Genomic DNA, 57,671 nt, shown 5'->3' with positions numbered 1-57,671 from the left:
CCGGATGCATTTAATAGCCACATATATACGACTCCATCACCAAAGAAGGACGACAAAAACGCAAGACATCCCACAGCCAATGTTGCAAGCAATGCATAGACTGGAATTCCTCGTTTAGACAGTTTCGCAAAGATTTTTGGCGCCTTGCCATCTACCGCCAGCTGCCAAAGCATACGAGATGATGCATAAAGTCCAGAGTTCCCTGCAGAAAGCATCGCCGTTAAAATAATGGCATTCATCACAGATGCAGCAACTGCAATTCCCAATTTATCAAATACTAAAGTAAACGGTGAAACCGCAATATCTTCAGATAATAATCTTGAATCTGTGTATGGAATTAATAAGCCAATTGCTAAAATAGCTAAAATGTAAAATAACAGAATACGCCAAAATACGGAGCGAACAGCTTTTGGGATGTTTTTCCCCGGGTCATCTGTTTCCCCTGCTGTAATCCCTAATAATTCTGTTCCTTGGAACGAAAAACCTGCTGCCAGGAAAATACCGAAAATCGCAAGGAATCCACCATTAAATGGAGCATCTCCTACAAAGAAGTTTTCAAATCCAATTGGATCATGCCCTCTTAAAATCCCGAAAATCATTAAGAAGGAAACAATGATAAAAATAACTACCGTTGCTACCTTAATCATCGCAAACCAATATTCACTTTCCCCATAGGCTTTTACAGATAATAGGTTAAATGTTAATACAACAACAATAAATAATACTGTCCAAATTGCGGAAGAGCTATCAGGGAACCAATATTTCATAATAAGCGATACTGCGGCAATTTCTGCGGCAATTGTGATTGCCCAGTTATACCAATAATTCCACCCCATTGCGAATCCAAAGGCAGGGTCTACGAATTTTGTTGCATATGTACTAAATGACCCTGATGTTGGCATGTGAGCTGCCATTTCCCCAAGACTTGTCATAAGGAAATAGACCATAATCCCAATTACTCCGTATGCAACAAGAGCACCACCTGGTCCAGCCTGTGCAATGGACGCACCACTAGCTAAAAATAAGCCTGTCCCGATTGTTCCGCCAAGAGAAATCATCGCAATATGACGACTTTTTAAGCCCCTTTTTAGCTCGGGTTGATTATTATTACTATTTTTGTCACTCATGCAAAAAAATCTCCTTTAAAATACACTCAGTTTTAGTATGTCCAATCTTTCCAACAGAAACATATACCCTGAAAAAATAAAAACCATCACAAATGCGATGGTATGTTAACTTAAATGTGTAAATGGACACTACTTTAGTGTTAGAAGTGCCTTGGAAGGTTACATGTTTTTATCTCCTAGATACTTATCAAAGAGCATAAAGTTAACACCTTATGGCATACGTTTTTCTATGAAAGTTTACCTGATTTTTTAAAATAAAAGCAGGCATACATACATCGAAGCCTATGTGATTTTATTGAAATCACCACTATCCCAAAGTTACATATAGATGTAAGATAGAAGTTGGTTTAAATAATAGTTTAACACGAAAAATTCTATTTTTTAATTTGTAGAATTTTCACATACATTAGATGGAGGAGAAAAATGACTACTACAAATGCCACTCATAAAAGTAAGAGGCTGCCCATTACATCCTCTACATTACTTTTCGTTATTGCGATTATTTTCTTAGCTAGCACACTTAGAACACCGTTAACAGGAGTAGGAGCTGTTATTTCTTCTATTCGCGATGGACTTGGAATTTCTAATGTCCTTGCAGGATTTTTGACTACCATACCTTTACTTGCATTTGCGGTCGTATCACCATTTGCACCGCGCATTTCTCGAAGAATTGGCATAGAAAAGACTTTATTTTATTCGGTTATTTTACTGACGATAGGAATTATTTTACGTTCACTTGGAACAACATCATTGTTAATTTTCGGAACGGCTTTAATTGGCGTTGCTATTTCTTTCGGCAATGTCTTAGTCCCAAGCTTTTTTAAACTAAAGTATCCATTACAAATTGGATTATTAACCGGTATTTACACAGTATCAATGAATATCTCGGCAGCAATAGCCGTTGGAATTAGTAATCCAATTGCCACAAATACTGCTTGGGGCTGGCAGGGTGCTCTTTGTGTATCGGTTATCTTAACCCTCATCACATTAGTCGTTTGGACGCCACTTCTACGTGGTGAGAAGGTGAATTTAGCTACACTTTCAAACAGTACAACTGATGTACCAGAGATAAAAATTTGGAAAAAGCCTTTAGCATGGGCTATCGCAATTTCAATGGGATTCCAGTCTCTATTATTTTATTGTTCCATCTCATGGGTGCCAGAAATTTTGGTTTCACAAGGCTATAGTGCAGACAAGGCTGGTTGGTTGACCTCCATGATGCAAATGGCTCAAATCCCAATGACGTTTCTTATTCCGATTATTGCCGAAAAGCTACGTTCTCAACGCCCAATCGTGTATATGTTTACAGCACTCTATATCATTGGTTTTAGTGGATTACTGTTAGGACTTACGGATTTTACTGCAGTTTGGATGATTTGCATTGGCTTAGCGGCGGGAGCCTCATTCGGGATAATTATGATGCTCTTTACACTTCGTACAAAGACTGCATACGAAGCAGCTCAAATTTCTGGATTTGCTCAATCAATCGGTTATTTGCTTGCTGCAGCTGGTCCTGTATTGTTCGGACTCTTACATGACACGACAGGAAGCTGGAACACACCGAATATTTTGTTTATCATATCCGCGATAATTTTATTCTTTACTGCCTTCGTAAGTGCTAAAGATCGGTATTTATAATTATTGAAGGTTTAAAAGCAAACATATGTACCCTTTTTGTGCTATAATATTATAAATTGTACGCAAAAGGGGTTTACCTTGTTGGGAAAGAACAAAGAAGAAAAAAAATCACGAATTCGATTAATTCCTATACTCGGACTGCTTTCTGTTGGTTATTTTGGCTGGCATTATACAGGGAACATGAATGGTGCCATTGTTGCAATGGTTGTTTTCCTTTTCCTGCTGCTCATTTTTAAAATTTGGCTAAGCACAAGAGGCTCTGCCCGTTTAAGAAGAGCGGGTATAAGAGAAATTGATGAAATGACAGGTGAAGAGTTTGAAGAATTCTTAGGTCACCTTTTTGATAAACGCGGCTATGACGTTTCCTATACGAAGGCTTCTGGAGATTATGGAGCTGATTTGATTTTAGAAGACCGTGACGATATTATCGCAGTTCAGGCAAAACGCTATTCTGGAAATGTTGGGGTAAAAGCCGTTCAGGAAATCATCGGTGCCCTCAAGATGTACGAGGCAACTCAGGGCTGGGTTGTGACAAACAGCTATTTCACTAGACAGGCCGAAAAACTGGCCGAGTCAAACGATGTCTATTTAATCGACCGCGATGAATTAATTGATATGATTTTGAAAAAACGCTAGTTCAAATCATGTGAATGCGGTATGCAAAAAGGAGCTTCTCGGTTTGGAGGAGCTCCTTTTGTTTATTTAAAAGGACTTTTTTGATAAAAGTAGTTCGGTTTTTTTATAAGGTTCTCAATCGGTTTGTGGAAAATATGTGTAGTCGCCGGGGAAACCGGTGGAATTAACCACGTCCAATTTCCTGTTACCTGACGCTCTGCATCTACCTCTTGTTGTTCAAATAGCTTGAACTGCTGTGCTGCCGTGTGATGATCGACAATACTAACCCCATCCTCTTTAAAGGAATGAAGGACAGCCAGATTTAACTCAACAAGAGCTCGGTCCTTCCAAAGTGTAATATTCGATTTTGTATCAAGCCCTATAATTTGCGCCACCGCTGGCAATAAATTATAACGATTTGTGTCCGCTAAATTCCGCGCTCCAATTTCAGTTCCCATATACCAGCCATTAAATGGTGCCGCATTATACTCTATCCCGCCGACGCTCAGCTTCATATTCGAAACCATTGGCACTCCATACCATTTTAGATTCAACTGTGACAGTTCCTCATAGTGTGGATGGCGGATTGCCACTTCTAGTATATGTTCTTTCGGTATTTCAAATAGTGTTGGCTCGTTCTGTCCCATTTGAATTACTAACGGCAATACATCAAAGGGTGTTCGCTCCCCTTTCCAACCAAGTTCCTCACATATTCGTGTAAGTTCTATAGAATCAGGGTCACCAATAATCCCTTTCTCAGTTTCATAGCCCGCATAGCGAATCAATTGATAATTCCAGATTCTAACTGAGTTCGGCTTAAAAACTGTGATGGTTGGGCGAATCTTACCGCCATTTGTTGCGAAAGCAATATGTCGTAAAAGTGCTTCATATATTTCATCGGCAGTTTCTAAATGACGCTCATCAAATACCTTTAGCGAATTCCAAAAAAGCCGCCCGATACATCGGTTACTATTTCGCCAAGCAACCCAAGCTCCAAAGGTTAATTCCTCAGTCGTTGGAGTGTACTCTCCCGTTTTTGCGACTTCATCTAATCGATCGCTCAGCCATTGATCAGGTAAAGCGTTTTCATTCTTATATAAAGTTAAAAACTCAATCGTTTCTTTTTGTTGTTTATCATTTTGCTCGTGTAATAATGTCATGGTTAGTTCCTCCATACCTCTATTCTATAGGAATGAAATTCGGGAACTCAACGAATTCGCTGTGGGATAAAAGATGTACTTTATATATATGACTAAGAATGGACAAAATTGAGGGATTAGTGTGAGGTGGTTGAGCTCAATTGGGATTGATTTTGGAATACTCAGAGTATGGTGGAGGTTTGATTTGCCTGGTTTAACTAAAATTATTACTAATATGGTTTTATTTTAAAATTGTATTAATGCTTGATTGTGGAATGCGTTTTGATTAGCTTTGTTCTTTTTGATGCGTTTCATCTCACTACTGAAACGCGACTCACTTCAATTTTACTCCTTTAATGAGTTTCATTTCGCTTATGAAACTCATTCCGATACAATTTTCCATCCCTTATGCGTTTCATTCCACCTATGAAACGCATCCCGATCCAATTTCCCATCCCTTACGCGTTTCATCCCATCTATGAAACGCATCCCACTACGATTCCCACTCCCTTACACATTTCATCTCACCCCATCCAAGCACTTCCCCAGCTAGAAATCCTGCAATAGGATACGTCGGAACGCTTCTTCAATTCCACAAAACTTCCACCCTATTTTCAAACAATCTAATTTCTTTCCAAATTTTATGTTTATCTTATATAATAATAGATAGAAAGAATGCCCGAGAAAAATAATTCCCCGCTATTTTCAATTAGAACATCCTATTTTCAATAAGAGTGATTTTTATCACATCACAATTAGCTACTATTGTATTAAAATGATTACAAATAACACTTGTAAATACGTACAGTCCAAATCACCATAATCATTCACAGTGTTGCGTCCGCTCGCTTTTCATACTCCATAGTTACCACCTAGCACTCTCAATTCTGCAAAATTTAAATATTACAAATTGTTCATTAAATATAAAGATTTCTTAAAAAGAATAATTATAATTTAGTAGAAATTATGATGTGGTTTTGATATACTCATTTTTGAAGAGTTTAATTTATTTTAGGAGGTACAAACATGACAAACAATAATCAACGTTTGACTACTACTACTGGTACTCCAGTTGTAAGCAATGACGATGCATTAACAGCTGGTCGTCGTGGCCCAATTTTATTACAAGACGTTTTCTTAATTGAGAAATTAGCAAACTTTAACCGTGAAGTTATCCCGGAACGTCGTATGCACGCTAAAGGTTCAGGTGCATTTGGTACTTTCACAGTAACTCATGACATTACTAAATATACAAAAGCAAAAATCTTCTCTGAAGTTGGTAAGAAAACAGAAATGTTCGCTCGTTTCTCTACAGTAGCTGGAGAACGTGGTGCAGCTGACGCAGAGCGCGATATCCGCGGATTTGCACTTAAATTTTACACTGAAGAAGGTAACTGGGATTTAGTTGGTAACAACACACCTGTATTCTTCTTCCGTGACCCATTACACTTCCCAGATTTAAACCACGTTGTTAAACGTGACCCAAAAACTAACATGCACAACGCTAATAGTAACTGGGATTTCTGGACTAGCCTACCTGAAGCATTACACCAAGTAACAATCGTAATGTCTGACCGTGGTATTCCAGACGGCTACCGTCATATGCACGGATTTGGTTCTCACACATACTCAATGATCAACGCTGAAAATGAGCGTGTATACGTGAAGTTCACTTTCCGTTCTGAACAAGGTATCAAAAACTTATCTGGTGAAGAAGCTGCACAAGTAATCGGTCAAGACCGTGAATCTTCTCAACGTGACCTATTCGATTCAATCGAAAAAGGCGATTTCCCTAAATGGAAAATGTACATCCAAGTGATGACTGAGGAACAAGCTCGCAATTCTAAAGATAACCCATTCGACTTAACTAAAGTTTGGTACAAATCTGAATACCCATTAATTCCAGTTGGTGAATTCGAGTTAAACAAAAATGCAGAAAACTACTTCGCTGATGTAGAGCAAGCAGCATTCGCTCCATCTAACGTAGTACCTGGTATTGGTTTCTCTCCTGACCGTATGTTACAAGCGCGTCTATTTGCTTACCAAGATGCAACTCGTTACCGTTTAGGTGTGAACCATTACCAAATTCCAGTTAACCAACCACGTTGCCCATTCATGGTTTACCACCGCGATGGTCAAGGCCGTGTTGACGGAAACAACGGTAGTGCTTTAACTTACTATCCAAATAGCTATAATGCATTACAAGCTCAACCACAATATAAAGAGCCTGCTTTAGCATTAGACGGTGGTGCTGACATCTACGACTTCCGCGAAGATGACAACAACTACTTCGAGCAACCAGGTAAATTATTCAACTTAATGTCTGCAGAGCAAAAAGAAGTTTTATTCCAAAACACTGCAGAAAACTTACAAGGTGTAGAAGAATTCATTCAACGCCGTCACATCTTACACTGCTACCTAGCTGACCCAGCTTACGGTGAAGGTGTTGCAAAAGCTCTTGGCTTAACTTTAGATGGTATGGACCTTTCAAACCCTTACTTAGCTACAGTAGGTCAATAATTGTAAATTAGATAAGCCTATTTGCTTGCTTGTCTACTTATCATTGATATCCAATCCAATAATAAAAGCTTCGTAATTTCAATGAATTACGAAGCTTTTTTATTTAACCAAATAGCACGTCTGAAAGATAAATTACAAAGGTTACTGTTAAGCAGCTGACAATGGTAGAAAATAATACTGTTTGTGCAGCAGTATTTGACTCTACATCATATTCAAGAGCCAAGCTTGAACTATTTCGAGAAGTTGGGAAAGCACTTGCTATTAAAAGGGACTGTGCAACTACCCCATCGATTTTTAGCAGATAAATAAAAAGCAAGGCAGCAAGCGGACCTACTATTAATCTTGTAAAACAGCTTATAAAAACGGTTCTATTCATCATGGTCTTTAATTCGATTTGAGAAAGCTGTGCACCTAGTGTTATTAAAGCGACTGCCACAAATCCACCCGCTATATGGTCAAGAGGGATTCTAAAGGTTTGTGGGATTTGAATATCGAAAACATTCAGTAGAACACCTAAAATCAGTGCATGGACAATTGGCATTTTCAAAAAGTCTTTGACAATCTCTGCACCGGATTTGGTAGCTGAAATTAAATTATACAAGCCATATGTATAAGTCGTTACATTTTGAAATATTACAAGTATCACTTGAATGGCTACACCTATTGGCTGAGTTGCAAATACCATTTGGGCAACAGGAATCCCATAGTTTCCTGAGTTTATAAGGACAACACTATTTTTGAAAACAGCTGACTCACTTGTCTCGAGTCCTAGTAGCTTGGCAATATAGTGACTTAAAATCATCTGGCTCCCTATAAATATTGTTATAAATAATGCTACCTGTCCAAGAACTGTCATTTCGATAGAAGTTTCATAGATATTAAGAAATACAGCTACCGGCATGAAGCAGTACGCAATCAACTGTGACATCGCTTTTAAATTAAATTGAAATTTCTTCTGTAATCCTGCACCAATTGCCAGTAATACTAAAATTGGTGCAACGATTTGGTAGAATATCATCGCTAGATAGGTCATCGTTCACTAAATCCTTTCTGTACATACGATCTAATATCCTTATTTTACCTCTTTACGGTTTAATATGAAATGTTTGAAAATATCCAAGCTGAATTTATTATAAGCGTGACAATTCAGCGAACAATGGACGAAACAATTGCCAGCACTTCTTTTGCTCTGTTACCATCAAGGTAAATACATTTAAACGAGGTTATCTATGAAATCACGCAATAAACGACATTTCTTTATATGCCTATTCATCTCTGTCCTATTTACGATTAGTTTAATAAGAACCTATTCAAATACTGGCGAATTACCGATTGGAAGCATCATATTTACAGCCGCTGTTTATATCGCAACGATTTTATCGGCCTTCACTTTAAAAGAGAAGCCGAAAAAGAAATAATAAAACGTCTAAAAAGGAGTCCCCTATCCCTCCTTATCTAGACGTTTTTTTCTTTAAAATGAGCATTTTAAAATTAACAAAATTAGGTAAATCGGATTTTTTCGTACAATAAAGCAAAATTATCTGATATATTTTGAGTATGATTTTTCTTTGGAAGGAAGATTGCTATGCTAAAAGTTGATGAACAACTACTGAATGCCACTAAAGGAATAATTGGAGAGCCCCTTGAAGATGCTATTTTGAATCTTACTCACAGTGAGGCATTTCATCATGAGATTTTTGGCGCATTACTTCCACTTGATTCAATATTAGTTACAAAAACTAGAGCCCAAAATCTCATTATTACATTAGCTCAAAAATACTGGGGAAATGTGGATTTATTTCTACATGCAACTCTACAGGAAACAAAGATTGATCTTGAAAATGCAAATGATCGCTTAGAAGCATATTTTTCATCAAATTCAGGAAAAAAAGCTATTCATGACTATATCACTATACATAATCGATTAGAATTCGAAAGCTTGATTGGGCTTGTTTTTGGGAAAGAGGTTAAGATCGCGAAATCAAAATCAGTTGGTGGCTTAAGACAAATTTACGTCTACCAGGTAGGCAATAAATACTTTGTACATACTATTCTTAATGATAATCATGAATTTTGGGATGTTTTATTTATCAAAAAAATTTACTCTCTTTTTATGCAAACGTCCTTAGCTACAATTCATAATGCCAATGAATTAATTAAGCATTTCAAATCATTATTAGAAAGCCATTTCACCTTAAATCAATCCGTTATTATTACCAATCATCTGATTTCGTTTCTAGATCAAGAAAATATTCGTTCCTATCATTTGAAGGAGCTTCACCTTTATAATTTAATCTCTCATTTTAATGGTGGAAAACGGCATTTTAGAAAGGTCGATTCCCTTATAGAAGAAATTATTTCTTCATGGGGAAATGGAAAATGGGCTTTGTCTGAGAAGGAGTATACGCTATTATCATATATTCAAGCGATTACTGCTGCTGAGCATAATGATACTGCAAGAGTAATTGAGTTTGGAAAATACCTTATTGAAAATGATCGTTTAGTCAATCATGCCATTGAGTTATTTTTAGAGTATAGTGATGTTTTGCCGAATTTTAAGCCAGAGCCGAATACTCTTGTAAAACGCTATGACAATAACTATCTAGAGCAAATCTTTTATATTCTTATCGATGCATTGGTGCAAAACCACAAATACTATGAGGTTGTGGAGCTTCTTAAACAGCATGAAATCGCCTCATGCATTAGTTTATATGAATACTTTAATCGTGAGCAATTTGACGAGGATGCCATTTTTAAAATAGAGGCAACTGTACAACGAGATATTGCTTATATTGTCCATGACTCGCCTCAGCATGTTGTACAGTCGATTGAAATTTGGTTGCAAAATTACCCAGAAGAAAAAAGCCCTTTTTTCGAAATAGCCTATATGACATCAAAGCATATATGCAACGTTCTAAAAGCGCTTTTTGTAACAGAACACTATGAACTTTTCGAGAAACTCATGGAAGTCTATAAGAAGTATTTAAAAATAGATACTCATTTTGCTGATTTAAGAGACTTTGTTTCTGCCCATGTAAAGAGCTGAAATTGCAAAAGCGTGTATTGTGGAAAGAGATCTTCTTTTCTTCTGTATTTCTCGTGCTTCACCGATATAATCCTCTATCGTTCCCTTATAAATAAAAGATAAGTAAGGTAGATGGACGAAATCATTCGGCTGCATAAAATACGGACTTTTTCCATACAGGGGCAAGCCGGCCTCTTCAAATAGAGTAGAAATGAATTGAGAGCAGAAAAAGGCTCTCTCTCTTTTTATTTTCACACGACATGCAACACCAAACAAGCCTATGAAATTATACTTGTACTCATTTTCATTTTTCTTATAATAAGTAATTCTATTTTTCAGTAGCGTATACTGCTGATTGGTAACTGGACAAGCAAGAATTACACAGTTAGATTCTCTTAGCAAGGTGGAGGATGGATTTTCATGCACAAAACCACCAATCCAAGGGTTATTGATATTTTTTCTCCCAAAGCTATACATCTCTTTTAATTTAGGATCAAAGGAGATCGAGACATGATTAAAATCATGCTGTGTATAGATTTGGATTGCCTTTGATAATACAGTTTTTGTTTTTGTCAGCACAATATAAATCATCTTGCTCATCTCATCACCTCGCAAACTAAATTTCTCTCTCTATAATAACAAGAAATCGTGAAGATTAAATTATTAAATATATGAAGATTTCCTTAATTTTGGTTCTTCTCTATGAAAATATACGTTTATTAGTGGAAAAAGTTTCAAAAATAGTAAAACGTACACGTAATTCTAATTATTCTTTGACAATTATAGGCGTTTTATGAAATCCACAGCTACCAATTTTACATCCACTTAAAGAAGGGTGTCCAGATATTAATACTTCTGAAACCCTTCATCGTTGTACATAAGTGAATTATTCTAAAACGCCACTTTCATTGAAGTGAATAATTTGTTCCTCTGAATAACCCATTTTTGTTAAGATTTCTTTTGTATGCTGACCTAACTTCGCCCCAACAAAGTTATATGTCGGCTCGATTTGGTCAAACTTAATAGCTGTACCAATTTGTTTTTGCATTTTCCCTTCAGCATCAGGTACTTCAACTACCATCTGTCTAGCTCGAAGCTGTGGATGATTAGAGGCTTCTTCAAAGGTTAAGACCGGCTCAACACAGCCATCGAAATCTTGAATAGTTTCAAGCCACTCGTCAAAATTTTTAGTTAGGAAGGCATCCTTAATGGCTTCTTTGAAACGCTTTTGTGTGTAAGAAGAATCATTAAAAGTACTTTGAATGAGCTCTGGTATATCAAGTGCCTCACATAGTAGCTTTCTAAATTGCGGCTCTAGACTGCCAACAGAGAAATAGCGACCGTCCTTTGTTTGATAGTAATCATAAAAAGTCCCACCATTCAAAATCTCCTCTTCTGGCTTTGCTAATTGTCCACTTGCTAAAAATGAAGTTCCATATAAAGCATTTAAAGTAAAAGCAGCATCTGTCATAGAGACATCAATATACTTGCCTTCACCCGTTTGTTCACGATGTAAAGCTGCAGCAAGCACCCCTACTGCTGCATGCAATGTCCCACCTGCAATATCGGCAATTTGAATGCCCATTGCAACCGGCTTTTTACCCTTAAAGCGAGAATGATCGAGAACCCCTGCAATGGAAAGGTAGTTATTATCATGGCCTGGCCGATGCTGATAAGGACCAGTTTGTCCATATCCTGTGATCGAACAATAGATAAGCTTTGGATTTACTGCTTTTAGAGACTCATAATCGATACCTAAACGCTCCATCACCCCTGGTCGAAACCCTTCAATGACAATGTCGTATTCCTGTATCAATGACTTTACGATTTCAATTGCTTCAGGTGTTTTTAAATTGAGTGTAAGTGATTTCTTAGAACGGTTTAAATGCTGATGAATATAGGACTCCTTCTCCTCATTATATGGAGGCATAATCCGCATCATATCAACCCTTCGTGAAGATTCCACATGGATAACATCTGCTCCATAGTCCGCAAACATCATCGTCGTAAATGCACCAGGCAATAATGAAGAAAAATCGAGAATTTTTAACCCCTTTAAAATTGTCATTTCCCATCCCCCTAAGTACAAAATGAATTGTACAATGTACACATCTATTTACCTTATCCATTTTGTTATAATACAGATTAAAATAAACATAACAGTATTATAACAGGTATTTCCATTAATTTGTATATCATAAAAACATTATAGTGTAAATTATCTGAAAATTATATGGGGTAAAAGGGATAAATATGTACAAGTTTACGGTAGAACGTACATTTTCATTATAATTATACTTTAAGAATGAAAATTTTAAATTTCCTATTAACATTTTTTTACATAATAACACCGATTAAAGAAAAGAGGCATCCAACAAAACTAGTAAATAAAAAGAACCCCACCCTTTATTGGATGAGGTTCTTACAATTGTTTTTTAAGCTTACCAATCTGGTCCATCATTTTCATCGCCCACTTTAATAGTGAAGGCATTCGGATCTAAATTATTTTTATCAACTAATTCAAAGAAGATGGACTTCACCTTCTCTTGCTCGGCCTCTGTTGCTTCTTTATCGACTAAGATGAATTTAAGCTGAATATTCTCTTTCGAATAAAAGGCTAGTGCTGTTCGAGTCTTATACCCATTTTTCAACAAAACATCAGAGACTTGCTCCATAATGCCATTATCATTGAATAGGTAATCCTCCATCTCCTCTAGCATCTTTCTGTTTTCTTCCTGTATCTCAGGGCTATCTGAATAAGGAACATCCGCTATTTTGCCCTCAGCCATTGAAATGTTGAGAAATAATGCAGAGACTAAAGCTACAAATACTGAAGTAAGTCTTTTGTAAGTCATGTTGTTCAATCCTTTTTACTTATTCATTCGCATAGACTCATTTTGTTTGAACTACAATGAGTTAGGAATAAAGATATTATTAAGCTTTAACTTTGATATTATGCACGAAAAATTTTATTTAATTCAAAAGGCGATCATTAACCTAATTTTTTAGTCAGTTTTTTTATTTAGTCATTTTTTTATTTAAGAGATAGGTTCCTAATAAAAGAATCATCAAACCTATGCTCTTATAGAATAGCGTTCTATCAGGATTACTTGAAGTAATATTTAAGAATAACAAGCCAAAAAAATTACTATAAATCCTTATATCCCATTTACTATTTTCAAATAATTCCCCACTTCACAAGAAACTCTAACTTACTCCCTTTTTTTAAGTTTTACAAAATGGATTTCGTGGTGCAGTTTAGTATTTCTTGATAGAAATCATTCCATTTTGAGTAGTATGTAGACACATCATTTGGATTTATAAAAATACGTTGTGTAGATTCGTATTTGCCATCGAATGCATGCAGTTTCGTTATTTCCATTTTATAAAACACTTGGAATCCGATTTTCGGGTAAGGGCTACTTTCTGTCCATGCAGGATTTTCACTATGGTCAACGGTAATGTAGCCTAACAATTCACAATCGCCCTCCACATACCCTTCTTCCATAGTCTCCCGTTTAAAGCACGCTTCTGGTGTCTCACCAAATTCGATATGACCACCTGGAAAATCCCAGCCTCTATGATTTAAATCCACTAGCAATAATTGATTATCCTGAAAACAAAAGCCATGTACACTTGTGATTAACTGTTTTTTAGGAAGCTCATTGCTCTTTTCCCAAGTTAGTTTAATTATTGATTCTCCCCAATTTACATAAGTAGAAGTCAATAGAATCCCCTCCATACGATTACTAGTTGGTCAAATTTACCCTAATAAATTGCATTAGCCAAGTCCCACTTTATTTCGTTTCTAATCGAAAGCCATCAAATAACCGTCCTCCAAAAGGCGATAAGATATTATCTACTACATTTACGATTCCCATACCAAAAAGTTACAATTTAGATAGAATTATATGTTAAAATTTTATAATAATCTAATATTTTACATACAGTTGAAAGGAATTTTAAATTATGAAGTTTAGAATCATACTGCTTCTAATGCTTGTGGTTTCTATTTTATCTGCTTGTGTTGAGGATAAAAATGAGGTGGAGGATAGTCCTCTGTATGATGGTAAGTCCTTAACGATTGCTGTTGTGGGAAAAGCGCCAGAGGTTCGAGAGGAAAATATCCAATTCAAAGAGATTGATCTAGAAGAGATTAACCTAAAAAATCTTTCTTCGGCCTATGATTCAGTATTTATTATGAAGGAGCATTTATCTGAAGCCGCAACCGCTCCTTATGCAAAAGTCTATAAAACTGCAAATATTCCTTTTTTCTTTATTGAATCGGAAAAGTCGTACTATCCATTTATACATGAAGATATAGATTACGAGGAAGCTTACGATTTGGATTCAGGAGCTTATGCACTAGGATATTATCAATTAAGCGAAAAAGGGCAATATTGGGGATTCGGGCTGTATAACGATACGGTCAATGACACCAACGTTTTAGATGTATACTCTCGAATTTTTGAGACAATTGAGTCAGTTGATAATGAAAGTTAAGAAACCAAGGATTAAAATAAGCTCCTTCACATGACAATTTTCTTTCTTAAGGAGGATAAAAATTGCCTATATGCAATCGAGATCTTTCACTTATTCTAAGTGCACAAAGAGCACTTTTTAATAGGGTCACTAAAAATGTAAAAGCAATCTATTCAACAATCGTTGGTGATAAACTAACGTGGATTGTTTATTACGATACCGAACCTACAGAAGATGAAATTGAGTTACAAAGAATAGCAACTACTGAAATTGTTTGTGATTTTCCTGAGATAATGTCTATGGACTAGCAATTTTTATATCATCCGGAACCTATTCCTATGGAAAATACAAAATACTATAACTGGATTTTTTCAAGGTACGAGGGGGATTTTAGTGAGTTTTCTAATAAAATATACTAGAAAATTTAGCTGCAATGACAAATGCTCTGATTGTAGGAAAAGGTGTCATGTTAAATCCACCCGACGAAGGAAAATTGGGGATTACCTTTGCCTATCCAGAAGCAATTAGTGTTGAGCAAGAGGAAGAAATAAAGGATGTATTTTTAAAGAAACTAAATGTCTTTTTCCAAATGAGTAATTTAGAATTGATTGCTGAGATAAAATAATTAGTATGTGAATCTTTGATTCTATAGGAATTAAGGCTTTTTTATTTATCGCTTGAAGAATAACAGGAGCTGTTAGACCTGGCTTATGTGCGTTCAGCCTTTTTTGCGTGCGCATAGACCATTTCATGTACGTTAAGTTTTATGTTCATACAAAAAACGATTACGTTACATCGTTCTTCTCACGTCATTTCTTTTGCTGCTTTTCAAACGGAATATCGTAAAGGTGTGCGCGTTTGGTAATCTCGCTTGAAACACCCGATGTAAATTGACCTGTTTCTATTATAGTTACTACGTTTTCTCCAGAGTAGAAGCTGTAGGTACCTGGGAAGCCAACCTCATATTCATAATAAATTTTCTCAATGTCTGGCCATGCAAATTGTTGTTTGTTAAACGCAGATTGTACCCTGACGTATTCATCATGAATGACAAAATGACCGATTGTAGATGCGTAGTACAGCGCGACAAACATAAGGAGGCTAAGTGTGAATAGAGTATAGGTAACAAATTTTCGCCGCCATGCTAAAATGGCTAAACCTATTATTAATACGACAAATGATAAGGTTAAATAGATGTAGTTCTCGGTTACCGGGGAAATCACAATATTATTACTATCAAAATAAAAAATAGAAAGTACAAATAATGGACTGAAAAAAATAGTAAATCCACCAAGCAAAATGATTACTATAATCGCTATGAAAATACCCATCCTAAACGAAACTCCATCGTACATAACTTTATCCCCTTTCGCTAATTACCCCTTCCTTTTTTATACGTTCATTTAGTATTTTCGTTTCATTTTTTTCCATTTTAAACAATAAGTGCATTACACGCTAATTTCAATTGAAAACCTTTCTTTTGGAATTATTAATTTTATTAATTATTATTAAGACTTTGTAAAAACACCCTATTTTTTACAGAATTAAAGTATGATTAATATCGAGCTAGAAGCTATCCTTCATAGCATTAGCTCCCTTTATACGTGAGATAGCCTGGTGCCCATTTTGGTAGCTAGGCTATTTGTATGTAATAAGGAAATTAGTAATCTTTTAACTTAATAATTTCGATGCTATCATTCCACTCTATTTCAATTACTATTTCTTCGCCTGAACTTATAAAAACAACTTGTCTATTTTTCAAAAATCCATTTCCCCTCTCCTTTTTCGTACATCTAACATATCCCAAATAAAGGAAAAAAGCACCCCGATAAAATCAGGATGCTTTCTAACTTATTATTCTACTCGATATTTTCTTTTGTTAGCTCTTCCTTGCAGAAGTTTAGAATCATCGCTTCTTCATCTTCTTCAAGCTCGAAATCTAAATAGGAATTATCGGCTTTGTCGATTATGAAATAATTTAGGATGAAAATTTCATTATCTGCTTTTTGACCAACTAGCGTACGAATTTCAATACCAGCTTCTGTATATAGCTCGTCTTCTTCATCGACTTCAATATCTAAAAGGAATTCAAAACGTTTTCCTTCGATAATGTTTGTTGGATCTTTAATTTCTTCTATTGAAAATTGTGTTATCTCCATACATCAAACTCCCTTACGCTTCACTTACAAGTACTATAAACGTTTTTGTATATAGTTTTATAATACACATACCTTTATTAAATTGTAAATTTAGATAAACGCATTTGTAATTCTTCTGCAAGATTTGCTAGTGATACTGCTGCACCCGAGATTTCTTCCATAGAGGCTAACTGCTCCTCAGAAGTAGCCGCTACTGATGTTGAGTTATCAGAAGTCAGTTTTGAAACCTCTGCCATTTCTTTGGCATGAGTCGATACTTTTGAAACCTCTACTTCAATTTGAGTTGAAATCGTCGTGATATTGACTACCTGTGTTTGAACTTGTCCCACTGCCTCTTGGATTTCACCAAAGGTAGTTTGTGTATCTGAAGCAATTTCCAATCCTTTTTGAACGCGTTCCTTTACGTCATTGATAGAAGTTACTGTTTTTTCTGTATCCACATCAATTTGTTTTGCGATTCCAGTAATATTTGCTACAAGCTGTCTTGTTTGATCAGCTAATTTTTTCACTTCATCGGCAACAACTGCAAACCCTTTTCCTGCTTCTCCAGCTCGTGCTGCTTCAATCGATGCGTTTAATGAAAGTAAGTTTGTTTGGTCTGCAACCTCAGTGATTTGAGATAAGACTTTAACGATTTCTTTTGTTTGGTTGTTTAGGACTGATAATGCGTGATCTGTTTCTTCAACGGATTCATTAATTCTTTCCATTTGAGAAACCGTAACTTTCACATAATTTGACCCTTGTTCTGTTTTCTTACCTGTTGAGATTGATAATTCCTGTGCTAAGTTAGCATTCTTCGAAATTTCATCCACATAAGATTTACTCTTATCTGCCGACTGAACAGATTCCACTGACATATAAGATTGCTTTTCTGCTCCACTTGAAACCTGTTGAATCGAGTCTGAAATTAGCTCAGCACCCTTCATTGTTTCATCAGCACTTGCCATTAACTCCTCAGATGAAGCTGCAACCTGACTTGAACTATCTTGTACATGGGACAAGAATTCTCTTAAATTCAGAGACATCTTCTTAAATGCTAATTGTAGAGAACCTACTTCATCCTTTGATGTTACATCCTCTAATTCGATTGCTAGGTTCCCGTTTGCGATTTCTTCCGCATTACGTGTCACCTGTTCAATACGACCAACAATTCGATTTGTTAATATTAGTACTGTTACAATACTTCCGATTAATAGTATCGCAATTAATGCAATCGATATATTAATAATATTTGTGATATTGCTTTGTAGATCCTCTTGCATTTGTTGATATTCAGCTGATATATTTCGCTTCAACTCAATTACATCATTGATTAACCCTTTTGTTCTGAATGATTGTCTTTTAATTTCAGCTTGGTTATTCGCTTCAACCGCTGGAGTAGACTCATTCAAAATTTGCTCATACTTACGTGTAATATTTTGAGCAAAGTTTTTTTGTTCATCACTTGTTAGAAATGGCTTCAATTGATCGAAATTTGTTTTAACTGATTCTAAATCCTGATTGATATTATTTTTATTGCTTTCAGAAATATTAAAAGCATAGCTATCTAAAGACTTTTGTAAGCTTTTAGCAGAGCTATTTAATTCTTCAACATCTATTAATGAGTCTACGATTTCTTCTGTTGAAGATTGTAATGTAAATAACTGACTAATATTAAATCCAATAATACCTGTAGAAAGTAGTAGAGGAATAATTGATAGTAGTAATAATCTTTGTTTTAACTTCATATTCATCATCCTCTATTCTAGTATTGTATTGTTCCATTAGAGATGTCTTCGATATACTGATCGAGCTTATCCTGCTCTGCTTGAGTAAGGTTAATTACTCGAATAGGTGCAATAGCAACGCCATTTTCTTTTAAACCTAATTGCTTATTTTTTTCACTTAGAGAACCATTTTCAACTAATTCTTTAACCGTATCATAGATTGCTACATCTACCTGTTTAACCATTGAAGATACAACAGAGCCTTCAGCAAGGTAGAACTGGTCACTATCTACACCAAAAGAATAAGTACCCGCTCTTTGAGATTCAAGAATAACCCCAACGCCAGTAAATCCAGCTGCAGGATAAATATAGTCTGCTCCACCTGAAATCATTTCTTTTGCAATACTTTCACCCAATTTATCGTCACCGAAAGTTCCAGCATAATTTGTTAAAACCTTGGCCTCTGGATTTGCTGCCTTAACTCCAGCTGTAAATCCATCTTCAAATTTGTGAATCAGTTCTACATCTTCTCCACCAACAAACCCAACAACATTACTTTGAGTTTTCATACCTGCCAATAGCCCAACTAAAAATGAGCCTTCATCTTCTTTAAAAGTAATATTATAAACATTCGGTAATTCCGATTGTGAATCGATTAATAAGAAAGAAACATCTGGATTTTTTTGTGCAACTGTTTCTAGTGCTTCTTGGATTGAGAAACCTAGACCGATAACTAAATCATTTCCTTGCTCAACCAATTCTTCTAAGCCTTGCTCGTAAGTCTCTGTATCTTGTAGCTCACGATAATCAAAGGAAATTCCTAATTCATCCCGTGCTTGTTCAAGGCCTGCAAATCCCATATCTGAGAAGGATTGATCTCCTAATCCTGCGTCTGAAAGCATAATTCCAACCTTAACATTCTCTGATTCTTTATTTTCTTCACCATTGTTCGAGCAGGCAGATAGAATTACTGCACAAATGCTCAGAAGTAATAAAATGGTATATTTTCTCATAGTACCAACTCCTACTTATGTATATTTTATTCGTTTGTATTATTGAAATTTTGTGAAAATTGCACGATTTTTAATAACTATGTGCTATCTCAGTGTACACGATGGTATTTACTATGGAAATAGTAAAATCTCAAATTGAAGATAATTTTTTTATGCAAGTGACACTTTTTAGGTAGTATGCAACAATAAGGAAAAATAGTTGCTTAGGAGAGGAAAAATTTGTTTATGAGAGAGTTATTTTATTATCAAAATTCTATGACGAGCCAATTTACAGCACAGGTTGTACGAACAGGTACTGAAGAAGCACGACCTTATATTGTTCTTTCAAATACAGCGTTTTACCCAACTGGTGGAGGTCAACCTCATGACACAGGAATGATTGATGAGTTTAAGGTAGTTGATGTAGAAAAAGTAGACGATGAAATTCGTCATTATATTGAAGGAAATATTGATAATCTAACTGGTGAACATGAAGTCACAGGGTACGTCGATTGGAACCGTCGTTTTGACCATATGCAACAGCATACTGGTCAGCACATTTTAACAGCTGCATTTGTGGAGTTATTCGATTTTCCAACAGTTAGCTTCCATCTAGGAACAGAGCTTGTCACAATTGATATTGCGACTGCTCAAGTTACAGAGGAACAACTTGCCCAGGTAGAAAAACGTGCCAATGAGATTGTTTTAGAAAATCGACCAATTGAAACGAAGTGGGTTTCAAAAGAGGAGCTGTCTAATTATCCTTTACGAAAAGATGTTTCAGTTGATGAAGATATTCGTCTAGTAATCATCCCTGATTTTGATTACAACGGATGTGGCGGAACTCACCCGACTTCAACAGGTCAAGTAAGCTCCATTAAAATTCTGAGTACCGAGAAAATGAAAAAAAACACGCGAATTTCCTTTGTTTGTGGAAACCGCGTGTTAAGTCAGCTAGCAATGCGAAAGCATGTATTATCAAATGTTGCCCGTCAATTAAGCGTACCTGAAGAAAACGCAGCCGATGCTCTGCGCAAACTTTTTAATGATATAAAAGCAACAGAAAAATCTCTAGATGATGCACAAAATCAGCTGCTCGAATATGAGGCGAGGGAACTTGTTGAAGCTGGTCGTGCTACAGAAGTGGTGGCGGCTTCCTTTGAAAACCGCACCGTACAAGCTTTACAAAAGCTTGGTCGCGCAGTCGTTTCCCAAATGGAGGAAGGCATTTGCCTTCTTGTAGCAGATAACGGAGATAAACTACAATTTATCGCAGCTCGCGGTAGTCAGGTGGATAAAAGCATGAAGGACATTTCGGGTGCTGTTTTACCCTTAATCAATGGAAAAGGCGGCGGCAACGACGCATTTGTTCAAGGTGGCGGCGAGAAAAGTATTTCTGCTAATGAGTTATTGATGGAGATGCAGAAGTTGGTTTAATAGGGATGGGCTTGTGATACGAGGTGGTCAGCTGATGGATTTTTTTTCGAAGTGGCTTTCATCTGGTTGATGAAGGTCACTTTCCTTTGGCTTCGTTCCTGATGTGGCTTTCATCTGGTCTATGAAGGTCACTTTGCCTTGATAACTTGCTCACACTGTCCTTCATCTACTTTATGACGGACACTTTTCTCATCCCTCATATTCATACTGTCCTTCATCTGCTTTATGACAGACACTTTTCTCACTCCTCACATCCATACTGTCCTTCATCTACTTTATGACAGACACTTTTCTCATCCCTCATATTCATACTGTCCTTCATCTGCTTTATGACAGACACTTTTCTCACTCCTCACATCCATACTGTCCTTCATCCACTTTATGATAGACACTTTTCTCATCCCTCGTATTCATACTGTCCTTCATCTGCTTTATGACAGACACTTTTCTCACTCCTCACATCCATACTGTCCTTCATCTACTTTATGATAGACACTTTTCTCATCCCTCATATTCATACTGTCCTTCATTCCCCTTATGACAGCACTTCTCTCAAAATTTTACTGATCATAAGCATCAATTATTTCCCAAGAAAAAAAGCGAGCTCATCGCTAGCTCGCTTTTTATTTCCACTCTTCTTTTAGCATTCCGTAAACTACATGATCGACATATTGACTATATAGCCATTCAGCACTTCGAATCGTTCCTTCTTCTTTGAAGCCTAGTCTTACAGGGATGCTGCGGCTTTTTGTATTGCCTTCTGCTGCGTGGATTTCAACTTTATTTAGCCCGTATTCCTCAAAGGCTATATTAACCATAGCTTTTGTTGCTCTTGTCATGATGCCCTTTCCTTGGAAGGCTTCATCTAGCATGTAGCCGATATAGGCAGTTTTGTTTGCTTTGTTGATTTTATTGAATCCGATTTTCCCTACGATTTTTCCATTAAAAACAATGGCCGTATCCAGTCCTTCTTGAGCTACAAACTTCAACAGGTTCCCCTTGATGTTATCGACCGTATCCTGAACCTTTGTTGAATAGTCTAACCAGCCCAACCATTCACGAAAATATGTACGGGAGGAATCAATCATTTGAAAGACTTCTTCTGCATCTCTTTCTGTAACAAGCTTTAAGCTAATTTCTTCATCTACTGGATAAATAAACATACTTCCATTCCCCCGTTTTCATCAATATTTATATTATGTTGATTTTAACTCGACGACGATTAGCTGTGGAAGATTAAAAATTCGGTATGGCACTGTGCTATTCCCTAAGCCACGACTAACATTCATCGTTGTTTCCCCATCCTCAAAGGTGCCTGCAGTATATTTCGGTAAGAAGCCTTGTCCTGGAGCAATAAGCCCCCCCACAAATGGGATTCGAATCTGTCCCCCATGTGCATGGCCGGAAAATACCAAATTTATATTGTTAGCAACATACGTATTAAACTTTTCAGGTCGGTGCGCTAGAAGAACAGTCAACTCCTCTTGATTCACTCCAGCTAAAGCCGTACTTAACATATTTTGTGTTTCGTGACCATTAAGTGGATCTTCAATACCTAAAATCGATATACTTTCCCCTGCTCGCTCCAGCTTAACCGAGGTATTTGGCATGACGTGAACACCTATTGCCGTCAATGCTTCATAGATTTCTTGAACTTGGTTGGTAGCCACCTCATGATTTCCAATGACATAGTAAACATCTGCTATATTTACAAATTGTCGTACTGCTTGTAAGCTCTGTTCAAGGTCATAGCGATTACTATCAATGACATCCCCCGTTATAAAAATCACATCTGGATTTGTAGCTGCTACTTTTTTTACGAGTTTATCCTGACGATCTCCAAACACTGCATCGTGTAAATCTGAAACTTGGGTAATTCGAAAGCCGTCAAAGCTAACAGGAACCTTGTCAGATTTATATTCATGCTGGGTTGTAATAATCCAATGGTTGTTTATATATAAAAATAAATAGATTGCTATTATAAAAAGGAAAAATTTTAAAAGTTTTTTCAACGCACTCGCTCAATTCATTCAAAGATTATGGGTAAAATCGAAGCTTACCCTCATCAATAATAGTAACATGATTTGGAACATTCAAGTAAAGATAAGTTGAACCTGTTACAGAGTTTTCAACTACATAATCTTTTGAATGGAGCCTAGGCACACTCCACTCCAGCATTTCTATTTTTGGATTAATGCTGTTAAATATCAATTGCTTTTCAGGCGGTTTCTTCACAATAAGCGTATCGTCCGCAAACTCGAATTGATTATTTGTTACCTCTTTTGTTAAATCAATCCCTCTATTTACATGTGGAATTTGATATGTTTTTACATAGATTTCATTTGAACCTGCATCATCCCGCCAATCAATTAAGACATAAATCCTTCCATAAGTATCCTCTGATTCTCGTAGTAAGGTTACCTCATCTGATGAAAGCTTCATAGACCATTCATCAACTAAGTATCTTTCGTCAAACTGGTCTCCCTGCTTTTGAGACAAGGAACTACTAAATTGATTTTCATCTATCATAATTCGTTCAATTTCCTCAGATGAAAGAGTCTTATATTCATTATTACCAGTTAAAGAAAGAGCTAAGTACATATATGCAATTAAGCCTAACCCGATATATCCTGTGATTATTATACTTATTCTTTTAACTGTCCAAAAATTCTTTTTTAATTTCTTTCCAATTGACACTGCGAAATAGGGAGAGAACAAAAGAAAACTCATAAGTATTAAGACCATAAACAATAATGGAGTCATCCTCGAACCACCTCTTTTCTATTAAGAAAAACAACTGGGAGTGTAAAAAATAGGGAGGCAGTTATTAATGCTTTTACAATAAATAATAAATAGCCTGCTTCAAAATAAAATCTCATGATTGTTAATAGCTGTTCATCAAAAACACGGAAAAGGAACAAACCAAAGAAAATTACAAACAGCCCTCCAAGTATTTTTGAGAGGTTAAATAGTGAAGACAAAAAATACCCACTGGAGGCAGCAAGTAATATTAAGCAAAATGAAACAAGGAAATGCAAGAAGTTAAACAAGCTTACATCTGGAAACATAGTTATCCCTTTTACTAGCTGTATAAAAGCTACTAAAATATATAGAGACATATGAACAATAATTGTAGCGATAAAGCTATAAAAAACGAGAACCAAAGCATTTGCAATATTTCCCGTTACTCGGTTGCTTACTATCGAAAGATTCGTCTTCCGATAGTCCTTTGTTTGGATTAAATAAGCCGTAACAAACGACCAAAGACATGTTGAAATAACAAATCCATCTAAACTGTAAAAATGAGTCTGAAGTGACAGTAATCCATTTCCTCTGGTAGACATACCGCTCCCACTGTAATTAAAGTAGTACATTACAATCTGCAAAATCAAAAGAGTTATCAAAGCCTGACTATACGCCATTACCTTCCATTTCACCTGTGTCAAAACAACTTGGGGAAAGGTTTTATGAGTTAAAGACATCATCAATACCACCCTTCGATTTATTCGTTAGCAGTTTACATACTTCAGTCGCAGATACAGATTGAATCAGAGTTTTTGACTGCTTGTCATAGGTTTCATCGAGCTTATTTCTTTCAATAATCACCTCGTAGCTCACATCCTGCTTTTCATAAAGTACATCCTGATACCCTGTCATTTCTTTGACTTCATTTACTTCCCCTTTAATGCGGACTAACATTTGACTTACTGCTTCTAGAGGTAAATGCAACACTACTTCCCCATGGTCAATTAGCATAATTTCCTCCAGCAAATGTTCAATTTCTGCTAGGTGATGGCTTGAAATAATAATTATACGTGGGTTCGCAATGTACTCCTTTAAAATCGCTCGGTACATATCCGTTCGAATTCCCTCATCCATTCCATTCATCGGTTCATCTAGTAAAGTAATTGCACATCTTGTAGCAAGACCATAGATTAGGTTAAATGTAGATGCTTGACCCTTAGATAGTTTATGATGATAGTTATTCAATGGAATATCAGCATATTTCAGGAGCCCTTCAGCAAGCTCACCTTGCCAATTCTGATAAAAATCGCCTGCCATTTTTAATAGCTCCCTAATGTTCAGAAATGGTGGAAAGGTCATTGTATCCTCTATTAAAATCAGGTTAGACGCAACCTTTAAACTGTTGAAGGGATTTTCACCAAAGATTCGAATTTCACCATCTGTCGGTTTTAAATGACCCGCCAACAGTTTTAGCCATGTAGACTTCCCCGCACCATTGCGTCCGATTAAACCAATAATTTTTTCCCCTTCGATTGAACAAGATAGCTTGTTCAAAGCTTTCTTATTGCGATAATTTTTATCAAGCAGATTGCAAACGATGTCCCCCATGCCTTCACTCCTCCCTTTGAGCCTTTTTTATAAGCTCGATTAATTCCTCATCCTGTACAAATAAACGTTTTGCTTCTTGTACAATTTCTTTTGCAAGCTTTGACAGCTTTTCATCCCGTCTTTTGGCTAATATCAATTCCTTTGCCCCTACCTGTACGAACATTCCAAGTCCCCGTTTTTTATAGACAATGTCATTTTCAAGCAAGATTGTTAAACCCTTGCCTGCTGTTGCTGGGTTAATATTAAAAAGCTCCGCTAATTGGTATTGGGAATACACCTTCCCGGCTTCTTGTAAACGCTCTGCCAATATTTCGTTCTCGATCCATTCTGCGATTTGAATATAGATGGGAGCTGTGGAGTCATTGCTTATATTCAAAAAAGCTCCTCCTTTCTTATAGACTATTCCGAATCATCTTTAGTGCATTACTGTTGTAATGTACTATATTCTACCCGCCCGAAATTGTCAATATTATACATTGTTATAAATTTCCACTATCATCTTCAGTAATCTTCACTTCATAAAAACCTTATCCACAATTCTCTTATATCTATCAACTTGACTCGACTTACTCCACAGCTTTATCCCAAGAAGACTCACTTGTCCACATTGAAAATTAAAATTTCACCCTAAAAAACACAAAAAGTTATCCACATAAAAAAAAACATCCACTTCATTAAAAAAGTGAATGTTTTCTATGTGGATAACTATTGGTTTTCTTCTGACTTTTCTTTTTCGATAGTTTGTACTGTGGTCGCTGCAATATCTCCATCAAATAAAATGGATTTTAACTCATCCTGCCCCGAGTTTCTAGCTAAAGGGACACGAGATCTGTAGGCAGCTCGACATATTAGATGCCCAGCAACAGGAGCAGTTATAAAGACGAAGATTATCCCCAATATTAAACGAATACTAACATAGCCATCATGGCTCCAAAAATAGATAAACGCTCCTAATAAACAAGCCATTACTGCTAATGTTGAGCTTTTCGTTGCCGCATGGGATCTAGTATATACGTCAGGCAATTTAATAAGTCCAAACGCACTAATTACACTAATAATCGAGCCTATTAAAACCAAAATCACGGCTACCCACTCAAGAATCTCCATTGCGATCAACGATAACCCCCCTCTCGATATATTTTGAAAAGGCGATTGTTCCGATAAAGGCTAAAATTCCTAAAATTAGAATTGCCTCTAAAAATGCTTTGGTTGATAAAACAATGGAAACTATCGCAATGGCGGATATTAAATTCACGCCGATTGTATCTAATGCGATGGCACGGTCTGGCATGGAAGGACCTACAATTACACGATATAGTAACAAAGCAATGGCAACCATGAAGAATACAAGCGCCAATAACAAAATCGTTTCTTTCATCTATCGTGTCACCTCCAAAATAGCTTTTTCAAACTTCCCCATCGATCGGATAATCGATTCCTTTGACTCCTCTATATCCATTGCATGAATATAAAAGACATCACCGCTTTCAGATACTTCCATTACTACAGAACCTGGTGTAAGCGTTAATAGTAAAGCTAAGGCTGTTATCTCCCATTCTCCCTGTAGACTAGTTTTATAAGTAAAGATACCCGGTGTAATTTGTAGATTTGGCGTCAGCACTTGTTTGATAACTAAGTAGCTTGATGACAGCAGTTCTTTTATAAACAGCAGCATTAAATATAATATTTTCATTACTCTTCGAAGGTAAAATTGTGTTCCAAAGAATCGATGCATCACATATAAAATCCCAATCCCAACTACAAATCCAGTAAAGAATGTCGTTAGCTGCGGAACCGGTTCATCTACTAATAACAGCCACAAAAGTGCAAGAAATAAATTCAATAAAAATTGTGCGAACATCTACTCACCCCTTCAAAATGGCATCAATGTAGATTGATGGATTCATTAGTGTTTTGGCTGCATCCTTTACATATATGGCTAGAGACTCCGCTCCAACTCCGACACATACAATCGATAGTGCTAGTAAAACGAAGGCTACATATGCCCCTCTAGGAATTGGCTTCCGATCTTCATAGCTAATCGTCGTTTCTCCATAAAAGGAGGCAAGGAAGATTCTAAGTAAGGAATAGAGCACGATAATACTTGATGCAAAGCCTATTGCAAGTAATACATAGGAGCCGTTCTCGATGGCGCCTTGTCCGATTAACACCTTCCCCATAAACCCACTAAGAGGTGGGATTCCTGCAAGTGCAAGCATAACTAGGAAATAAATCCAGCCAAATAACGGATAGTTTTGAATAAGTCCGCTCATTTTCTTTACAACAGACTCACCACTAACATAAAACATCATACCGACTAACAAGAATAATAGCGCTTTTGCTAGCATGTCATGAATTAAATAATAGATTGCCCCTGTTAGAGCTGACTCTGTCCCAACAGCTAACCCTATTAAAATAAATCCAACTCCAATAATGACGTTATATGTAGCAATCGTGTATATATCTCGACCTGATAGAGCACCCATACAGCCTGCTATGAGGGTAATACCCGCCATAACGCCGATAATCGTATGAGTAACATCTTGGTTGAGTGGAAACATCAGTGTAAAGGTACGGATGAGAGCATAGATGCCGACCTTTGTTAAAAGTGCGGCAAATAGGGCCTGCACAACAGTCGGCGGAACACTATAAGAGCCTGGCAACCAGAAGAATAATAGCAGCCCTGCTTTTAAACTAAATACGATTAAAAAGAGAATCGCTACTGTTGTCAGTACGGGATCTTGGCCAACCTCTGCAACACGCTGTGCAATATGAGCCATATTTAATGTTTTTACTGTCCCGTATAAAAAGGCTAGAGCGATTAAGAACATCCAAGAGGCAACGACATTGATGATGACATATTTAAGTGATTCCCTTAGCTGTCTCTTTTTTCCGCCAAGAGCTACCAATACATAGGAAGCTAAAAGCATTACCTCAAAACAAACAAATAGATTAAAAACATCCCCTGTTAAAAAGGATCCGTTAACACCAGCTATTAAAAATAGAACAAATGGGTAGAAGAACATTTTTTCATGTCGTTCCCCTATTGTAGAAAATGCGTATAGTAAACAGATTGTTGTTAATACATTAGCCGTTAAGACTAATAGCAATGAAAATGAATCGGCTACAAAAAGAATGCCAAATGGAGGGATCCATCCTCCGAAATCTAAACGAATAATTCCATCTGTTTGTACAAAATTTAATAACAAAAACGAAATGATGCTTATAAAAATCATCGTGATGAAGCTAATAATACGCTGCAGCATAATTTGTTCGCGTAAAAAAACAAGAAGAACTGCAGTAATAATGGGAATAATTAGTGGGACAACGAGTAAGTTATTCATCAGACATTCCTCTCAATTCCTGTAAATCATCAGAACCGTTCGTCTTGTATGTCCGATATGCCAAAACGAGTAGAAATGCCGTTGTTGCAAAGCTAATTACAATTGCTGTTAAAATCAACGCCTGTGGCAAAGCATCAGTAAAAGGTCCTTCAGATTGACTTAGTAGTGGGACGGCCCCCTTTTTCAGACCGCCCATTGTTAAAATCAGCAAATGAACAGCATGGGATAATACGGCCGTTCCCAAAATAACGCGTATTAAATTTCGAGAGAGGACTAAATAGGTGCCAACAGTCACGAGAACACCGATCAATATCATCATTAAAGATTCCATGCTATTCATCCTCACTTATACTTAAAATAATCGTAACAAGCGTCCCAATTACGGTTAGGGCGACACCTGCTTCAAAAATTGTAACGGTAGTTAAATGTTTTTCACCTAAAATTGGAAAGGTGTAGTAAATATCTGTTTGCGATAAAAATGGCGCATCAAAAAAGATAGCCCCTATTGCTGAGCCTGTAGCTAATAGAACACCCAGGGCTGCTACCTTTTTAAAATCAAAAGGCATTTTTCTATGAACGGTTTCAAGGTCGTAGGTAATATAAAGAAGAACAATCCCCGAGCCTAGAACAAGACCACCTATAAACCCGCCTCCTGGGGCATTATGTCCGGAAAAGAAGAGGTAAACACCAAGGGTTAAAATGATGAAGACAACCCCTTTAACGACTGTTCTTAAAATTACATCATTAATTTTCAAGTGTCTGCATCCCCCTTCTTCGCTGCTTTTAGCTTAATGAGGGTATATATTCCTAAGCCAGCTATTAAGAGAACGACCACCTCAAGCATCGTATCAAAGGCACGGAAGTCCCCAAGAATAGTATTTACTATATTTTTACCCCCGGCTAGTTTATATGAATCTTCAAAGTAAACCGAGATTGATTCGAATTTTTCATAGTTGATAACGGCTAAACCAATTAGAGTCACTGTAGATCCAACGAGAATTGAGATTATTCCATTAGAGAGTTTAACTCGTTTAGAAGTCTTCTCTGGCTTTAGCTCTGCTAAATATTTAAAGCAGATTAAATATAATGCCGTTGTTACCGATTCAACAACTAGCTGCGTAAGAGCCAAATCTGGTGCTCTGAAAATAACGAAGAAGAACGCAATCGCATACCCCAATACGCCGTTTAATAAAACAGCTGTAATACGCGACTTCGCAAAAATCAGTGCACAGCTTGCAAAAATCATGATAAATACTAGGAGTAATTCATAATTTTCGACTGGAGCATCTAAGCTTGGAGTCCAGGAAAATGCCTCAAGTGTCAAAAAGGTGCCCGCAACAATTACCACAAAGCTTACATATATATAAATAAAGTAATGCATTAAATTACCATTCATATAACGATTCGTTATACTTTCCGAGATATTCTCGCTCGAGGTAATGACTCTTTCATAGATTGCATTAAGAGTCCATTTTTGAGGGAATAGACGGTAAATTTTAATCCAATGCTTCATGTATCGATATAAGAGAAGTCCAACAAGAATAACACCTATCGTCATAAACAGCTCTGGCTTAAATCCATGCCAAGCGTAAATATGCGGTGTCATTTCAGCTGTAGCTGGGAATGTTGGATATACACTGGACATCGCTGGCTTTAAAATATAAGCGCCTAAAGTATTTGGGAAGAAGAAAATAGCAATCACAAGCCCGATTAAAATAAATGGAGAAATTAACATCCCTACCGGTGCTTCATGTGGATTTTTTTCTAAAATATCCGGCTTAATCTTCCCTAAGAACGTTTTGCTTACAATAATTGCACAATAGATAAATGTAAAAACACTCGCAATCCAAGCTATAACAGGCACTAATATCCCGATGCTGGCGATTGAGAAAATATCCAAATTTGTAATACTTACTGTCGCTGCAAAAAACATTTCCTTACTCAGGAAACCATTAAAAGGCGGTAAACCAGCCATAGAGAAGCAGCCAATTAAAGCAATTGTAAATGTAAATGGCAGGATGGACATTAAACCACCAAGTCTTCTAATATCCCGGGTTCCGATTTCATGATCGACAATTCCGACCATCATAAATAATGCACCTTTAAAGGTTGAGTGGTTAATTAAATGGAAAAGTGCAGCAAAGGTTGCTTGCGTATAAATCACCGAGCTTGTTGAATAGCCTAAATGAACCGCAACAGATCCCAGTCCTAATAAACTCATAATTAAACCGAGCTGGCTAACTGTTGAGAAAGCTAATATCGCTTTTAAATCAGATTGACGCACCGCATTAAATGCGCCCCAAAACAGAGTAAGCAATCCGACTCCTGTCACGGCCCAGAACCATACTACCTCTCCTCCAAAAACTGGTGTGAAGCGTGCGACTAAATAGATTCCAGCCTTAACCATTGTTGCCGAATGTAGATAGGCACTAACAGGCGTTGGAGCCTCCATGGCATCTGGAAGCCAAATATGGAAGGGAAACTGTGCCGATTTTGTAAATGCACCTAGTAAAACTAAGACAAGTGCAGGAATAAACAATGTCTGTTCACTGATTTCGTCCACATTTCCGATAATCTCTCTAATACTAAGTGTTCCAGACATAGCATAAAGCATTAAGAAGCCTACCAGCATGGCCACACCACCTGATACTGTTATCGTCATGGACTTTCTGGCACCTGCTCTAGATGCTTTCCGGTGATGCCAAAATGCGATTAAAAGGAAGGATGAAACACTCGTTAGTTCCCAAAATGCATAGAGCACCATTAAATTATCTGAGAAGACAACACCTAGCATTGCTCCCATAAACAATAGTAAATAACAATAGAAATGATGTAGAGATTCTTTTATCGATAAGTAAAAGATAGAATACAAGATTACTAAACTTCCGACACCAGTTATCAACAAACTAAATATCAAGCTTAAGCCATCTAGATACGTCGTGAAATTAATATTGAACGAGGGGATCCACCAATAGGTATGGGAGAAAGTTTCACCCTTTGCTATACGAGGGATATATGTAGTCAGTATAAGGAATAAACTAACAGGGATTACGAGAACGACCCAACCTATAAAACTTTTTTGTAGTCGCCTATTAAATAAGGGAATCAGTGCTGCCATTATAAATGGAATTAGTATGATGGCAATTTCGATTGTCACAAGCTAATACCTCCTAATTTTGTAACATAGCAGTATAAAAATTATAGAAATCACTCTACCCACTTGACTTACAAAATGACTCACTTCATAATAATGTGTCATAAAGTTAAATTCCAAAATCTCAACTATTTACAAAAATGTTAATTTTGAAGTTTTAATTGAAAATAAAGATTAAATATTACAATAATAAGTATACAATAGGGATGGACTAGATGCACTCAATTCGCATTTACTTTTGCTTATTTATACAGTTTTTTGCTTAAAAAATTGTTATATTTTAATAACAAACTACTATTAAGAGGAGCAAACTATCTATGAAGCATTTGAAAAGAATGGATGAAAGTATATTAGTTTGTGTATATTACGGACTTAATGGTGAGCGTCTTATACGTAGAGGACATAAACTAGCGACGTTATTAGATTGTCCACTTTATATATTAACGGTTGACGCTAAAGCAGTTGATGCCTTCGATGCTGAGAAATCCGGCTATATTGAAAGCTGGACAGATCTTTGTAAAGAGCTGGAAGTTGAAGAGTTTATCGTTCGAGATGATGAAAAGCAACCCATTCAAAAAGTAATCGGTGAGATTGCCCGTGAAAAGAATATTACGCAAATCATTGTTGGCCAAAGTGCTCAAAGTAGATGGGAAGAAATAACAAAAGGATCCTTTTTAAATGTTTTACTAAAAGAAGTGCCATTTGTTGATTTTCACATTGTTGCTGTAAAGCGCCCGATTGAAGAAGAGGCTCACGGAACATATGAAAAGGGTGTCCGTGCATACGTTATGCAAGATTTAGAGAACTATAAAATTGTCTTCACCTGCCCGAAATCAGTTTCCATCGAGGGAATTTTCTTTAAGGAAATTGGAACAGATTTTGATAATGGTATTTTTAAATTTTCCTACCAAAATAAAATGCATGAGGTTAGGATTAAAGAAGGCTTTGTAACTAATCCACATCTCATTCATTCAATTTATGGCATTTCAAACGTCTAAAGCTTTTAAAAAAACTGTACCCCAAAGGCTAGAATTTCTCTAACCCTTGAGGTACAGTTTTTTTATTTCCTCTTTTTGCTCAATTTGCATACAGTTCCTTCCTTTTGACCATGCTAAAAGTAATGTCGAAAGGGGAAATTCGTGATGGACGGTTTTAGTAATATTCATTTGGGAGAAACGATTTTAAGATCCATACTATCCTTCTTTACTATTCTAGTACTAGCACGGTTCATTGGAAAAAAACAACTTAGCCAATTAACCTTTTTCCACTACATAACCGGAATCACAATCGGGTCCATTGCCGCAGAGGTTTCAACACAGCATGACACTGACTTCTTTGATGGATCGATTGCATTAATTTGTTGGACTCTCCTCACTCTTTTAGTTAGTTTTCTCACTTTAAATTTTTCGAAAATCCGTATTTTGATTGATGATCGACCTACTATCTTAATTCAAAATGGAACCATCCTAAAAAAGAGCATGAAAAAGGCTCGGCTTCATCCTGATGAACTTGCGATGCTATTAAGGGAACAAGGAATTTTTTCATTCAATGAAGTGCATTATGCTGTTTTCGAAACAAATGGAGAGCTTAGTGTGTTAAAGAAACCCACCTTCGCTAATGCAACAAAAGAAGATGTAAACACAAGTCTCACTCTCCCAGCTCATTTGCCTACGGAGATAATTAGAAGTGGAAAAATCATTCGGAAAAATTTAAAGGAGTTAGATGTAACCGAAGATTGGGTCCTGGGAAAACTGAAAGAACAAAATATTGAGATCGATAAAGTATATTTTGCTCAAGTGCTTCCTGATGACTCGTTTTATATTAGTTTAGATGAATCGGATGAAGATTAAATGACAGGGCTTTGGAGATTCCCAGTTCTGCAGTCTACACTAGCTACTTATTCTTTTATCCATACAAAAAACCGACAGCATGTTAGCTTGCTGTCGGTTTTATTATTAAACCCACTCTTTTATTTCATCATAATGTGGCAGGGCTGTTAAGGCACCTGGTTTCGTTGCTGCGAATGCGCCTAAGCGGTTTCCGAAGCTTACACATTTGACTAACTCATCGTGAGTTGTTGGTAATCCATTGAAGTGGACAAAGCGTAATACACCTGCCATGAATGCGTCACCTGCACCTGTAGTATCAACTGCCTCTACTTTTTCGGTCGGAACATGAATGACTTCACCATTTAATACGGCATATGCGCCGTTTGCTCCTACAGTAATAAGAACTATTGGTACCAGGTATTGATTCATAATTTCAATTCCCTCTTCGATACTAGTTGTTTCTGTTAGGAAAAATAGCTCTTCATCTGTTAACTTTAATATGTGAGCATCTTCGAAAAATGATGTGATGGTTTCACGACAGAATTCTTCACTGCTCCAACGTAGCGGGCGGATATTGGCATCAATTGCAATGATAACACCTTTTTCCTTTGCCATATCTACTGCTGTTCTAGTTGTAGCAAGAGCTGTTGGATGGAACATAGTTCCAGAACATACATTAAATACCGAAGCTTTTTTAAATGCTTCTTCATTTAGTTGCTCATCTGTTACTTGTAAATCTGGTGCCTCATCAACGTAATCCTTGAAAATACGCTCACTTTCTTCTGTTAAGTGAACATACACTCCACTGACACGTTTTTCTGGCGTGATAATGGCATAATCCATGTTCACACCTTCTTTATTTAGTTCGTCGCGAACAAATTGAGAGGTCTCATCGTCACCAGTAATTGTAATTAAAGATGAGGGAGCACCGATTCGACTAATTCCGGCTGCAACATTAACTGTTGCCCCGCCTAAAAATGTCGTAAATGATGTATTGGTTCTATCATTGGCTATATAATCAACAAAAGCGTCTCCGTATACTAATACGAAATCTTTATTAGACTCACTCATGAGTTGTTAGACCTCCGAATATTTACTTAACTCAGCGTAACATAAAATTAACGAAATCTTAAAATTTAAAACTATTCAGACAGGGGAAAAGGACATATCTTCCTTCATGAATTTGTTAAAATTTTTGCGAAAGGAAAGATTACTCATGACATTTTACATAAGACAAGCTATATTAGAGGATGCCCCTAAAACTGCTCCACTTATTTTTGAAGCAATTGGGGACATTGCCATACGTTTGACAGGTGAAACTGAACTACCTCAAATTCTCACGTGTCTCGAGGTACTTTTTAGAAGAACTGACAATCGTATCTCTTACTTCCATACTTATGTTGCAGAAGATGAAGTAACGAAAGCGATTTTAGGCATACTAATTGTATATGATGGAGAAGAAGGTGCAAAATTAGATGCTAACCTACAACGTTGGCTAGAACAAAAAAATGCTCCTATTACTTCCATTGATGTGGAAGCTAATCATGACGAATTTTATGTCGATACACTTTGTGTTCACAAAAATGCTCGTGGTCAAGGTGTCGGAACTGCACTTTTACACTTTGCAGAAGAAGTTGCTCTTTCAAATAACTTCACTAAAATTGCATTAAATGTTGAAACACAAAAGGTAAAAGCAAGAAAATTATATGAGCGACTAGGCTATGCTGTGACAGAACCCTGGACGATTATCGATGAACCATTTTTTCATATGGTTAAAACAATTATTTAGAAATGCAGGTTATACAACATGAAATTACAACTATTTTATCCATTGCTGATCATCATTGCATCGAGTAGCTATGGGCTTTTATCAACAATTATTAAAGTGGCGATGGGTCATGGATTTACAACTAGTGAAGCTGTTACAAGTCAATATTTAGTAGGATTTGTACTGGCGCTTATTTTATTCCTTTTTACCCAAAGATCTATACCCAAAATTAATAAATCCGGCATCATCACAATTTTAGCAGCTGGAGCACTAACTGCTAATACTGGAATGGTTTATGGACTTGCCCTAAATTATGTAACCGCTTCACTTGGTGTTGTGCTATTTTTCCAATTTACGTGGATTGGCCTGTTTATTGACTGTGCCCTGCATAAGAGATGGCCAAACCGTTTTGAAGCATTTTCATTACTGTTTTTATTCGGCGGAACAATACTTGCTGCTGGCGTATTAGATACCGACCTTTCAACAATCCCATGGCAAGGCTGGGTATACGGCTTATTAGCAGCAACAAGCTTTGCGGTATTCATTCAAGTGAACTCAAGACAAATAGAAGGAATGTCTACAATTACACGTACCTTCTTAATGTCTCTAATTGCAGTAATCGTGATTTCAATCTTTTTAGCACCAGAAATTATCTGGAACGGTACATTATTTAATACGAATTTATGGATTTTCGGGATTATCCTTGGTGTCTTGGGGATTATTTTACCGATCCTGTTATTTTCAATTGCTGTTCCAAAGGTTGGAGGCGCCCTTTCATCTATTTTAAGTGCAATGGAATTACCTGTTGCAATAATCGCTTCAGTTATAATATTACACGAAACCCTTACTATGCTTCAGTTGTTTGGAATTGTACTAGTTCTTGTTGGTATGGTATTACCAACTGTCCTAGCCCAAAGGAAAAATGCTGCCTAACATTTAATAGTAATACGTAGTTACAAAGGTCGATTAAGCTGTCACAGTTGAATCGACCTTTTGTTACTTTTAAATAGAGTAAAGCAAAAAATCTATGGAATTTTTGCGAAAGGCGTGTTTTTATGTTTCAGAATTATAAAGACCGAATAATTGACCAAGAGGGAAACCATTTCCCTTCTAATACCTACCGTGAGCTTGTGCTACAACCTGCCTATGATGAAGCAAAAGTGAATTTTTTAACATCCATGCTTCATATCCATATCGCTCATTTAAAAATGCTGGAAGAGCAAAAGATCGTAACTGAAAAAGAAGCAAAGCAAATTGGTCAAGCGATTGCAAAGTTAGATTTAAACTATTTTAAGCAACAGGATTATACTCCACAATTTGAAGATTTATTTTTCCGTATTGAAGACAAACTCATCGAACTAGCAGGCGATGTTGCAGGTAATTTACACATTGGTCGCAGTCGAAATGATATGGGTATTGCCATCTACCGCATGACTATACGAAAAAAATTACTTTCCCTAATGGGAGAGTTACTACAATTGCGTTCCTCACTCATTGCCTTTGCCAAAGAACATAGCGATACGATTATAATCGGCTATACCCACACACAGCAGGCACAACCAACAACCTTTGCCCATTATTTAAAAGCAGTCATTGATCAACTGACTAGAGATTTTAAGAGAATGCAAGCCGCCTTTGAAACGATTAACCAAAGTAGTATGGGCGCCGCAGCATTAACAACGACAGGCTTTAAGATTAATCGTGCACGTATGCAGGAGCTACTTGCATTTGATGGCGTGATTGAGAATGCCTGGGATGCCGTTGCAGGTGCTGACTATATCGCAGAAGCTGCCAGCGTTATACAGCTCGCTGCATTAAATCTAGGTCGTACATCACAGGATTTTCTGCAATGGGCAACACAGGAATTTGATGCTTTCCGTTTAGCCAGCCCTTATGTCCAGATCAGTTCAATCATGCCACAAAAACGTAATCCAGTTTCAATTGAGCATACACGTTCTATCTTATCTTCAGTTATAGGGGATGCTTCAACAGTTTTACAGATGATTCATAATACACCTTTTGGAGATATTGTTGATACCGAGGACGATATGCAGCCTTATATATGGCGAGCAATGGAGAAATTAAGTGGTATTTATAGACTCTTCGGAAGTCTCGTTGTCACGATGGAGGTAAACAAAGAGAAGCTTTTAACACGGGCAAAGAACAGCTTTGCAAATGTCACAGAGCTCGCAGATACCCTAGTTCGTTCAGAAAGCATTTCATTTAGACAATCGCATCAAATCGTTAGCAGCTGCATCAAATCGCTCCTAGAAGCTAAAAAGGAATCACTCGAGAGCCTAACGTGGGAGCTAGCAAATGAGAAGTCACTTGAGGTAACTGGAAAACCATTAAAAATTACAAGTGAGCATTTTTATAACGCCTTAAAGCCCGAGTATTTTGTTAAGGTACGTTCTCTTAAAGGTGGACCTTCACCCGAAACAATGCTTAAATCTCTCGAACAATCTGAACAAGTTACACCATTATTAGTACAATGGTTAAAAGGGAAAAATGAAATAATCGATAGCAGTGAGGAGCAGCTTCAAAAATTTCTTGAAGGATGGACGAAAAAATGAAAGAATCAATCATTCTAGCAGTAGATGGCGGAGCAACAAAAACAACTTTAGGAATACAAACTTCAGGTGGAGAGCGCCTTTTTGAAGCAACGGCAGCTGGCTCTAATTATCAAACAATTGGTGCTAATGCTGTGATTGAAGTGCTAAGTGATTTACTCCAAAAGGCAAATTTTGCGACCAAGCTTGAAACGATAGATGTAGCGATTTTCGCTATGGCTGGTATCGATACTCAATCTGATTTTGAAGCTTTAACTCATATTGTACAACAAGCCTTGAATAGTACCCATTTTAATATAAACAAAGCAATACTTGAGAATGATGTTCAAGCAGCCCTTCTTGGTTTAGTAGGGCATCAGCCAGGAGTATTATTAATCTCCGGGACAGGATCAATTGCATTGGCGACAGACGGGAATGGAAATGTGGTTCGTACAGGAGGCTGGGGACACCGCGCAGGCGATGAAGGCAGCGGCTATTGGATTGGACGCCAAATCTTAAAAGCTATTTTTAGAGCAGAGGATAAGCTAGAAGCACCAACCATACTGAAAAAGCTTGTATTTGAAAAGCTTCAGATTGATTCTATTGACCAGCTTATGACCTGGCTATATCAAGCGGATTATACGAATGCTCAAACAGCTAGTTTGAGTACTGTTTTACAGGAGGCCGTTTCCCTTAATGATGAAAAGGCCATCTCAATTGCTGAGTTAGCTGCCAAAGAGCTCTTTTTGTTAGTTAAAGCTTCACTTAATAAGCTTCGCTATAAGGGGGAGCCCTTCAAGGTTTTCTTAAATGGCGGGATTTTAAAGTATCATCCATTGATTTTAAATAGTTTACAGCAGTTAATTCGCGAAGATTTCCATCACATTTCCCTCTCATTATGTGATGAAAATCCTATTGAAAGCATTGTGAAAAGGGCACAGTACGCACTCTTACAATAATAATGAAAAGGAAGCCGCCTCAAATCATAAGAGACGGCTTCTTTTTAGTTTATAATTCCATTTTCTTTAATCCATCATCAGTAGAGAAATATAGATAGCCATCCTCTACAAATAAGTTGTTCACTTCATCATGGTATAAGATGGACTCGTCAGTTCCGTCTGTCCGGATTTTCGATAGATATGCACCATTGGAGTAATTACTAAAGTATAACCAATCCCCAAATCCAACGATAAATTGCGCACGGCTATCTGTTAGACGTGTTGAATCACCCGTACTTACATCCATTCGATATAAAATATTATTGTCATCTACATTACTATAGTAAATCAAGCCATCCTGTTCATAGGCATGGTCAATTTGTGCCATAAAATCAAAATTCGAATTAGATGCTTCCGGATAATCCGCTTGAATCCAAGTATGATCAAGTCCTATTTTTGCATCATCAATTAAAAAATATTCATAACGAACAACATTTTGACGGTCTGGTGTTGGATCATTCCAAGTAGTATCGAGATGATACCACTTCCCATCCACCTTTACTAAATTCCATGCATGTCCACCCGTATAAACTTCCCCAACAACATACTGAGTTTCAACACCCAAGCCCTGAAGCATCTTTAATGCTAACAAAGCATAGCCCTGACAAACTCCTTTATGCTCTTGTAGTACAGCATAGGCGCTATGGGCACTTGCTGTTGTTTCTGTACTATAGGCAGTCGATTTTACAATATAATCGTTGACGAACTTCACCTTCTGAAAATCGGTCATTTCATCTGGCGAGACAGTAGCAAGAATACCTGCCACTTTTTCATTCACAATTTGCTCTTGTGCCAAATTCGTTAAATAGGTTTGATTGACCCTGATTTTCGCATCAAAACTGTTATACTCATATTCAATCTTACGATCTGCTAGATGACCAAGTATATAATGATCCCTGCTTGCAGCTTGACTGACTGCCGTTTGAATAAGGTTTTCAATATCAGATGTACTACCTACATAATGGATTTCAAAATTCGTTTCCCATCTACTTAGATAATAGTAAAAGGAATCCTCTAGTTCCTCTAAGGTTTGAACACTATCTGGTAAATCGACATCCATCGTAACCAATGTATCTGCTGCAGTACTTACAATGTTATCCTTTGCGGAGTTGACTGTCGATAATACATCCGATGTTGCATCTTGGATAGTTACTTCATTGTTCTTGAGGAACTGTTGTGCCGCCCCTAGCCATTGTGAGCCGAAATCATATATCGGCTTCGCAAGTACAATAGCTATGACGAGAAAAGTTATTCGTTTTAACAACGTACATCACCTCTACATGATTTCTGGACTTCAATGTTATAAATAGATTTAAATTTCGTATTCAATAGAAGGGTGATATTTGTCTCCAAATATTTTCTTTAACACTTCATGTGCTTCTTCCTTCATTTCATCCGTAATAGATGAATAAATGACTGAAATCGCCTTTGTGATAATCACGATATCATCAGCCAAGCCTACAGCTGGCAGCATATCTGCAATCAAATCGATTGGCAAAATAAAGTAACCTAATACCCCAACAATCATTAGTTTATGTTCCTTTGGTAAATCCGGGCTTTTTAAAGCACAGTATAAAATGGCCACACTGTATAATGCTTTAAATCCCATATTTATGCCGTATTTTTTCACCTTATTTAGGAATTTATCAGGAGAATAATGCTTTTCTTTCCCTCTGATTGTTGTTTCTAAGTGTAAGTTCTCATTCATATGACTTCCTCCTCTAATCCCATAAACAAATATATGCTCCATACTATCATTACCAATTAATCAAAAAAGTACTACATATAAAGGTTATTCTATAAAAGAAATCCTTTTCCTTTTTACAATACGAAATTTAAAAAGTAAAAGTTTCAGCTTACTTATGAATCTTGCGCCTTTTCGTATAGATAGTAATCATTTGTTCGATTAGTTTTTGTGTATTGGTTATTTCATCATAATGGATAAGGGAGTTCTTTTTTAAGCCCATATGTCCTATTGGAATTTCATAGATGGGGATATTTCTTTTAATAGCATCGATAAGCATATTGGAATCATAACTATAAGATTCTCCTGGTACCTTCATTAGCCAATGGAGCTCTTTTCTCGGAATACACCGTAAGCCCGTTTGCGTGTCAAGTAATCGTTTATGAAATAAAAGTGCAAATAGTAAGGAAGTAGCATGATTTCCAAGCCTAGTTTTTAAGGATACCTTATTTGAATGAAAGTTTCGTACGCCTAATATAATTCCATTAGAAAATAGATGTGCATTATGTATGAGCTGTTCTACATCTCGAAGCTGATGCTGTCCATGTGCCCCAACCGTAATCACAGATTGAACCTTAGGCAGCTTCCTTAAAATATAGCGAAACCCTGTCTTTAATGCCCGTCCTTTTCCCAAATTCTTGTCATGCTCTATAACAATACATTTCTCTAACTTCTCTAGTTCTAGGAAAATCGCTTGATACTTTCCATCACTTCCGTCATTAACAATAATAATCGATTCAATTTCTAAGGAAATCAGCTCTTTTATAAAGCCGATCAGTGATGGTAGTGGATTTAAAGCAGGTATAATGACTGTTATACGAACCACATTTTTTCTCCTCAACCTATCTTTCATTAGATTTTATGTGTTTTCATTTCTTAGTTCAATGGTAAAATACATGAAGCTGTCCTATAAGCTTTGCTGCCTATAGAACAGAGAAGTTTATCCCAGGACTTTATTTTCAGTTACTTCTACGGGAATGTGCTCGAAAGTTTTCACATTAAATAAGCCCGTATCCGTTAATTTTAGCTCTGGTATTACAGGTAAGCTTAAAAACGAAAGCGTTAGGAAGAAATGGAAGTAAAGATCAGGGTGAATTTCATGAAGTGCAGTATGTGTTTCTTCAATTTTTTTGACGGCTGTTGCTGCGTCAAGGGTTGTCATAAGTCCTGCGATTGGTAAAGCAAGTTCTCCAATTACAGCACCATCCTTCACTACAACAAGTCCCCCTTGCATTTCTTGAAGAGCATTTAAAGCACAGAGCATATCCTCATCATTTGTTCCAACAACTATGGCATTGTGTGAGTCATGTGCAACAGTTGTTGCTACCGCTCCTTGTTTTAATCCAAAGCCATGAACAATTCCTAAACCGATTGTTCCAAGTGAATGGTGACGTTCAACCACTGCTATTTTTAACAAATCCTTTTCAACAGAGGGCACAAAGAAGCCCGCTTCAATATCCACTTCTTTTTCGAGATGCTGGGTCGTAATTTGGTTTGGCATAATGCCTACTACATTTGCCAGATTTCCTGCCTTAAATCGAATAGCTAAGTCAGCTTTAGTTAAATTTGGGATATGAACAGAATTTAAAATTGCTTCATCGATGGTCGCTATACCCTTTGCCTCATGTAGCACCTCGCCATCTTGCGCAACCTTTTGTCCATCTTTCCAAACAGATGCAATTGTCATCTTCTGTAGATCCTCTAGCATGACAAAATCTGCCGTATAGCCCTCTGCAATCGCCCCTTTGTCATATAGACGATAGCATTCAGCTGCATTTAAAGTCGCCAGTTGAATCGCCTGTAATGGATTCATTCCATTTTTTATAGCAAGGGAGATAGCAAAGTTAATAGTGCCTTCCTTCATAATTTCATCTAGATGTTTATCATCGGTACAGAAGGTAAACCGACGAGCATTAGCTGGAGTTACAGCGGGTAACAAATCAACTAAGTTCTTTGCAGCTGAACCTTCTCTTATAAACACATACATACCTTGTTTAACACGTTCACGGGCCTCTTCTGCCGTTATACATTCATGATCTGTTCTAATTCCAGCCGCTCGATAGCCACGAAGCTGATCCTTATTAAGTCCTGCACCATGGCCATCAATCAGCTTATTCGCTTGTTGAACAAGTGTTAGCTTATCTAGCATGTCAGAATCTGAGCCTAATACTGCTGGAAAGTCCATTACTTCAGCAAGCCCTAAAACTTCTTCATATTGAAGAAATGGTGCTAGGTCCTTTGCCTTCATCACTGCCCCTGAATGCTCAAACGAAGTACAAGGCACACTTGATGGCAGCATAAAGTAAATATCCATTTCTACATTTTTAGCATCGTCTAGCATATATTGCATGCCTTTTCGACCTGAAACATTCACAATCTCATGTGGGTCTGTAATAACTGAAGTAATACCATGGGGTAAAAGGATTTGACTAAACTGGGATGGAGGTACCATAGAAGATTCAATGTGAATATGTGCATCGATTAACCCTGGTATCACATATCGTCCATTTGCATCCTCTTCGATTTTTGCTGTAAATTCACCCTTCTCATCGAGAGCTATTATTTTCCCATCAGCAACAACGATGTTCGCTTTCCTCCAGCATAAAGAAAAAACATCAGCCACATAGGCATTTTTTAAAATAAAGTCTGCTTCCATTCTCTTTTGAGAGATATTAATAGATTTTGTCATTGCTTCTTTCTTCAAGTTTCACAGCCCCTTCCCTATCAATCTATTTTTATTTTCACCTATCATATACTATATTTTCTAAAATTTCTTATTATAACTACTGATATAAAAAAAACTCTTTGAACTTTATGAGTTCAAAGAGTTCGGTAAATTTTAAAGTTCACTTACTGACACAGCTACCCAGTGGTTTGGTGACACTTCTTTTAGAACTGAGCTTTCAACATCGTATTTAGCTGCAATCAATTCCTTGTCTCGCATTTGAGTCTTCATTCTTTCGATAGCTGGGTCCGGAATTGGAATAGATTTTAAAAGAGCTTTGGTGTAAGGATGCTGAGGGTTTGAGTATAATTCCTCACTTTCCGCAAGCTCTACAATCTTTCCACCGTACATCACTGCTACTCTATCACTTATATGCTTTACCATAGACAAATCATGAGCAATGAATAAATAAGTCAATCCAAGTCGATGCTGTAAATCCTTTAGTAAATCCACAATTTGTTTTTGAATGGATACATCTAAGGCAGATAATGGCTCATCGCAAACGATAAATTCCGGGTCAACTGCTAATGCTCTCGCAATGCCAATACGTTGACGTTGCCCACCTGAAAACTCATGTGGATAGCGACTTGCATGCTCTTTATTTAGACCTACTAATTCTAGTAATTCCTCTACTCGTGATCTACGTTCCTCTTTATTCTTGGCAAGACCATGCAAATCTAATGCTTCGCCAACAATATCTAAAACTTTTTTACGAGGATTCAAAGAGGAATAAGGATCCTGGAAAATGATTTGCATATGTCTTCTCATTGTTTTTAACTGTTTTTTAGAAAGACGTGTGATAGGAATCCCCTTATAAAGGACATCCCCATCAGTGGGCTCATGTAACTGTAAAATCGTACGTCCTGTAGTAGATTTACCAGATCCCGACTCACCTACTAAGCCAAGCGTTTCTCCAGGGTAAATTTCGAATGATAAATCATCTACTGCCTTTAAAATATCCCCATGTCCAATATCAAAATGCTTCTTTAACGACTTAATTTCAAGAAGTGGCTTAGATAAATCTAGGTTTGCACTTAATAACGGCGCTTTTTTGGGCGTCTTTTTTTCATGTAGCTTTGGTAAGGCATTTAAAAGCCTTTTTGTATAGTCATGCTTGGGATTGTTGAAAATCTCATCTGTGGTTCCTTCTTCAACAATTTCCCCTTCCTTCATGACTATGACACGATCACACATACCTGCTACTACACCCAAATCATGGGTGATTAAAATAATAGAAGTTCCCAATTTCTCTTGCATGCTTTTCATTAAGGATAAGATTTGTGCTTGAATTGTTACATCTAAGGCTGTTGTTGGTTCGTCCGCTATAAGGAGGGATGGATTACACGCCAGTGCCATGGCAATCATTGCTCTCTGACGCATTCCACCAGAAAATTCATGCGGGTATTGTGAATATCGTTTCTCGCTATTTTTAATTCCTACTTGCTCTAACAATTCAATAGTTTTCCTGTAAGCTTCACCCTTTGATACTTGTTGATGCTTTTTCAAGCTTTCAGCAATTTGTTCACCTATTCGAATTGTAGGATTTAAAGAAGTCATTGGATCTTGAAAAATCATACTAATATGCTGACCGCGTACTGATTCCATTTCCTTTTCTGATTGCTCAACTAAGTTCTTCCCTTGGAAATTAATTTCCCCCGATTTCAAAAAACTAGGTGGGGATGGCAGCAAGCGCATAATCGATCTAGCGGTTACGCTTTTACCACTACCTGACTCTCCAACAATCCCTAATGTCTCGCCTTTTTCAACATGAAAGCTTATCCCCTTCACTGCCTCAAACTCTTTTTCATCCCCTATAAAAGAGACTTGAAGGTCCTTCACCTCTAATAATCTATTATTCATGCGTACCTTCCTTTATAAAAAAAGTAATTTACTGGTTATATTGACATATACATCTCCATACTTTACTATACCACTAGGAATAGTTTAATATAGAGAGGAACTTATTACAAGATGAAGATATTTATGTAAGAAAGGAGGCAATCGATGACTCAAAGCATAAATATTTATAAACCTAAAATATCCTCAATTTTTAGTAGCTCTTATCTGAAGGTAACAAACCGAGGTAAATTTTATAAAATTCTTTTATTTATTCTTGGTCTACCAGTTCATATTGTGACCGTCCTAACATTTTATTTTGGTAAAGGGCAAAATCAATATGGCAATGCATATAAGAGCTGCGAAGAACAACTTGTTTCAAAAGGTCTACTTGGCTCATGGAGAAAACAGTTTTTAGAACAAGAAAACACAAAAGCTACCTTTTTCCATGAAACTTTAACTGCTGAACAATTAAACAAAAAAGCAGATTTACTTGTTCAAGAGAAGCTGCAAAAAGAAATAGAAAGGCAAGTAGCTGCACAAGGATTAGAGAAATATACGTATCAGAGCTACTTTAAGCAGCTATTAAATAGTCGCAATTTTTTATTGATTTCAGTAATCCCGGGCGTATTGATGTATGTATTATTACTTCTATACAGTAATCCATTTGTTCAATTTATATTTGAACGTGTACTTCAAACACTGTTTGTCATCTTAGGTGTAGCGACATTAGTATTTACCATCCTTTATATTTCACCGTTGGATCCGGCACGTAATATTCTTGGAATCGAAGCTACATCTGAGCAAATCGAAAACTTTAACCGTCTTTACGGCTTAGACCAACCTTATTTAGCCCAACTATGGCAATCCCTATCGGGGTTATTTACCTTTGATTTAGGAACTTCCTTTGCAGGGAAGGAAGACATCATGGCTAGTATCGCTAATAAATTTCCGGTAACACTTCAAATTGCCATTCTATCACTAGTAATGGCTGTGATTATTGCAATTCCTGTAGGGATACTCTCTGCCATTCGTCCAAATTCATTTTTAGATTATACATTTATGATTGTGGCATTAATCGGACTTTCAATCCCTAGCTTTTGGCAGGGGTTAATATTTATTTTAACGTTCTCTCTTGAACTAAGCTGGTTTCCTGCAACCTATAATCCGCAAAACTGGTTATCTCTTGTTTTACCAGTAGTTGTTTTAGGAACTACCTTATGTGCCTCTATTGCAAGAATGACCCGTTCATCAATGCTGGAGGTTATCAATGAGGATTATATTATTACCGCAAAAGCAAAAGGATTAAATGAAAGAAAAGTAATTTCTAAGCACGCTATTCGAAATGCCATGATTCCAATTATTACTGTGATTGGACTTCTATTTGGTGGAATGTTAGGTGGCGCTTCTGTCACAGAGAAGGTGTTTAATATCAGTGGAATTGGAAGCTATATCGTAGATAAACAGTTTATCCCGGATATTCCTGCAATATTAGGTGGAGTTGTATATATAGCTATTACTATTTCTATTGTTAACTTAGTTATTGATATTACTTATGCATTCTTTGATCCGCGAATCCGCTCAAAAATGAAAAAGGAGGGATAATGTGAAAGTCATATCAAACCTTAAGCTTCTTTTGAAAATAACACAGGAATATGGAAATGCTCATTTCACATTATCCTTTTCTGCTATTTTTTCATTACTTTTTTTACTTTACAGTTATAATTTCAATACCCAAGCTGTTCGACCGATCGTTTTAGTGTTCTTTGTTGTGTATTTACTAACAACACTTTATGTTTGGCTTATCTCAAAATCTATTAAAAGAGATCTAGCAAATCACGGGAATATTCATATACGGACTCGAATTCTTGGCTATCCTTTGATTTTAACTGTACTCGTTGGGAACATTTTTGCTAGTAGCTTCGGGTTTTCTTTAGTTACAAAAAATAAAACACCTGAATATACATTTGCTACCTATGCATTTTTAACTCAGCTTTTCATAATTGGTGTTTCAGGATTTAATCTATTTAAACCTTATGTCATCGATAGCTTTTTACTAGTTATGGGGGCTTTTGTTTTACTAGCAATAATTTTTGCAGTAATGATTATTTTAGTCTCCAAATATGTTACTCAAGCTTCAGCACCAAAATGGATGCTACCAATCGGTCTGATACTATTACTACCGGTTTTAACTGGTAATCTATTTTCTTTATTACTAGGATATGGGCTTATCAAAAAGGCAAGACAAAAAGATGCTTCTTCTATAGAGAAATGGCAAAAGATGTGGAGTAAAATCCTACGTAATTCAATGGCCGTATTCGGTATGTTTTTTATCATTTTTATGTTTTCATTGTCAGTTATTAGTCCTTGGACATTCGATTATGACTTTGCAACACAAAATAATTATTCAGCAATCTTACAAACACCAACGCTTGAGTATCCTCTTGGAACAGATGACTTCGGTCGCGATTTGTTTTCAAGAATCGTATTTGGTGCCCAGATTTCACTAATTGTTGGGTTTTTCTCAACGATTATTCCCGCTATTATCGGTGGAACTCTCGGGGCAATTACTGGTTATTACAGCAAAAAGACAGATAACATCATCATGCGTTTACTGGATATTTTATATGCAATTCCTGGTATTTTACTGGCCATTGCAATTATTGCTGCATTCGGTGCCAATACCGTCAATTTAATCATTGCATTAAGCGTAGGTTCAATTCCTACTTATGCTCGCACAATGCGTGCAACCGTAATGCAAATTTCCAATTATGAATTTGTAGAATCGGCTAGAGCATTAGGTGCTTCCGACAGTACAATTATTTTTAAGCATATCGTACCAAATTCTCTAGCCCCTATGATTGTAAAAGCAACCTTAACAATCGGTGGTGCTGTTATTTCAACAAGTAGTTTAAGCTTCCTTGGACTAGGTGTTGAACCGCATATTCCTGAATGGGGGAATATTTTAAAAATCGGTAGTACGTATCTTGAAACACATTCATATTTAGCTATTTTCCCAGGTTTATGTATTATGCTACTTGTACTTTCATTTAACTTCTTTGGAGATGGATTACGAGATGCCTTTGACCCTAAAACAAACTAAAACACTAAATTTAGGAGGAATATTATGAAAAAGCTATTAGCTCTATTATTTGTTGCAGTCCTAGCACTTGCAGGCTGTGTACAAAAGAAATCAGATGTTGAAGGCGGCGGTAATGCCGACACATCTACTGGTGAAAAACCAACAATTGAAATTTTAGGTACCGCTGCAGGTGAAAATGATTTAAACATTTTACGCGATCAACTAACTAAAAACGGTTTTGAAGTAGTGTTAAACATTCAACCGGATTACGGTTCATTCTCAGCTCAAAAAGATGCAGGTAACTACGATGTTGCTTTATCAAGCTGGACGACAGTAACAGGGAATCCTGACTATGCTGTTCGTGGATTATTTAAAACTGGTGGAGATTACAGTGTTGTTAGTGACTCCAATTTAGATGCGTTAATCGACAAAGCAAGCACCTTAACTGGTGATGAAGCAAAAGATGCCTATGCTGAGCTTGAGCAGCTTTTAGTATTTGACCAAGCTTATATTGCTCCACTTTATATTTCGAAAAAAGCACAGGGTATCTACTCTGCAGAGGTAAACCCTGAAACAGTTTTACTTCCAAAATCTCGTGCTCAAGTTTGGGAAGCTATTTCATTTAATGACGAATCTTTAAACGCTAGTGAAACTTTAGTATTACACCAAGCTATTGCATCATTAACTTCTCTTGATCCAATCAAAGGAAATGACGGTTCTATCAATACATTAAATACTAATATGTATGTTCGTTTAGTAAATCTAACAGATGACGACCAAGTAGTTTCAGATGGTTCATTATCATATAACCATGTTATTGCAGAAGGTAACTCTGAATATTACTTCATCTTACGTGATGATATTAACTTTGCAAAAGTAGAAAATGGTGCTGCAGTTGATACTGGTGAACTAGTTTCTGCTGAAGATGTAGTTTTCTCTTTAAATCGTGCAAAGGATGAAAGCTCGGTTCCTGATCACCGCACATATAGTATCCATGAGAATATTGATACTGTAGAAGTTGTAACTGATTTAGCAGAATTAGAAAATGCTAAAGTTGCAGGAACAGAAGAAACTGTTTTAGATGCTTTATCAAAAGAATTACCTCAGGCTGTAACTGAAGTTGTAGAATCAGAAGATCAAGTTGATAATGCTGCAGGAAAATACCAAGTTGTGAAAATTACAACACCAAACCCATTCCCACAAGTGTTAAACTACTTAGCACACCAATCAGGTGGTATTGTTTCTGAAAAACAAGTAACAAGCATTAACACATTCGATGTAGCAAGCTATGATCCAAATACAGATGTTGCTTATGGTGACCAAGCAACTGTGACAGAAGGTAGTTCATACAACAATCACTTATATGCAAGTGGTCCATACATCTTAGTACAAAAAAATGACTACGAAGCAACTTTTGTGAAAAATCCAGCTTACCGTATAGGCACCGAGTATGAGCCAAAAATCACAAATATTTCTGTACGTTTTATCGATGATAACGACAGTGCATTATCTGCATTACGTAATGGCGAAATTCATGTATTACAAACAGTACCTGAAACAAAGCTTGATATCGTGAAATCCGATACAAACCTGGCTCTAAATGAAGCAGAAAGTAATGCCGTGACTTACTTACAATTCAACACTAAAGGTCGCGAAGTTTCAAACTCTGCCGATCTTCGTAAAGCTGTTCTTTACTCTATCAATCAAGAAGAATTTATTACTTACTACCAAGGATATAAACGTCCTGCTGTATCAACTGTAACTCCATTAGTTGATACAGGATTAAAGCTAGAAGCAAATCGCGATAAAGTAACAGAATTCTTAAACGCTTATAACGAAGGTAAATAATTCCACTTACACATAGCAAAAGCTCTAGTATGCAAAGGCATACTAGAGCTTTACTTTTTAGTTTAATTTGAAACACTTTGTGATAATTCTTCTCTAAATGCTACTATAGCAGCCTCTGGATTTACTTCTAATCCTAATTCCAGCAGTACTTCTCCAATATGGCGGATTGCACTCTCTAGCATTTCTGCAGTTGTATTCCCCATATGGCCAATACGGAAAGCATTTCCTGTTAGATGTGCCAACGCTCCTGCTACAATCACACCTTTATGTGAAAGACGTGCTCGGAAGGAAGAGTCATCAATGCCTTCTGGATATAACATGCAGCTTAAGGTTGGTGCTGCTACTTCCTCTGTTGCTAAAGATTCCATTCCAAAGGAGCGAAGAGCTGAGCGAATTCCACGACCAAAAGCAATATGACGCTGCTCCCGCTGTTTAATCCCTTCATCTAATACGATTTTCAACGCAGTATTATAGGCATAGATTAGATTTACTGGTGGTGTTGCAAAATATTTAGATGGATCTTGCATAATTGGTATCCAATTTTTAATGTCACTATAATACGCTGGAATAGTGCCTAGAGCTTCTCGTGTATTAAGAGCAGTTTGGTTAAAAGCAACTATAGCCAAACCCGGTGGTATTCCAATTGCCTTTTGCGAGCCAGTTAATACTACATCAATTTTATAATCCGGATGCCCATAAGTTTTGCTCATGTTCTCATCAAGCGCTGCAGTTGCTACTACTCCGTCTAAAATAACCAGTGCACCAGCTTGCTTAATAATCGGAATAAGTGCATCTAAATCGGATATAACCCCTGTGGATGTATCTGCATGAGTAATTGTAACAGCTTTATAATTATTCGTAGCTATTTGTTCTTGAACAAGTAATGGGTCAACTTGCTTTCCCCATTTAGCTTGTAAAACATCAACTTCAATACCAAATGCTTCAGCAAGTGGAGTGAATCGGTCACCAAAATAGCCGTGGCTAATAACCAGTAATTTTTCCCCTTTACCCACTGTGTTTACAATCGCCATTTCCATTGCTAATGTGCCCGAGCCAGCCACTATAAACACTTCCCCATCCGTTTGTAGCAATTCCTTTGTTTGCTTGATTGCCGACTTGAAGATGGCAGCAAATCGCGGATCCGTATGTCCCCTTGTTTCACTAGCTAAAGATTCATAGATTTCATCGACTACAGGTGTAGGTCCCGGTACTAAAAGCAATTCCTTATTTTTCATGACACACATTCCCCTTTTCGTATGTATTTTCTTATTTATTCAATTCTTTTTGTTGATGGTAAAATCCTTCTAAAAATTAAAAAGAATGCCTTACTAGCCCATCACAGCTAGTAAGACACCCCATCCCCATGTCTAAAAATATAAATCCCCTTGTTTGAAACAGTTTCAATTAGAAATATTGATTGGAGGCAACTATCTCTAATATGAATTAGCTAATCTTTTCGTAACCTGGTAGAGTTAAAAACTCAACAAACTCGTCATTCTCGATTAAAGTTTTAAACAGCTCAGCCGCTTCTTCATAGCGACCTGTGTTATATGCTTGTTCCCCAACAGCAGCTTTAATCTTTTCAAGCTCTTCTTTTAGAATTTCTAAGGTTAACTCTAATGTAACCTTACGTCCATCTTCGAGTACACCTTTATCATGTCGAATCCATTGCCAAACTTGGGTACGGGAAATCTCGGCCGTTGCTGCATCTTCCATTAAATTATTAATTGGTGCAGCACCATTTCCACGTAGCCATGATGCAATATACTGAACACCTACACTTGCATTGACACGAAGACCTTCTTCTGTAATAGTACCCTCTGGAACAGCGACTAAATCACTTTCAGATACATTTACATCCTCGCGTTTTTTATCAATTTGGTTCGGTGTTTTCATAACAGCATCAAATTGTTCCATCGCAACAGATACTAAACCAGGGTGAGCAACCCAAGTACCATCATGACCATCCGTAGCTTCACGAAGTTTATCTTCTGCAACTTTAGCAAAAGCAAGTTTATTTGCTTCCTCGTCATTTTTTACAGGAATTTGGGCTGCCATTCCTCCCATTGCCGGTGCATTACGCTTATGGCAAGTCTGAATACATAGAGATGTATAGGCTTTCATAAACGGAACTGTCATTGTTACTTGACCACGGTCTGGCAATACTACATTGGGCTGATTGCGAAGGCGTTTTATAAAGCTGAAAATATAGTCCCAACGACCACAGTTAAGGCCTGCTGAATGCTCACGTAATTCATAAAGAATTTCGTCCATTTCAAATGCCGCAACAATTGTCTCGATTAGAACCGTTGCTTTAATAGTCCCTTGTGGAATGCCCAAGTAATCTTGTGCATAAACAAACACATCATTCCAAAGACGTGCTTCTAAATGGCTTTCAAGCTTTGGTAGATAGAAATAAGGCCCTGTATTTCGAGCAAGTGCTTCCTTTGCATTGTGGAAGAAGTACAAGCCGAAATCGAAGAAGCTTCCTGACATCACTTCGCCGTCCACCAATACATTTTTCTCCAGAAGATGTAATCCTCTTGGACGAACAATAAGTACAGCGGTTTCCTCGTTTAACTTATATGTTTTTCCATTAGACTCCTGTGTTAATGTAATTGTACGTTGTACTGAATCGCGCATATTAATTTGCCCTGCAATCATGTTTTCCCACGTAGGTGTGGATGCATCTTCAAAGCATGCCATAAACATTTTCGCACCAGAGTTTAATGCATTGATAACCATTTTGCGATCCACAGCTGGTCCAGTAATTTCTACACGACGATCCTGTAAATCCTTAGGAAGTGGTGCAATTGTCCAATCACCTTTACGAATTTGCTCAGTTTCTGGTAAGAAATAAAGCTGTTCTCCACCATCTAGACGCTTTTGGCGCTCCTCACGTTTAATAAGCAATTCTTTACGGCGTTCGTTAAATTTCTCATGAAGAGAAACAATAAAATCAAGTGCTTCAGGCGTTAATATTTCTTTTGCTTGTTCTGTTAGTTCCCCAACAATTTTAAGCCTTTGTGATGTAGCCTGTTCCATTTTCCTTATCCCCACCTTATATAAAATTGCAGTTATCTTATTGCCTTGACCAAGACAGTTAAATTATCAATCACTACATAATTTAATAGTATTAGCCAAGGTACATTTTCTAGTTTTTATACGAATTGAGCTGTTTCAGTTGAACCTGCCATTGCTGTAGTAGAAGATGTACCTCCAGAAATTGCTTGAGCAACATCATCAAAGTAACCCGTACCTACTTCACGTTGGTGTTTCGTAGCTGTATAGCCCTTCGCTTCTAAGTCAAACTCTGCTTGTTGTAGCTTAGAGTAAGCAGCCATACCGTTATCTTTATAGTCAACAGCTAGCTCAAACATTGATTTATTTAATGAGTGGAAACCAGCTAGAGTTACGAATTGGAACTTATACCCCATTTTCGCAATCTCACGTTGGAATTCTGCAATCTCTTTATCTGAAAGTTTAGCTTTCCAGTTAAATGAAGGTGAGCAGTTGTAAGCTAACATTTTCCCTGGGAATTTTGCATGGATAGCTTCAGCAAATTCACGAGCTTCTTCAATTGATGGATTCGATGTTTCACACCAGATTAAATCTGCATATGGCGCATAAGCTAAACCGCGTGCAATCGCTTGCTTAATACCTGCTTTTGTACGGAAGAATCCTTCAGGTGTACGTTCACCAGTAATAAATTCAGCGTCACGTGGATCGATATCACTTGTTACCATATCAGCAGCATCAGCATCTGTACGTGCGATTAAAATTGTATCTACACCCATAACATCAGCCGCTAAGCGAGCCGCAACTAGGTTACGAACGGCATTTTGTGTAGGAAGTAATACTTTACCCCCTAAGTGACCACATTTTTTCTCAGACGCTAATTGGTCCTCTAAGTGAACACCTGCAGCACCAGCTTCGACCATTCCTTTTACTAATTCGAATACATTCAATGGTCCGCCAAACCCTGCTTCAGCATCCGCAACGATTGGAGCAAACCAATCAAATTCATCTTCGCGACCTTCAGCATGGTCGATTTGATCTGCACGTTGTAGCGCTTGGTTGATACGTTTTACAACCTGTGGTACAGAGTTCGCTGGATATAATGATTGGTCAGGATACATTTGACCAGATAAGTTTGCATCAGCTGCTACTTGCCACCCCGATAAGTAGATAGCTTTTAAACCTGCTTTTACTTGTTGTACTGCTTGATTTCCAGTTAATGCCCCCAATGCATTAATGAAATCCTCCTCATGTAATGACTTCCAAAGACGACTAGCACCACGTTTTGCTAAAGTTTGCTCTACTACTATAGAACCTTGTAATTTAACAACCTCTTCAGCAGTGTAAGCTCTTTCAATACCTTTCCAACGTGGATTCTCTGACCAATCTTTTTTAATTGCCTCAATTTTTTCATTTCTTGTCGTCATGAATATTCACACCTTCCCCTTTGTTTAAATACTCACTGTTAAAAAAGTAATTCTTTTCTGTTCCATAACAGAGGTATTTGCTGTAAATTAATATATAACAGACTATTTAATTTTTCATTATTTTCTGACGAATCGTTGGAATTTTAGGATGAAATGGTAAAATATAGTGATGAGTATTTGGATTTTGTTTAACACAAAAAGGGGGCTCTAAATATGGAAGTGGGGAATATTCGAGAAATGAAAGAAGAATTTAAAGGGCTTGAGCAATATAAAGTTATATTGGAGGATTGGATTCCAAAGGATGCTTCGATTGTAATTGCATTAGGTGATACCTATGTATATTACAGTCCAAGCACTACTCACTTTCATCTTAAGCTTAGTAAAGAGGTACATTCTAAAAGTACCGCTGCACAGGTTTTGGAGAATCGTCATAAAACCGCAATCCTTATAGATGAAACAATTTTTGGTACAGCTTTCTATGTCATTGGTTATCCAATTATTATTGAACATCAGGAAGCGGCTTTAGTTGTTATTTTCCCTTCCTCCTATGTGCCTGAAAAACAAGAGCAATACAAGTTTCTAACTGGAAAGCAAGACGAAGATTGGGTACCAGTTCCAATTGAACAAGTTTCCCATATTGAGAGCCTACAAAAACGTACTTGGTTTTACGCTGCAGATGATCAGTATAAAATTAACTGTACCTTAAAGGAACTCCAGTTAAAGCTACCCGAGTATTTTTTACGTATTCATCGTTCTTATATTATCAATATCTATTTCATAAAGCGTATCTCAAAGGATTTAGCTTCAAATTTTTTTGTCGAGCTTAAAAATGGTTCAGAGCTTCCTATAAGCCAGTCTTATATTAACGATTTAAGAAAGTTTTTAGAGTTTTAAAAAATATAAAAAGAAGTTCTCTAAAAACGTGAGAACTTCTTCTTTTGATATAAATTGCTTTTTTTATATAAAAAAACCACTGAATACTCAGTGGTTTAGTTGCCTAGCGACGTCCTACTCTCACAGGGGGAAGCCCCCAACTACCATCGGCGCTAAAGAGCTTAACTTCCGTGTTCGGTATGGGAACGGGTGTGACCTCTTTGCCATCATCACTAGACTTATTTAATTTGAGACAAGATTTATTATACTACTTAAATTGCTAAATGCAAGCTTTTTTAAATAATATTTTTTGTTCTCTCAAAACTGGATAAAGACATTGATTGCATTCAAGATTTTGGTTAAGTCCTCGATCGATTAGTATTCGTCAGCTCCATGTGTCACCACACTTCCACCTCGAACCTATCTACCTCATCGTCTTTGAGGGATCTTACTTACTTGCGTAATGGGAAATCTCATCTTGAGGGGGGCTTCATGCTTAGATGCTTTCAGCACTTATCCCGTCCACACATAGCTACCCAGCGATGCCTTTGGCAAGACAACTGGTACACCAGCGGTGTGTCCATCCCGGTCCTCTCGTACTAAGGACAGCTCCTCTCAAATTTCCTACGCCCACGACGGATAGGGACCGAACTGTCTCACGACGTTCTGAACCCAGCTCGCGTACCGCTTTAATGGGCGAACAGCCCAACCCTTGGGACCGACTACAGCCCCAGGATGCGATGAGCCGACATCGAGGTGCCAAACCTCCCCGTCGATGTGGACTCTTGGGGGAGATAAGCCTGTTATCCCCGGGGTAGCTTTTATCCGTTGAGCGATGGCCCTTCCATGCGGAACCACCGGATCACTAAGCCCGTCTTTCGACCCTGCTCGACTTGTAGGTCTCGCAGTCAAGCTCCCTTGTGCCTTTACACTCTACGAATGATTTCCAACCATTCTGAGGGAACCTTTGGGCGCCTCCGTTACCTTTTAGGAGGCGACCGCCCCAGTCAAACTGTCCACCTGACACTGTCTCCTGCCCCGCTAAGGGGCATGGGTTAGAATTTCAATACAACCAGGGTAGTATCCCACCGACGCCTCCCTCGAAGCTGGCGCTCCGAGTTCTCTGGCTCCTACCTATCCTGTACAAGTTGTACCAAAATTCAATATCAGGCTACAGTAAAGCTCCACGGGGTCTTTCCGTCCTGTCGCGGGTAACCTGCATCTTCACAGGTACTATAATTTCACCGAGTCTCTCGTTGAGACAGTGCCCAGATCGTTACGCCTTTCGTGCGGGTCGGAACTTACCCGACAAGGAATTTCGCTACCTTAGGACCGTTATAGTTACGGCCGCCGTTTACTGGGGCTTCAATTCAGAGCTTCGCTTGCGCTAACCCCTCCTCTTAACCTTCCAGCACCGGGCAGGCGTCAGCCCCTATACGTCACCTTACGGTTTTGCAGAGACCTGTGTTTTTGCTAAACAGTCGCCTGGGCCTATTCACTGCGGCTCTCATTGCTGAGAGCACCCCTTCTCCCGAAGTTACGGGGTCATTTTGCCGAGTTCCTTAACGAGAGTTCTCTCGCACACCTTAGGATTCTCTCCTCGACTACCTGTGTCGGTTTGCGGTACGGGCACCTCCCGCCTCGCTAGAGGCTTTTCTTGGCAGCGTGAAATCAGATACTTCGCTCATAAGAGCTCCCCATCACAGCTCAACGTTACAGGAAGCGGATTTGCCTACTTCCACGCCTTACTGCTTGGGCGTACTCAACCAACGGTACGCTTATCTTATCCTACTGCGTCCCCCCATTACTCAAACGGCGGGGAGGTGGTACAGGAATATCAACCTGTTGTCCATCGTCTACGCCTATCGGCCTCGACTTAGGTCCCGACTAACCCTGAGCGGACGAGCCTTCCTCAGGAAACCTTAGTCATACGGTGGATGGGATTCTCACCCATCTTTCGCTACTCATACCGGCATTCTCACTTCTAAGCGCTCCACCAGTCCTTCCGGTCTGACTTCAACGCACTTAGAACGCTCTCCTACCACGGAACATCTAAGATGTTCCATCCACAGCTTCGGTGAATCGTTTAGCCCCGATACATTTTCGGCGCAGCGTCACTCGACCAGTGAGCTATTACGCACTCTTTAAATGATGGCTGCTTCTAAGCCAACATCCTGGTTGTCTAAGCAACGCCACATCCTTTTCCACTTAACGATTACTTTGGGACCTTAGCTGGTGGTCTGGGCTGTTTCCCTTTTGACTACGGATCTTATCACTCGCAGT

52 protein-coding genes and 2 rRNA genes (2 of these 54 running past the window's edge) are annotated in these 57,671 nt (G+C 37.5%); 19 read left to right on the top strand and 35 right to left on the bottom strand.

All coding sequences use genetic code 11. The annotated features are described in order from the left end of the window. Nucleotides 1-1,127 carry the 5' portion of an amino acid permease gene (locus LG296_RS00860; RefSeq protein ID WP_107935166.1) on the bottom strand. 328 nt of this gene lie to the left of the window's left edge, so the window shows 1,127 of its 1,455 coding nt (coding positions 1-1,127); the start codon lies at nt 1,125-1,127; the stop codon falls past the left edge of the window. Nucleotides 1,128-1,550: 423 nt separating this feature from the next. On the opposite strand from LG296_RS00860, the gene LG296_RS00855 reads away from it, so the two are divergent. Both LG296_RS00855 and LG296_RS00850 read left to right on the top strand, forming a co-directional pair. After that, entirely contained in the window at nt 1,551-2,765 is a 1,215-nt protein-coding gene (locus LG296_RS00855) for an MFS transporter (protein WP_107935167.1), read from the top strand. A gap of 81 nt (nt 2,766-2,846) precedes the next feature. Next, nucleotides 2,847-3,401, top strand: coding sequence for a restriction endonuclease (locus LG296_RS00850; protein WP_235867623.1), 555 nt, complete (start codon nt 2,847-2,849; stop codon nt 3,399-3,401). A 62-nt stretch (nt 3,402-3,463) separates the two neighbouring features. Here the strand turns inward: LG296_RS00850 and LG296_RS00845 are convergent, their stop codons facing one another. Next, nucleotides 3,464-4,540 carry a nitric oxide synthase oxygenase gene (locus LG296_RS00845; protein WP_107935168.1) on the bottom strand — a complete coding sequence of 359 codons (1,077 nt, stop codon included), beginning with the start codon at nt 4,538-4,540 and terminating at the stop codon, nt 3,464-3,466. A gap of 1,005 nt (nt 4,541-5,545) precedes the next feature. Between LG296_RS00845 and LG296_RS00840 the strand changes: the two genes are divergently transcribed. Continuing rightward, on the top strand, nt 5,546-7,039 hold the full coding sequence (locus LG296_RS00840) for a catalase (RefSeq protein WP_107935169.1): 1,494 nt from the start codon (nt 5,546-5,548) through the stop codon (nt 7,037-7,039). A gap of 103 nt (nt 7,040-7,142) precedes the next feature. Here the strand turns inward: LG296_RS00840 and LG296_RS00835 are convergent, their stop codons facing one another. Next, on the bottom strand, nt 7,143-8,072 hold the full coding sequence (locus LG296_RS00835) for an AEC family transporter (RefSeq protein WP_107935170.1): 930 nt from the start codon (nt 8,070-8,072) through the stop codon (nt 7,143-7,145). A gap of 196 nt (nt 8,073-8,268) precedes the next feature. On the opposite strand from LG296_RS00835, the gene LG296_RS00830 reads away from it, so the two are divergent. Further along, nucleotides 8,269-8,457 carry a hypothetical protein gene (locus LG296_RS00830; protein ID WP_146223209.1) on the top strand — a complete coding sequence of 63 codons (189 nt, stop codon included), beginning with the start codon at nt 8,269-8,271 and terminating at the stop codon, nt 8,455-8,457. A gap of 167 nt (nt 8,458-8,624) precedes the next feature. Then, nucleotides 8,625-10,085, top strand: a complete 1,461-nt coding sequence (locus LG296_RS00825; RefSeq protein ID WP_107935171.1) for a hypothetical protein — start codon at nt 8,625-8,627, stop codon at nt 10,083-10,085. Here LG296_RS00825 and LG296_RS00820 read toward each other — a convergent pair. The 4 genes from LG296_RS00820 to LG296_RS00805 form a co-directional block, all read right to left on the bottom strand. Next, on the bottom strand, nt 10,050-10,664 hold the full coding sequence (locus tag LG296_RS00820) for a hypothetical protein (protein WP_146223208.1): 615 nt from the start codon (nt 10,662-10,664) through the stop codon (nt 10,050-10,052). The genes LG296_RS00825 and LG296_RS00820 overlap by 36 nt on opposite strands. A 286-nt stretch (nt 10,665-10,950) precedes the next feature. Then, on the bottom strand, nt 10,951-12,132 hold the full coding sequence (locus tag LG296_RS00815; protein WP_107935173.1) for a CaiB/BaiF CoA-transferase family protein: 1,182 nt from the start codon (nt 12,130-12,132) through the stop codon (nt 10,951-10,953). A 373-nt stretch (nt 12,133-12,505) separates the two neighbouring features. Beyond that, the gene (locus tag LG296_RS00810) at nt 12,506-12,919 is read right to left on the bottom strand and encodes a hypothetical protein (RefSeq protein WP_107935174.1); all 414 of its coding nucleotides are present in this window, start codon (nt 12,917-12,919) and stop codon (nt 12,506-12,508) included. Between the two features lie 377 nt (nt 12,920-13,296). Further along, a complete protein-coding gene (locus tag LG296_RS00805; RefSeq protein WP_107935175.1) occupies nt 13,297-13,791 on the bottom strand; it encodes an NUDIX hydrolase in 495 nt (164 codons plus the stop codon). Nucleotides 13,792-14,033: 242 nt separating this feature from the next. On the opposite strand from LG296_RS00805, the gene LG296_RS00800 reads away from it, so the two are divergent. The 3 genes from LG296_RS00800 (at nt 14,034) to LG296_RS00790 (ending at nt 15,171) form a co-directional block, all read left to right on the top strand. After that, on the top strand, nt 14,034-14,567 hold the full coding sequence (locus tag LG296_RS00800; RefSeq protein WP_107935176.1) for a hypothetical protein: 534 nt from the start codon (nt 14,034-14,036) through the stop codon (nt 14,565-14,567). Nucleotides 14,568-14,629: 62 nt separating this feature from the next. Further along, nucleotides 14,630-14,854, top strand: coding sequence for a hypothetical protein (locus LG296_RS00795; protein WP_107935177.1), 225 nt, complete (start codon nt 14,630-14,632; stop codon nt 14,852-14,854). A gap of 125 nt (nt 14,855-14,979) precedes the next feature. After that, on the top strand, nt 14,980-15,171 hold the full coding sequence (locus LG296_RS00790) for a hypothetical protein (RefSeq protein WP_110561294.1): 192 nt from the start codon (nt 14,980-14,982) through the stop codon (nt 15,169-15,171). A gap of 184 nt (nt 15,172-15,355) precedes the next feature. On the opposite strand, the gene LG296_RS00785 is transcribed toward LG296_RS00790, so the two are convergent. The 4 genes from LG296_RS00785 to LG296_RS00770 form a co-directional block, all read right to left on the bottom strand. Next, nucleotides 15,356-15,901, bottom strand: coding sequence for a hypothetical protein (locus LG296_RS00785; protein ID WP_107935178.1), 546 nt, complete (start codon nt 15,899-15,901; stop codon nt 15,356-15,358). A 504-nt stretch (nt 15,902-16,405) separates the two neighbouring features. Beyond that, entirely contained in the window at nt 16,406-16,705 is a 300-nt protein-coding gene (locus tag LG296_RS00780; RefSeq protein ID WP_107935179.1) for a DUF6509 family protein, read from the bottom strand. Between the two features lie 77 nt (nt 16,706-16,782). Beyond that, a complete protein-coding gene (locus LG296_RS00775) occupies nt 16,783-18,432 on the bottom strand; it encodes a methyl-accepting chemotaxis protein (RefSeq protein ID WP_107935180.1) in 1,650 nt (549 codons plus the stop codon). 17 nt (nt 18,433-18,449) lie between these two features. Continuing rightward, entirely contained in the window at nt 18,450-19,424 is a 975-nt protein-coding gene (locus LG296_RS00770) for a BMP family protein (RefSeq protein ID WP_107935181.1), read from the bottom strand. Between the two features lie 225 nt (nt 19,425-19,649). Here LG296_RS00770 and LG296_RS00765 point away from each other — a divergent pair, with 225 nt between their 5' ends. Then, entirely contained in the window at nt 19,650-20,840 is a 1,191-nt protein-coding gene (locus tag LG296_RS00765) for an alanine--tRNA ligase-related protein (protein WP_107935220.1), read from the top strand. A gap of 623 nt (nt 20,841-21,463) precedes the next feature. Here LG296_RS00765 and LG296_RS00760 read toward each other — a convergent pair. The 13 genes from LG296_RS00760 to LG296_RS00700 all read right to left on the bottom strand — a co-directional run bounded on the left by LG296_RS00760 (nt 21,464) and on the right by LG296_RS00700 (nt 31,694). After that, the gene (locus LG296_RS00760; protein ID WP_107935182.1) at nt 21,464-22,003 is read right to left on the bottom strand and encodes a GNAT family N-acetyltransferase; all 540 of its coding nucleotides are present in this window, start codon (nt 22,001-22,003) and stop codon (nt 21,464-21,466) included. A gap of 33 nt (nt 22,004-22,036) precedes the next feature. After that, the gene (locus tag LG296_RS00755; protein WP_107935183.1) at nt 22,037-22,852 is read right to left on the bottom strand and encodes a metallophosphoesterase; all 816 of its coding nucleotides are present in this window, start codon (nt 22,850-22,852) and stop codon (nt 22,037-22,039) included. A gap of 25 nt (nt 22,853-22,877) precedes the next feature. Continuing rightward, entirely contained in the window at nt 22,878-23,603 is a 726-nt protein-coding gene (locus tag LG296_RS00750; RefSeq protein ID WP_107935184.1) for a hypothetical protein, read from the bottom strand. Beyond that, nucleotides 23,600-24,322 (bottom strand): hypothetical protein, encoded by a 723-nt coding sequence (locus tag LG296_RS00745; RefSeq protein WP_107935185.1) that lies wholly within the window; start codon nt 24,320-24,322, stop codon nt 23,600-23,602. The genes LG296_RS00750 and LG296_RS00745 overlap by 4 nt, the downstream gene beginning before the upstream one ends. After that, complete coding sequence (locus tag LG296_RS00740) at nt 24,306-25,193, bottom strand: ABC transporter ATP-binding protein (protein ID WP_107935186.1); 888 nt, start codon at nt 25,191-25,193, stop codon at nt 24,306-24,308. The genes LG296_RS00745 and LG296_RS00740 overlap by 17 nt, the downstream gene beginning before the upstream one ends. Nucleotides 25,194-25,197: 4 nt before the next feature. Beyond that, on the bottom strand, nt 25,198-25,569 hold the full coding sequence (locus LG296_RS00735; RefSeq protein ID WP_107935187.1) for a GntR family transcriptional regulator: 372 nt from the start codon (nt 25,567-25,569) through the stop codon (nt 25,198-25,200). Between the two features lie 329 nt (nt 25,570-25,898). Further along, nucleotides 25,899-26,300 carry a Na+/H+ antiporter subunit G gene (locus LG296_RS00730; protein WP_404427953.1) on the bottom strand — a complete coding sequence of 134 codons (402 nt, stop codon included), beginning with the start codon at nt 26,298-26,300 and terminating at the stop codon, nt 25,899-25,901. Beyond that, nucleotides 26,287-26,571 (bottom strand): Na(+)/H(+) antiporter subunit F1, encoded by a 285-nt coding sequence (locus LG296_RS00725; RefSeq protein WP_107935189.1) that lies wholly within the window; start codon nt 26,569-26,571, stop codon nt 26,287-26,289. The genes LG296_RS00730 and LG296_RS00725 overlap by 14 nt, the downstream gene beginning before the upstream one ends. After that, nucleotides 26,572-27,054, bottom strand: a complete 483-nt coding sequence (locus LG296_RS00720) for a Na+/H+ antiporter subunit E (RefSeq protein WP_107935190.1) — start codon at nt 27,052-27,054, stop codon at nt 26,572-26,574. Between the two features lie 4 nt (nt 27,055-27,058). Next, the gene (locus tag LG296_RS00715) at nt 27,059-28,537 is read right to left on the bottom strand and encodes a Na+/H+ antiporter subunit D (RefSeq protein ID WP_107935191.1); all 1,479 of its coding nucleotides are present in this window, start codon (nt 28,535-28,537) and stop codon (nt 27,059-27,061) included. Beyond that, entirely contained in the window at nt 28,530-28,868 is a 339-nt protein-coding gene (locus tag LG296_RS00710; RefSeq protein WP_107935192.1) for a Na(+)/H(+) antiporter subunit C, read from the bottom strand. Before LG296_RS00710 ends, LG296_RS00715 begins: the two co-directional genes overlap by 8 nt. Nucleotide 28,869: 1 nt before the next feature. Continuing rightward, nucleotides 28,870-29,292, bottom strand: a complete 423-nt coding sequence (locus LG296_RS00705) for a Na(+)/H(+) antiporter subunit B (protein ID WP_107935193.1) — start codon at nt 29,290-29,292, stop codon at nt 28,870-28,872. Next, complete coding sequence (locus tag LG296_RS00700; RefSeq protein ID WP_107935194.1) at nt 29,289-31,694, bottom strand: Na+/H+ antiporter subunit A; 2,406 nt, start codon at nt 31,692-31,694, stop codon at nt 29,289-29,291. The genes LG296_RS00705 and LG296_RS00700 overlap by 4 nt, the downstream gene beginning before the upstream one ends. Before the next feature lie 314 nt (nt 31,695-32,008). Between LG296_RS00700 and LG296_RS00695 the strand changes: the two genes are divergently transcribed. Together LG296_RS00695 and LG296_RS00690 are read left to right on the top strand one after the other, a co-directional pair. Then, nucleotides 32,009-32,689 carry a histidine kinase gene (locus LG296_RS00695; protein ID WP_107935195.1) on the top strand — a complete coding sequence of 227 codons (681 nt, stop codon included), beginning with the start codon at nt 32,009-32,011 and terminating at the stop codon, nt 32,687-32,689. Between the two features lie 144 nt (nt 32,690-32,833). Beyond that, entirely contained in the window at nt 32,834-33,541 is a 708-nt protein-coding gene (locus LG296_RS00690; RefSeq protein WP_107935196.1) for a DUF421 domain-containing protein, read from the top strand. Nucleotides 33,542-33,646: 105 nt separating this feature from the next. Here LG296_RS00690 and LG296_RS00685 read toward each other — a convergent pair whose 3' ends face one another. Continuing rightward, nucleotides 33,647-34,591: a carbohydrate kinase gene (locus LG296_RS00685; RefSeq protein ID WP_107935197.1), complete on the bottom strand. Its 945-nt coding sequence runs from the start codon at nt 34,589-34,591 to the stop codon at nt 33,647-33,649. Between the two features lie 145 nt (nt 34,592-34,736). On the opposite strand from LG296_RS00685, the gene LG296_RS00680 reads away from it, so the two are divergent. The 4 genes from LG296_RS00680 (at nt 34,737) to LG296_RS00665 (ending at nt 38,796) form a co-directional block, all read left to right on the top strand. Next, nucleotides 34,737-35,309, top strand: a complete 573-nt coding sequence (locus LG296_RS00680; RefSeq protein ID WP_107935198.1) for a GNAT family N-acetyltransferase — start codon at nt 34,737-34,739, stop codon at nt 35,307-35,309. 18 nt (nt 35,310-35,327) lie between these two features. Beyond that, on the top strand, nt 35,328-36,221 hold the full coding sequence (locus LG296_RS00675) for a DMT family transporter (protein ID WP_107935199.1): 894 nt from the start codon (nt 35,328-35,330) through the stop codon (nt 36,219-36,221). Between the two features lie 122 nt (nt 36,222-36,343). After that, complete coding sequence (gene argH / locus LG296_RS00670; protein WP_107935200.1) at nt 36,344-37,861, top strand: argininosuccinate lyase; 1,518 nt, start codon at nt 36,344-36,346, stop codon at nt 37,859-37,861. Further along, entirely contained in the window at nt 37,858-38,796 is a 939-nt protein-coding gene (locus LG296_RS00665) for an N-acetylglucosamine kinase (RefSeq protein ID WP_181418015.1), read from the top strand. The genes argH and LG296_RS00665 overlap by 4 nt, the downstream gene beginning before the upstream one ends. 49 nt (nt 38,797-38,845) lie before the next feature. Here LG296_RS00665 and LG296_RS00660 read toward each other — a convergent pair whose 3' ends face one another. The 5 genes from LG296_RS00660 to LG296_RS00640 all read right to left on the bottom strand — a co-directional run bounded on the left by LG296_RS00660 (nt 38,846) and on the right by LG296_RS00640 (nt 45,164). Then, complete coding sequence (locus LG296_RS00660; protein ID WP_107935202.1) at nt 38,846-40,099, bottom strand: DUF5050 domain-containing protein; 1,254 nt, start codon at nt 40,097-40,099, stop codon at nt 38,846-38,848. Between the two features lie 48 nt (nt 40,100-40,147). Then, nucleotides 40,148-40,543 carry a YkvA family protein gene (locus tag LG296_RS00655; protein WP_107935203.1) on the bottom strand — a complete coding sequence of 132 codons (396 nt, stop codon included), beginning with the start codon at nt 40,541-40,543 and terminating at the stop codon, nt 40,148-40,150. Nucleotides 40,544-40,691: 148 nt separating this feature from the next. Continuing rightward, complete coding sequence (locus tag LG296_RS00650) at nt 40,692-41,405, bottom strand: glycosyltransferase family 2 protein (protein ID WP_107935204.1); 714 nt, start codon at nt 41,403-41,405, stop codon at nt 40,692-40,694. A gap of 114 nt (nt 41,406-41,519) precedes the next feature. Continuing rightward, nucleotides 41,520-43,268, bottom strand: a complete 1,749-nt coding sequence (ade, locus tag LG296_RS00645; RefSeq protein WP_107935221.1) for an adenine deaminase — start codon at nt 43,266-43,268, stop codon at nt 41,520-41,522. Nucleotides 43,269-43,418: 150 nt separating this feature from the next. Continuing rightward, nucleotides 43,419-45,164 (bottom strand): ABC transporter ATP-binding protein, encoded by a 1,746-nt coding sequence (locus LG296_RS00640; protein ID WP_107935205.1) that lies wholly within the window; start codon nt 45,162-45,164, stop codon nt 43,419-43,421. A 144-nt stretch (nt 45,165-45,308) separates the two neighbouring features. Between LG296_RS00640 and LG296_RS00635 the strand changes: the two genes are divergently transcribed. From LG296_RS00635 to LG296_RS00625, 3 genes are read left to right on the top strand one after another with little or no spacing between them, the layout of a single operon-like run. Beyond that, on the top strand, nt 45,309-46,745 hold the full coding sequence (locus tag LG296_RS00635) for an ABC transporter permease (protein WP_107935206.1): 1,437 nt from the start codon (nt 45,309-45,311) through the stop codon (nt 46,743-46,745). A 1-nt stretch (nt 46,746) separates the two neighbouring features. Beyond that, complete coding sequence (locus LG296_RS00630) at nt 46,747-48,243, top strand: ABC transporter permease (protein ID WP_404427263.1); 1,497 nt, start codon at nt 46,747-46,749, stop codon at nt 48,241-48,243. A gap of 24 nt (nt 48,244-48,267) precedes the next feature. Continuing rightward, nucleotides 48,268-50,070, top strand: a complete 1,803-nt coding sequence (locus LG296_RS00625) for an ABC transporter substrate-binding protein (RefSeq protein ID WP_107935208.1) — start codon at nt 48,268-48,270, stop codon at nt 50,068-50,070. Between the two features lie 62 nt (nt 50,071-50,132). Here LG296_RS00625 and LG296_RS00620 read toward each other — a convergent pair whose 3' ends face one another. The 3 genes from LG296_RS00620 to aceA all read right to left on the bottom strand — a co-directional run bounded on the left by LG296_RS00620 (nt 50,133) and on the right by aceA (nt 54,515). Beyond that, on the bottom strand, nt 50,133-51,305 hold the full coding sequence (locus LG296_RS00620; protein ID WP_107935209.1) for an alanine--glyoxylate aminotransferase family protein: 1,173 nt from the start codon (nt 51,303-51,305) through the stop codon (nt 50,133-50,135). Between the two features lie 208 nt (nt 51,306-51,513). Then, nucleotides 51,514-53,115 carry a malate synthase A gene (aceB, locus tag LG296_RS00615; protein ID WP_107935210.1) on the bottom strand — a complete coding sequence of 534 codons (1,602 nt, stop codon included), beginning with the start codon at nt 53,113-53,115 and terminating at the stop codon, nt 51,514-51,516. Between the two features lie 116 nt (nt 53,116-53,231). Next, entirely contained in the window at nt 53,232-54,515 is a 1,284-nt protein-coding gene (aceA, locus tag LG296_RS00610; protein ID WP_107935211.1) for an isocitrate lyase, read from the bottom strand. 213 nt (nt 54,516-54,728) lie between these two features. On the opposite strand from aceA, the gene LG296_RS00605 reads away from it, so the two are divergent. After that, the gene (locus tag LG296_RS00605) at nt 54,729-55,409 is read left to right on the top strand and encodes a LytTR family DNA-binding domain-containing protein (RefSeq protein ID WP_107935212.1); all 681 of its coding nucleotides are present in this window, start codon (nt 54,729-54,731) and stop codon (nt 55,407-55,409) included. A gap of 101 nt (nt 55,410-55,510) precedes the next feature. On the opposite strand, the gene rrf is transcribed toward LG296_RS00605, so the two are convergent. After that, nucleotides 55,511-55,626, bottom strand: a 5S ribosomal RNA gene (rrf, locus tag LG296_RS00600). 117 nt (nt 55,627-55,743) lie between these two features. After that, a 23S ribosomal RNA gene (locus LG296_RS00595) occupies nt 55,744-57,671 on the bottom strand; it runs 995 nt beyond the window's last position.

The sequence above is a fragment of the Ureibacillus chungkukjangi genome, assembly GCF_044795995.1.
In the GTDB taxonomy this organism is placed as follows: Bacteria; Bacillota; Bacilli; order Bacillales_A; family Planococcaceae; genus Ureibacillus; species Ureibacillus chungkukjangi.
The sequence above is the reverse complement of the archived record's forward strand: the minus strand, read 5'-3'. Positions and strand labels throughout refer to the sequence as shown.

Excerpts from the sequence above, each read along its gene's own strand:
- LG296_RS00855 (WP_107935167.1), top strand. The coding sequence starts at position 1,551 with ATGACTACTACAAATGCCACTCATAAAAGTAAGAGGCTGCCCATTACA.
- LG296_RS00845 (WP_107935168.1), bottom strand. The coding sequence starts at position 4,540 with ATGACATTATTACACGAGCAAAATGATAAACAACAAAAAGAAACGATT.
- LG296_RS00840 (WP_107935169.1), top strand. The coding sequence starts at position 5,546 with ATGACAAACAATAATCAACGTTTGACTACTACTACTGGTACTCCAGTT.
- LG296_RS00835 (WP_107935170.1), bottom strand. The coding sequence starts at position 8,072 with ATGACCTATCTAGCGATGATATTCTACCAAATCGTTGCACCAATTTTA.
- LG296_RS00830 (WP_146223209.1), top strand. The coding sequence starts at position 8,269 with ATGAAATCACGCAATAAACGACATTTCTTTATATGCCTATTCATCTCT.
- LG296_RS00825 (WP_107935171.1), top strand. The coding sequence starts at position 8,625 with ATGCTAAAAGTTGATGAACAACTACTGAATGCCACTAAAGGAATAATT.
- LG296_RS00820 (WP_146223208.1), bottom strand. The coding sequence starts at position 10,664 with ATGAGCAAGATGATTTATATTGTGCTGACAAAAACAAAAACTGTATTA.
- LG296_RS00815 (WP_107935173.1), bottom strand. The coding sequence starts at position 12,132 with ATGACAATTTTAAAGGGGTTAAAAATTCTCGATTTTTCTTCATTATTG.
- LG296_RS00810 (WP_107935174.1), bottom strand. The coding sequence starts at position 12,919 with ATGACTTACAAAAGACTTACTTCAGTATTTGTAGCTTTAGTCTCTGCA.
- LG296_RS00800 (WP_107935176.1), top strand. The coding sequence starts at position 14,034 with ATGAAGTTTAGAATCATACTGCTTCTAATGCTTGTGGTTTCTATTTTA.
- LG296_RS00790 (WP_110561294.1), top strand. The coding sequence starts at position 14,980 with ATGACAAATGCTCTGATTGTAGGAAAAGGTGTCATGTTAAATCCACCC.
- LG296_RS00785 (WP_107935178.1), bottom strand. The coding sequence starts at position 15,901 with ATGTACGATGGAGTTTCGTTTAGGATGGGTATTTTCATAGCGATTATA.
- LG296_RS00780 (WP_107935179.1), bottom strand. The coding sequence starts at position 16,705 with ATGGAGATAACACAATTTTCAATAGAAGAAATTAAAGATCCAACAAAC.
- LG296_RS00775 (WP_107935180.1), bottom strand. The coding sequence starts at position 18,432 with ATGAAGTTAAAACAAAGATTATTACTACTATCAATTATTCCTCTACTA.
- LG296_RS00770 (WP_107935181.1), bottom strand. The coding sequence starts at position 19,424 with ATGAGAAAATATACCATTTTATTACTTCTGAGCATTTGTGCAGTAATT.
- LG296_RS00765 (WP_107935220.1), top strand. The coding sequence starts at position 19,650 with ATGAGAGAGTTATTTTATTATCAAAATTCTATGACGAGCCAATTTACA.
- LG296_RS00760 (WP_107935182.1), bottom strand. The coding sequence starts at position 22,003 with ATGTTTATTTATCCAGTAGATGAAGAAATTAGCTTAAAGCTTGTTACA.
- LG296_RS00750 (WP_107935184.1), bottom strand. The coding sequence starts at position 23,603 with ATGACTCCATTATTGTTTATGGTCTTAATACTTATGAGTTTTCTTTTG.
- LG296_RS00745 (WP_107935185.1), bottom strand. The coding sequence starts at position 24,322 with ATGTCTTTAACTCATAAAACCTTTCCCCAAGTTGTTTTGACACAGGTG.
- LG296_RS00740 (WP_107935186.1), bottom strand. The coding sequence starts at position 25,193 with ATGGGGGACATCGTTTGCAATCTGCTTGATAAAAATTATCGCAATAAG.
- LG296_RS00730 (WP_404427953.1), bottom strand. The coding sequence starts at position 26,300 with ATGGAGATTCTTGAGTGGGTAGCCGTGATTTTGGTTTTAATAGGCTCG.
- LG296_RS00725 (WP_107935189.1), bottom strand. The coding sequence starts at position 26,571 with ATGAAAGAAACGATTTTGTTATTGGCGCTTGTATTCTTCATGGTTGCC.
- LG296_RS00720 (WP_107935190.1), bottom strand. The coding sequence starts at position 27,054 with ATGTTCGCACAATTTTTATTGAATTTATTTCTTGCACTTTTGTGGCTG.
- LG296_RS00715 (WP_107935191.1), bottom strand. The coding sequence starts at position 28,537 with ATGAATAACTTACTCGTTGTCCCACTAATTATTCCCATTATTACTGCA.
- LG296_RS00710 (WP_107935192.1), bottom strand. The coding sequence starts at position 28,868 with ATGGAATCTTTAATGATGATATTGATCGGTGTTCTCGTGACTGTTGGC.
- LG296_RS00695 (WP_107935195.1), top strand. The coding sequence starts at position 32,009 with ATGAAGCATTTGAAAAGAATGGATGAAAGTATATTAGTTTGTGTATAT.
- LG296_RS00690 (WP_107935196.1), top strand. The coding sequence starts at position 32,834 with ATGGACGGTTTTAGTAATATTCATTTGGGAGAAACGATTTTAAGATCC.
- LG296_RS00685 (WP_107935197.1), bottom strand. The coding sequence starts at position 34,591 with ATGAGTGAGTCTAATAAAGATTTCGTATTAGTATACGGAGACGCTTTT.
- LG296_RS00680 (WP_107935198.1), top strand. The coding sequence starts at position 34,737 with ATGACATTTTACATAAGACAAGCTATATTAGAGGATGCCCCTAAAACT.
- LG296_RS00675 (WP_107935199.1), top strand. The coding sequence starts at position 35,328 with ATGAAATTACAACTATTTTATCCATTGCTGATCATCATTGCATCGAGT.
- argH (WP_107935200.1), top strand. The coding sequence starts at position 36,344 with ATGTTTCAGAATTATAAAGACCGAATAATTGACCAAGAGGGAAACCAT.
- LG296_RS00665 (WP_181418015.1), top strand. The coding sequence starts at position 37,858 with ATGAAAGAATCAATCATTCTAGCAGTAGATGGCGGAGCAACAAAAACA.
- LG296_RS00655 (WP_107935203.1), bottom strand. The coding sequence starts at position 40,543 with ATGAATGAGAACTTACACTTAGAAACAACAATCAGAGGGAAAGAAAAG.
- ade (WP_107935221.1), bottom strand. The coding sequence starts at position 43,268 with ATGACAAAATCTATTAATATCTCTCAAAAGAGAATGGAAGCAGACTTT.
- LG296_RS00640 (WP_107935205.1), bottom strand. The coding sequence starts at position 45,164 with ATGAATAATAGATTATTAGAGGTGAAGGACCTTCAAGTCTCTTTTATA.
- LG296_RS00635 (WP_107935206.1), top strand. The coding sequence starts at position 45,309 with ATGACTCAAAGCATAAATATTTATAAACCTAAAATATCCTCAATTTTT.
- LG296_RS00625 (WP_107935208.1), top strand. The coding sequence starts at position 48,268 with ATGAAAAAGCTATTAGCTCTATTATTTGTTGCAGTCCTAGCACTTGCA.
- LG296_RS00620 (WP_107935209.1), bottom strand. The coding sequence starts at position 51,305 with ATGAAAAATAAGGAATTGCTTTTAGTACCGGGACCTACACCTGTAGTC.
- aceB (WP_107935210.1), bottom strand. The coding sequence starts at position 53,115 with ATGGAACAGGCTACATCACAAAGGCTTAAAATTGTTGGGGAACTAACA.
- aceA (WP_107935211.1), bottom strand. The coding sequence starts at position 54,515 with ATGACGACAAGAAATGAAAAAATTGAGGCAATTAAAAAAGATTGGTCA.
- LG296_RS00605 (WP_107935212.1), top strand. The coding sequence starts at position 54,729 with ATGGAAGTGGGGAATATTCGAGAAATGAAAGAAGAATTTAAAGGGCTT.